We start from the raw sequence: 57,671 nt of genomic DNA, 5'->3' as shown, positions 1-57,671 counted from the left end.
TCCCCGGCGCCGCGCCCATACATCCATCCGTCGTCGATGCGTGGCTCGAAAGGCGGCGTATCCCACATGTCGAGCGGCCCCTCGGGCACCACATCCACATGCCCGTTCAGGATCAGCGAGGCACCGCCCGAACTGGCCCGCCGTGTGCCCACCACGTTCACCGCGTCCTCGTAATTCCCAATCACCGGCGAAAACCCCGGCATGTCGCGGATATCCTCGACCTTCACCTGCCAGCGGTCGACCTCGTAGCCGCGCGTATCCAGCTCTCCCGCGATGAAATCCTGTGCGCTCTGCTCATTGCCCCGCGTCGACGGGTGCGAGGTCAGCTCCGCAAGAAACGCGACCTCCTCATCGAACAGCGCATCCACCGCTTTCATGATCCGGGTCTTGTCCGCCGCTTCCATCTTTGCCTCCCGCGCGTTGCCTTACTTTGCCAAGTGACCGCGTCCCGCGCGCCGGCACAAGCCCCCAAGGCAAGGCTCCGGCTAGCGTGTGACGCGAACACCCCCGGCAAGCCGTCGAAATGCGCAAGATCAGCGATTGCCCCTCGCGCGCCGATACGGGATAACTCGGCCAATGACCGACCAAAGGGGGCCAAAGTGAGCAAGACGCAATTCGGCAAGGGATGCCATCTGCACCTGATTGACGGGTCCGCCTTTATCTTCCGCGCCTATCATGCTCTGCCCCCGCTGACCCGTAAATCAGACGGCTTGCCCATCGGCGCGGTCTCGGGTTTTTGCAACATGTTGCAGCGCTATGTCGAAGACAGCACCGGTCCCGATGCGCCGACCCATGTGGCGGTAATCTTCGACAAGGGCAGCCATACGTTCCGCAATGACATGTACGACCAGTACAAGGCCAACCGCGAAGCCATGCCCGAGGACCTGCGCCCGCAGATTCCGCTGACCCGCGAGGCCACCATCGCCTTCAACATCGCCTGCGAGGAAATGGAAGGTTACGAGGCCGACGACATCATCGCCACCCTCTCCTGCCAGGCCCGCGACCTTGGCGGCCGGGTAACGATCATCAGTTCCGACAAGGACCTGATGCAGCTTGTCGGCGACGGCGTCGAAATGCTCGACGCGATGAAGAACAAGCGCATCGACCGTGACGGTGTCTTCGAGAAATTCGGTGTCTTCCCCGAGCGCGTCGTGGATGTGCAGGCGCTTGCCGGGGATTCGGTTGATAACGTCCCCGGTGCGCCCGGTATCGGCATCAAGACCGCCGCGCTCCTGATCAACGAATTCGGCGATCTCGAATCACTTCTCGACCGTGCCGAGGAAATCAAGCAGCCCAAGCGCCGCCAGACCCTCATCGACATGCGCGATCAGATCGAACTGTCGAAAAAGCTCGTCCAGCTCGACTGCGAGACGCCGCTTACCTTTACCCTCGACGATCTCGAAGTGCGCGATCCGGACGCGGAAAAGTTGATGGACTTCCTGACCCGAATGGAATTCCGCACGCTCACCAAACGCATCGCCGACAAGCTCGACGTCGAGGCCCCCGCCATTCCCGAACCGCCTGTCGAAAAAACGGGTGAGGATGCCCCGGAAATGCCCGCCTTCGACAAGGCGCAGCATGACTGCGTCACCGAAACGGGCGCATTAGAGACTTGGATCGACCGCATCCGAGAACGCGGCTATGTGGCCGTTGATACGGAAACCACCGGTCTCAATGAAATGACCGCCGATCTGGTCGGCATCTCGCTCTGCGTCGACCCCGGCCATGCCTGCTACATCCCGCTGACCCACAAGGATGGGAAGGCCGGTGATCTCTTCGGCTCCGATGGGCTGCTCGACGGCCAGATCCCCCTGCAAGAGGCGCTCGACCTGCTGAAACCGGTGCTCGAGGATCCCGCCATCCTCAAGATCGGCCAGAACATGAAATACGACGCCAAGATCTTTGCCCGCAACGGCATCGACATCGCGCCGATCGACGACACTATGCTGATGTCCTACGCGCTTCATGCGGGCGAACATAACCACGGCATGGATGTGCTCTCCGAACGCTATCTCAACCACACGCCGATCCCGATCAAGCCGCTGCTCGGCACCGGCAAATCGGCGATCACCTTCGACAAGGTCCCGATCGAGGATGCCACCCCCTACGCGGCCGAGGACGCGGATATCACCCTGCGCCTCTGGCAGATCTTCAAACCGCAGCTGCACCGCGCCCGCGTCACCACCGTCTACGAGACCATGGAACGCCCGATGGTGCCGGTTCTCGCGCAGATGGAAATGCATGGCATCAAGGTCGACCGCGACACGCTCTCGCGCATGTCCAACGCCTTTTCGCAGAAAATGGCCGGGCTCGAGGCCGAGCTTTACGAACTCGCCGGTCACGAATTCAATGTGCAGTCCCCGGGGCAGGTCGGCTCGATCCTGTTCGAAGAGATGAGCCTCGAGGGCGGCAAAAAAACCAAGACCGGCCAGTGGTCCACCCCCGCCGATGTGCTCGAAGACCTGGCGACCCTGCATGATTTCCCCGCCCGCGTGCTCGATTACCGACAGCTGCAAAAGCTGAAATCGACCTATACGGACGCGTTGCAGAACCACATCAACGCCGACACCGGTCGCGTCCATACCTCCTATTCCATCACCGGTGCGAACACCGGCCGCCTTTCCTCCAACGAGCCCAACCTGCAGAACATCCCGGTCCGCTCCGAAGAGGGCCGCCGCATCCGCGAAGCCTTCATCGCCGAGCCGGGCAATACCCTGCTCTCGCTCGACTATTCCCAGATCGAACTGCGTATCCTTGCCCATATTGCTGACATCCCGGAACTGAAACAGGCCTTTGCCGACGGCATCGACATCCATGCGCTTACCGCATCGGAAATGTTCGACGTGCCGCTTGATGACATGACGCCCGACATCCGCCGTCAGGCCAAGGCGATCAACTTCGGCGTGATCTACGGCATCTCCGGCTTCGGCCTCGCCCGCAACCTGCGCATCCCAAGGGCCGAGGCGCAGGGCTTTATCGACCGCTATTTCGAACGCTTCCCCGGCATCCGCGCTTACATGGATGACACCATCCAGTTCGCCAAGGACAATGGCTACGTGCAAACCCTGTTCGGTCGCCGAATCCACACGCCCGAGATCAACGCCAAGGGTCCGCATGCCGGTTTCGCCCGCCGCGCCGCGATCAACGCCCCGATCCAAGGCACCGCCGCCGACGTGATCCGCCGCGCCATGACCCGGATGCCCGCCGCGCTGAAAGATCTGCCCGCCCGCATGCTGCTGCAGGTCCATGACGAACTGCTCTTCGAGGTTCCCGACGACCACGTCGACCAGACCATCGAAAAAGCCCGCGAGGTCATGGAATCCGCTGCTCTCCCGGCGGTCGATCTCGCCGTGCCGCTGACCGTCGATGCGGGACGCGGACAGAACTGGGCCGAAGCGCACTGATCCTTCTTTGGGTCTGAAAATATCCCGGGGAGTCCGCGTCAGCGGACGGGGCAGAGCCCCCGCTACCGCATCCAGCCAAGGCTGTCCTTGGTCAGTTTCGTCCTCGGGTGATACTCGGCGCTGACCCAGCCCGCATAGCCGGTCGCGTCCAGCATCTCGAAAAACCCACGGAAATCGAAATGCCCGCCGCCGGGCTCCACCCGGCCCGGAACATCGCCGACCTGCACATGGCGCACCAGCGGCGCGACCCGGTCCCAGACCGCCAGCGCATCGCCATGGATGACCTGCGCGTGATAGGTATCGAACTGCAGCCCGACGTTGTCGCGCCCCACCCGGGCCAGTACCTCCGCCGCAAGGTCGAAATCGCTCAGCACATAGCCCGGCTGGTCGGTGCGGTTCAGCGGTTCGACGGTGAACTGCTGCATCGGCGCCATATCCGACGCCCATTGCAAGTTCTGTACAAGCACATCCACCGCCGCCGGGTCCTCGCTGTATCCCGACATCAGGTGGATCACGCCGGGATGGAATTCCCCGGCAAAACGCATGACCCGGCGCATGTCATACTGGAACCGCGCTTCGCCCCCCGGTACGCCTGCGAACCCCTGATCCCCGCCAGTGTAATTCGGCGGCGGCGCATTGATGAGAACCAGTTCGAGATCGTTTGAGATCAGCGCACGCCGGGTTTCCCCGGCCGGGAATTCATAAGGAAACAGGATCTCCACGGCCCGGAATCCCGCCCGGGCCGCTGCCTCGAATCTTTCCAGATAGGGAAACTCGGTAAACAGCAACGACAGGTTCGCGGCAAATCTCGGCATGAAGGCTCCAACGCTCGTTCACCAAGTCGTAACCTGTGATTGCGGCCAAATCACGCTCAGATTGCGCGACCACGATCAAAGCGCGCTGGCTTCTTTCGCAAGCGTCTCGATCCGCGCCCAGTCTCCGGCCTCGACCGCATCCCCCGGCGCCACCCAGCTGCCCCCGGCACAGACCACGTTCGACAGGCCAAGATAGCTCGGCGCGTTCGACAGGCTGACACCGCCGGTCGGGCAAAAGGAAATCTGCGGCAGCGGCGCGCCGATGGCCTTCAGCGCCGGTGCCCCGCCCGAGGCTTCGGCGGGAAAGAACTTCATCATGTCATAGCCGCGCACCAGCAACCGCATCGCTTCCGTCGCGGTCGCCGCCCCCGGCAAAAGCGGCAGATCCTCGGCCTCGCAGGCTGCGAGCAATTCGTCAGTCGCGCCGGGCGATACGCCGAATGTCGCCCCGGCCTCCTTGGCCGCGCGCACATCCTGTGACGTCACCAGCGTTCCGGCTCCGACGATCCCGCCCGTCACCCCAGACATCTCGCGGATCACATCCAGTGCGGCCGGTGTGCGCAGAGTCACTTCCAGCACCGGCAGCCCCCCGGCCACCAGCGCCTCGGCCAGAGGCCGGGCCTTCGCGGCATCCTTGACCACCAGCACCGGCACAATCGGCGCGGTCTGGCAAATTTCGCGCGTGCGGCGGCTCGCTTCGCTTCCGGTCATCGACATGTTCAAACTCCAAATACGGTTGCGCCGGTATCGGCCGCGCCAACGGTGCGCCGAAAGACCGAGAACAGCTCGCGCCCTGTCCCGAATTCATTGGCCGAAAGATCCGGCACGACCGGATCACGGTCCATCACGCCTTCCGTCAGGAATTCCAGCTCGCCGCTATTCGCGTCGACCCGCAGCACATCCCCGTCACGCAACCGCGCAATCGGCCCGCCGTCCAGCGCCTCGGGGCAGACATGGATCGCCGAGGGCACCTTGCCCGAGGCCCCGGACATCCGGCCATCGGTCACCAGCGCCACTTTCAGCCCACGCCCCTGCAAGACCCCCAGCACAGGCGTCAGCGAATGCAGCTCGGGCATCCCATTCGCCTTGGGCCCTTGAAAGCGCACGACGACAATTGTGTCCTCGGTGAACTCCCCGGCGCGAAATGCCTCCTTAACCGCGTCCTGATCGTGGAAGACGCGCACTTTCGCCTCGACAGCGCGATGCTCCGGCGCCACGGCAGAGATCTTCATAACTGCTGTCCCGAGCGAGCCCGCCAGTCGTTTCAACCCGCCCGTCGGTTGGAACGGATCGCTTGCAGGCCGCAGGATCTTTTCGTTCAGGCTCTCGCCAGAACCGGCTTCCCAGCCCAAAGTGTCACCTTTCAGCTTGGGTTCCGCCGTGTAATGCTCAAGCCCCTGCCCCGCGACGGTCTTGGTATCGGGATGCAGCATCCCCTCTTTCAGCAAATCGCCGATCATATAGCCCAGCCCGCCTGCCGCATGGAAATGGTTCACATCGGCCAGCCCGTTCGGATAAACCCGCGCCATCAGCGGCGTCACGTCGGACAGTTCCGAGAAATCCTCCCAGTCGAGCACGATCCCCCCGGCCCGGGCCATCGCCACCAGATGGATCAACAGGTTAGTCGACCCGCCCGTCGCGTTCAGCCCGACGATCCCGTTCACAAAGGCGCGTTCATCCAGAATATCGCAGGTCGGCGTATAGTCATTGCCCAGAGCGCTCAGCGACAGCGCCCGCCGCGCGCCTTCCTGTGTCAGCGCATCACGCAAACCGGTATTGGGCGTTACAAAGCTCGAACCGGGCAGGTGCAGCCCCATGAACTCCATCAGCATCTGGTTGGTGTTGGCCGTGCCGTAAAAGGTGCAGGTTCCCGGCCCGTGATAGGCTGCCATCTCCGCCGCCATCAATTCTTCGCGCCCGACTTCCCCGGCAGCGAATTGCTGACGCACCTTGGCCTTTTCGTCGTTGCTGATGCCGCTGGTCATCGGACCGGCGGGCAGAAACACGATTGGCAGATGCCCGAATGCCTGCGCCGCGATCACCAACCCCGGCACAATCTTGTCACAGACCCCTAGAAAAACCGCCGCGTCGAAAACGTTATGCGACAGGGCAACGCCCGTCGCCATCGCAATGGCATCGCGGGAAAACAGGCTCAGCTCCATTCCCGCCTCGCCTTGTGTGACCCCGTCGCACATGGCAGGCACCCCGCCCGCCACCTGCGCCGTCCCGCCGACCGAGCGCGCGGCCGTGCGGATTAGATCGGGAAAACGCTCAAACGGCTGATGCGCCGAAAGCATATCGTTATATGCGGTCACGATCCCGAGATTACCGGCAGAACCGGTAGCAAGCTCTGCCTGGTCCTCGCCCGCCGCCGCATAGGCATGCGCCTGTCCGCTACATGAAAGATGCGCCCGCGCCGGGCCTTGCTCTCCGGCTGCCCGCATCCGTTCAAGATAGGGCTGCCGGGTCGGCGCGCTGCGTTCGATGATCCGCTCGGTCACGCGAGCGACGGTAGAATTCAGGGCCATGATAGCTTCCTCACCTTCGGTTCTGGCTGCACGGCGATGATCGTCCTGTTTTCAGGCATCACGATGTTAGCGATAACAAACCTTAATCCGTTGAGAAAATCAACCCGTCCCACCCGAATTTGCCGGATAGATCAGGCAGGCAGGTCCTTGGACGGGATGATCGGAAAGAACTGACCTCCCGACCAGATGCCAAACCAGTCCTCGTGATGTTCGCCCACCTCGACCAGCCGGTAAAAGCTCTTGCGGTCGATCAGCGCCTCGAGATTTGCGCGGATCAGAACGTAAGGCGACGGTTCTCCGGTCTCCGGATCCCGCTCAACACGAATCGGATGGTCCGCTCCGGCCATCGCGGTGTCGCCCACATTGGTGGTAAAGGTCAGAAATTGATCACGCCCTTCACCTTTGGTTTCAAAATCCACAGCCACAAAGGGCGCGTCCTCGACCGTGATGCCGACCTTTTCGACCGGCGTCACAAGGAAATACTTGTCGTCTTCCTTCTTGAGAATCGTCGAAAACAATCGCACCAGTTCGGGCCGCCCAATGGGCGTACCAAGGTAGAACCAGGTGCCATCCCGGGCGATCGTCATGTCCAGATCGCCGCAAAACTCGGGATCCCAAAGATGAACCGGCGGCAATCCGCGCGTCTTTGCGGCTCGGATCGAGGCAGCGATGCCTTCGGCTGACGGGGTAACGGCATTTTGTCCGCTCATAGCTTTTGCCATTTCCTTTCTGCACGATACACTGAGTAACAGTCATACAGGTCATATACGTCGCCCGAAAGGAAAGTCATGTCCGATACCTCAGATCTGGTTGCCGAGATCGAGGCGCTGGAAAGCAAACTGGCCGAAGCCAAGCAATCCATCACGCGCCGTTTCATCGGTCAGGAACGGGTCGTCGACCTGACGCTCGCCGCCCTGCTCTGCGGCGGTCACGCGCTGCTGATCGGCCTTCCCGGGCTTGGGAAAACCCGCTTGGTCGAAACGCTTTCGACGGTGATGGGCCTTGATGGCAACCGTATCCAGTTCACCCCCGACCTGATGCCCGCCGACATTCTCGGCTCCGAAGTTCTGGACACCTCAGCCGATGGCACGCGGAATTTCCGTTTCGTTTCCGGGCCGATCTTCTGTGAATTGCTGATGGCGGATGAAATCAACCGTGCCAGCCCGCGTACCCAGTCGGCGCTGCTGCAGGCCATGCAGGAACGGGTCGTGACCGTCGCCGGCGCCGACCGTGACCTTGGCCGCGCCTTCCACGTCCTGGCCACCCAGAACCCGATCGAACAGGAAGGCACCTATCCTCTGCCCGAAGCGCAGCTCGATCGTTTCCTCGTGCAGATCGACGTGAATTACCCCGACCGCGATACCGAACGCGACATTCTCCTCGCCACCACCGGCGTGAGCGAGGACAAGGCGACCGCGGTTTTCACCCGCGACGAACTGCTAGCCGCACAGACCCTGTTGCGGCGCATGCCGGTGGGCGAATCGGTGGTGGAAATGATCCTCGATCTGGTCCGCGCCTTCCGTCCCGACGAACCGGATGCCTCTGAACGGGTGCGCGATACCGTCGCATGGGGCCCCGGCCCGCGTGCCGCGCAGGCCCTGATGATGACCGTCCGCGCCAGCGCCATGCTGCAGGGACGCCTCGCGCCCAGCGCCGAGGATGTGATCGACATGGCCCGCCCGGTTCTCAGCCATCGCATGGCACTGAACTTTGCCGCCCGCGCCCGTGGCGACAGCCTCGCCGAACTTATTGAAACCACCGCGACAAGCCTGACGCGGACCGAGGCTGCTGCGTGATACAATCAAACGCCCTTCGCCACCGTGCCGAAGCCGAAGCGAGCCGACTACCGCCGCTGCTTGCGCGCGCCGACCATCTGGCCGGCACCGTGTTGCTGGGCGATCACGGCCGGCGGCGCGCGGGCATGGGCGATGATTTCTGGCAATACCGTCCTGCCCAGATCGGCGACAGCCGCCGCATGATCGACCACCGCCGCTCGGCGCGCGGCGATCACCAATTCGTGCGCGAACGGGAATGGCAGATCGCGCAATCGGTGATGCTCTGGGTCGATCAGGGCGCCTCAATGCGCTTTTCCTCGGACACACATCTGGAAACCAAGGCCGACCGCGCCCGTCTTCTGGGCCTTGGCATCGCCATCCTTCTGGTGCGCGGCGGCGAACGCGTCGGCCTGACCGGCACCGCCCTGCCACCCCGGCGCGGCAAGGCGCAGATCATGCGGCTGGCGGAAAGCCTCAGCGTGGATTCCTCCGAGGATTACGCCCCTCCCGAGCACCGGGCCATGATCCCCCATGCCCGCGCGCTGTTTATCTCCGACTTCATGGGCGACATGACCGAAGTCCGGCTGGCGCTCACCAAGGCCGCCGACCGTGGCGTTCGCGGCGTGCTGATGCAGGTGCTCGACCCGTCCGAGGAACAGTTTCCCTTTCGCGGCCGCACCATATTCGAAAGCGTCGGCGGCTCGCTCCGCCACGAAACGCTCAAGGCCAACGACCTGCGCGACCGCTACCTGCAACGCCTGCATGAACGGCGCGAGGAACTCTCGCAGCTCTGCCGCCTGACCGGCTGGCATTACGGCACACATCACACCGGCGACTCGGCGCAATCGGCGCTGCTCTGGCTTTATCGCGCGCTGGACAGGGGCACATCATGACCGTTCTCGCCGGTATCGGCTTCTCCGCGCCCTGGCTCTTGCTGGGGCTTCTGGTGCTGCCGATCCTCTGGCTGATCCTGCGCGCGGTGCCGCCCGCGCCAATACGGCGACGTTTTCCCGGCGTCGCGCTGCTGCTTGGCCTCAAGGATGACGAATCCGTTTCCGACCGCACACCGTGGTGGCTGTTGCTGCTGCGGATGCTGGCGATTGCCGCGATCATCATAGGCCTTGCCGGTCCCGTGCTGAACCCGAACCGCGCCGAAACCGGGTCAGGCCCGCTGCTCATCGCACTCGACGCAAGCTGGGCAGGCGCAACCCAATGGACCGACAAGATCGACCTGATCGACGCGCAACTGACCGAAGCCGCCCGCGCCAACCGGCCGGTAGCGATCCTGCGCCTCAGCAATCCCGAAGGGATTAATTTTCAGTCTGCCGATATCTGGCGCAACCGGCTCGCTGGGCTGACTCCCGCCCCGTGGAGCCCGAGCGAAGCACAGATCGCCGCGATCATAGCCGCACTGCCAGAGTCGCCGCAGGGTTTCGACACCCACTGGCTCAGCGACTCCCTCGACTACCCCGGGCGCGCCCGCCTAACCGAGGCATTTGGCGAACGCGGTGCGCTGCGTGTCTACCAGACCGGCAATTCGGTCACGGGCCTTGCCCCGGTGACGTTCGAGGACAGCGCGATCCAGCTGACCGCCCGCCGCTCGCAGCCCGGACCGGAACGCGAAATCACCATTCTGGCCGAGGGCCGCGACCCCGCTGGCACCGCCCGCACCCTCTCGCAGGCCACCGCCACATTCGCCGATGGCGACACCACGGCCACCGCCGCATTGATCCTGCCGTCAGAACTGCGCGCCCGCATCACCCGGTTTGAAATCCGTGGCCAGCGCGCCGCCGGGGCCGTCACCCTCACCGACGACGGTCTGCGCCGCCGCGAGGTCGCGCTGATCGCGGGTCGTGACGACCGCGAAGGTCTGCAACTGCTCTCGCCACTGCACTATCTCGAACAGGCACTGATCCCCACCGCCGACCTCCTAGACGGGGCGCTGATGGACGTTCTGCCCGCCAACCCGGACGTAATCGTTCTGGCCGATGTGGCCACGCTTGCCCCCGGCGAGCAGACCGCCCTGACCGAATGGGTCGAAGAAGGCGGGCTGCTGCTCCGCTTTGCGGGCACACGCCTCGCAGCAAGCGACATTTCCCGCAATGAGGAAGACACGCTGATGCCGGTCCGCCTGCGTGCCGGTGGCCGCAGCGTCGGTGGCGCGATGAGCTGGGGAGAGCCGAAATCGCTCGACGCCTTCCCTCCGGAGTCGCCATTCTACGGACTGCATGTGCCCGAAGATGTCACCGTCTCCGCGCAGGTCATGGCCCAGCCCGACCCCGCATTGGCCGACCGGGTCATTGCCCGTCTGACCGATGGTACACCGCTGGTCACCCGCAAGATGATCGGTCAGGGACAGGTCGTGCTGTTCCATGTGACGGCCAATGCGGAATGGTCTTCGCTGCCGCTATCCGGCCTCTTCGTCGAGATGCTGGAACGGCTCGCCGTGTCCTCCACCGCCAAGACGCCCGAGGCCGCCGATCTCGAAGGCACGGTCTGGACTCCGCTCCAGATCATGGACGGGTTCGGCGCGCTCTCCGATGCCTCGACACTCCCCGGCGTCGACGGACCGGACCTCGTGGCAAGCCCAACCGGACCCGATCTACGCCCCGGTCTCTACCGCAATGGCGACCGGCGTCTGGCGCGTAACGTGCTGACCGGGGAAAGCGGACTGACCCCGGCCACATGGCCCGCCGACGTGCCCGTCGAAGGCCTTGCCGTGCAAGAGGAACAGCCTCTTGGCGGGGCGCTCCTAAGCCTCGCGATCCTGCTTCTCGCCGCCGATATCGTCGCCTCGCTGGCGCTGTCGGGCCGTCTCGCGCTGTCCCGCGCCGGTGCCGCCGCGCTGGCGGGCCTGCTGCTGTTCCAGCCCGGCGACCTGCACGCCCAAAGCACCGAAGACCCCGACACCTTCGCCATCGAGGCGACCTCGGAACTGGTGCTCGCCCATGTGCTGACCGGCAACGAACAGCTCGATGAGGTCGCACAGGCCGGACTGCGCGGTCTGGCCGATACGCTCTACTTCCGCACCTCGGTCGAACCCTCGGTGCCGATGGGCATCGACCTCGAAACCGATGAGCTGGCGTTTTTCCCGCTGCTCTACTGGCCGATCACCCCCGATCAGCCAATCCCCTCGCAAGAGGCCTATGCCAAGCTGAACACCTACCTGCGCTCCGGCGGCATGATCCTGTTCGACACCCGCGATGCGGACACCGCCCGTTTCGGCACGTCGAGCCCGAACGGACGCAAGCTGCAGGAACTCGCCGCGCCGCTTGATATTCCGCCGCTCGAACCGCTGCCCGCCGATCACGTACTCACGCGCACGTTTTATCTGCTGCAGGATTTCCCCGGTCGCCATACCAGCCGCGATGTCTGGGTCGAAGCCGCGCCGCCAGATGCCGAACAGATCGAAGGCATGCCGTTTCGCAATCTCAACGACGGGGTGACCCCGGTCGTCATCGGCGGCAATGACTGGGCCGCCGCTTGGGCCGTCGACGCACAGGGCCGCGCGCTGTTGCCCGTGGGCCGTGGTTTTTCCGGCGAACGCCAGCGCGAGCTGGCCTATCGCTTTGGCGTGAACCTCGTAATGCATGTGCTGACCGGTAACTATAAATCCGATCAGGTCCATGTTCCCGCCCTCCTCGACAGGCTTGGACAATGACCGGAACCGTTCTCTTTGACCCGCTGATCCCTTGGCCCTTGCTGGCCGGGCTCGCCGTGCTGGCCTTTGCCGGCGTCGTGCTCGCGCTCTGGCGCGGGTTGTCTGGCTGGGCGCTGCGCGGCCTTGCTGCGCTGGTGATCCTCGGCGCACTCGCGGGGCCGGTCTATCAGGAAGAAGATCGCGCGCCGCTTTCCGACATCGTGATCCTGCTCGAAGATGAAAGCGCCAGCCAGCGCCTGTCCGACAGGCCCGAACAACTGGCCAGCGCCGTCGAAGAGCTGACCGGCGAACTTGCCGCCCGCGACAATACCGAAATCCGCCGCGTGCAGATCCCCGATGGCGAAGGCGATACCGGCACCCGCATGATGACCGCCCTGACCGAAGCACTGGCCGAGGAACCTCGCGCCCGCATCGCCGGGATCGTCGCGCTCAGCGACGGGCGGGCCCATGATCTCGACATGACGCCTGACCTCCCGGCACCCATGCACCTGCTGCTTACCGGGCGTGAAACGGACTGGGATCGCCGCCTGATCGTGCGCAACGCCCCGGCGTTTGCCATCATCGGCGAACCCGTCACGCTGACCCTACGGGTGGAAGACAGCGGCACGGCCCCGGCAACAGGTGCCACAGCACCGCTTGAAATCTCGGTCGACGGCGGTGACCCGCAGAGCTTTGACGTGCCCATCGGTCAGGACATCGACCTGCCGCTCACCCTACCCCATGGCGGGCGCAACGTCATCCAGTTCACCGTCCCCGAAGCGGAGGGCGAGTTGACCGACCGCAACAACACGGCCCTGATCCAGATGAACGGAGTCCGTGACCGCCTGCGCGTGCTGCTGGTTTCAGGCGAACCGCACCCCGGTGGCCGCACATGGCGCAACCTGCTGAAATCGGACAGTTCCGTCGATCTCGTCCATTTTACCATCCTGCGCCCACCCGAGAAACAGGATGGTGTGCCGGTGGGCGAGCTTTCCCTCATCGCCTTTCCCACCCGCGAGCTGTTTCTGGAAAAGATCGACGATTTCGACCTGATCATCTTTGACCGCTACAAGCGGCGGGGCATCCTGCCTGCGCTCTACCTCGACAACGTGGCGGAATATGTGAACAAGGGCGGTGCCGTCCTTGTCGCGGCCGGTCCTGATTTCGCCAGCGCCGACAGTATCTTCCGCTCCCCCCTTGAACGGGTGCTGCCCGCCGAACCGACCGCCCGGGTGATCGAACAGCGCTACCGCCCCGAGATCACGGATCTCGGCCAGCGCCACCCGGTCACCAGCGATTTCCAGGGCGCCGATACCTGGGGACCCTGGCTGCGCCAGATCGAACTCGAACCGCGTTCAGGCAATATCGTCATGTCCGGCATCGACAACCGGCCGCTGCTGATCCTCGACCGCGTTGGCGAAGGTCGTGTCGCCCTGCTTGCATCCGACCACGCGTGGCTCTGGAATCGCGGCTACGAGGGCGGCGGCCCGCAGCTTGAACTGCTGCGCCGCCTCGCCCACTGGATGATGAAGGAACCCGAGCTCGAGGAAGAGGCGCTCTGGGCCGAGGTCACATCGGGTCAGACCATGAAGATCATCCGACGCACGCTCGAAGAGGAAATCGGCGAGGTCACCATCACCAGACCCGATGGCACGACCAAAACCATCACGCTGGAAGAGGTCAGCCCGGGCCGCTTCGAGAGCACCTACGAGGGCGCGGATATCGGTCTCTACCGGCTGGCCGAGGGCGAACGTGAGGCGGTGATTGGCCTTGGCCCCGCAGCTCCGCGCGAATTCGAGCAGACCATCGCCACCGATACAGTGCTTGCGCCCGTGATCGAACCGATGCGCGGCGGTGTCTTCCGCATCGAAGACCAGATTCCCTCACTGCGCGACATCCGGCCCGGCCGTCCCGCCTCGGGCCGGGGCTGGATCGGGCTTACGCCGCGCGACGCCTATGAAACCCGCGATGTCACCCAGATGGCCCTGCTGCCACCCTGGCTGGTGCTGCTGATCGCCTCTGTCCTGATCGTCGGCGGCTGGCTGCGCGAGGGCCGGCGCTGAACCGCACTCGGTCCTGCACTGCCCGGCCAACCCGTTGCCGTATCGGTAGATTTCCGGGCCAAGACGCATTCTCCGGGTTGTCCGACCCCACATTTGTGCAATGATGCGGGCAGGATCGGAACGAAATCTGGAAGGAGACCGGCGCATGAAATGGATGCTGCCTCTCGTGTTGCTCTTGGCTGCCTGCGGGCCCAACAACGCGACCACGACCGCCACCTCGCCCACCACACCAGAGCAGTCGGCGGTGGCCTCCGCCTGCCTCAGCGAAGAGCAGAAGGCGGTTGTCGGTCAGCCCTTTGCCCAATCCCGTCCGGTCCTACCTGCCGATGTCCGGATCATCCCGCCCAACTCCCTTTACACGCAGGAATACAAGCCCCAGCGCGTGAACGTGAATGTCACCGAGGATTACACGATCACCCGCGTCTGGTGCGGCTGATCTTTCCTGTCCCCGCCAGTCACGGCGGCGCGCGGAACTGCTTGTGACAGTCGAGACAGGCCTGCAACATGTCGGGCAGTGTCGCGCGCAGCGTTTCCGCAGAGCGCGGATTGATCCCGCGCGCCGCGGCAAGGGCGATGCGCGCCCGCACCCGGAACATCGCCCGGTTTTCCCAGACCCCTGGCTTTGCCCGGCTGTGCAGGTCCATCCGCTCTTTGCGAAACAGGCGCGGCAGGGATTTCGAGAACTTTATCAACGCTTTGCGATCCAGCCGCGCACGATCCCGGTGGAATATCGCATTCGCCCCCGCCATGTCATGCAACCGCCCCATCACAACGCGGGCATCATTCATAGCTGCCACGCGACGTAGCACGTGTCCATCCCATGCCGTATCCTGCGACACCGCCATCGTCGCCAGCCCCAGCGCCGCTAGAACGGTCAGAACAACTCCACGCTGTGAAAGCCGAGCACTCCGGGCATCTCGACTCCGAAAAGGATTCGAGTCATATAGAACAAAACATGAACAAATGAGTCGCCAGAATCGCCTGATCATGCCCAACCGTCGTATCCTTTCCCTTTGGTTTCCGCGCCTTGGCGCCGAACGCGTCCTCCGGTTCGAGCATCATATGCAAGATGCACCGCTTGCCATCGTGGCTGAACAATCCAACATGCAGGTTATCACCTCGTTAAACGGCCCCGCCCTGAGGCTTGGCCTGCACGTGGGCCAGTCGCTGCGCGATGCACAGGCAAGCTGCGCGGGCCTGCATACCCGTATGCGCAACCCCGCCGCCGAGACCAGTTTTCTCAATGCCCTGCGCCGGTGGTCCGGCAAATACAGCCCCTGGGTGGCAGAGGCCCCGCCCGATGCGCTGGTGATCGATCTGACCGGCTGCGCGCATCTCTTCGGTGGCGAAACAGGCGTGATCGCCCGGATCGAAGAGGAAGGCCGTGACATGGGGCTGACCGTGCAATGCGGCATCGCCGATACGCTGGGTGCCGCCTGGGCGCTGGCCCGGTTTTCCGGCGAATCCGGGGGAAGCCTGCGCAATGGCGATGCGATTGATCAGGAAGCCCGGGCAACCCGGTCCCGCGCGGGCAAGCGCAAACACTGGAGCAAGGGGGGCAGCGCGCCGCAGGCCCCCCGCAGCACGACGCCCCTCACGGGCCGCATCGCCGCTCCCGGACAAAACCACTCCGCGCTCGCCCCGCTCCCCGTTACCGCCCTCCGACTGGAACCCGGAACCACGGAACAGCTCAACCGGCTCGGTCTGCGGCATGTCCGCGACATCATCGGTCAGCCCCGCGCCGCCCTCGCCCGCCGCTTTGGGAAATCTCTCCTGCTGCGCCTTGACCAGGCCCTGGGCAGCGTGCCCGAACCGGTCTCGCCCGCCGAGGCCGAAGAACATTTTGCCGTGAGAATGACGATGCCCGACCCGATCGGGCTGAAAGAGGATGTGATGGCCGCGCTCGACCGGATGCTGCCCTCCCTCTGCAAAAAGATCCAGGACAAGGGACGCGGGTTGCGCAGCCTGCGCCTCGAAGCCCACCGTCCCGACGGGCAGGCTGATATCCGCCTCATCCAGCTTGCCCGAGCGACCTGTTCTCCTGACCGGATCCGCCCGCTGCTCGAAATGAAGATCGAAGATCTCGACGCGGAATTCGGCATCGACATGCTGCGGCTCGTGGGCATTTCGACCGAAGACCTCACCCGCAAAAAACCTGTCGGTCACCTTCAGGCCAACAGGATCGCCGGCGAGAAACGCACCGATCCCGCCCTGCTGCACGATCTGGTCAGCAAGATCGGCGCCCGAATCGGGCTGGAAACCGTCACCCGCCGCCATCCCGGCACCAGCCACCTTCCCGATAAATCCGCGCTGACCCTGGCCGCAGCCTGGTCCGATCCCGCCAGCGACTGGCCGCCGCCCGCCGCGCCCCGGCCGCTGCTGATCTGGCCGCCCGAACCTGTCCACCATCCCGCCTCGGAAGCACCAAAAGCGTCTTTCCGCTGGCGCGGTCGCCAATGGTCGCTTGTCGCCCTGCAAGGACCCGAACGAATACTACCCGAGTGGTGGTTCGATCTGGCCGACTGGCGTACTGGCATCCGCGATTACTGGAAAGCTTTCCACGAGTTTGGAAAACCTCTCTGGATTTACTTTGGTCGAGGCGCGATCCTGCTTCCAAACTGGTTCTGCCACGGAAGCTTTCCCTAGCGGCAACGGCAGAAAGGGGCCAGCCCCCTCTTGCCCTTCGGGCAAATCACCCCCGGGATTATTAAGACCCAAAGAAGCACAAACCCCTTCTTTGGGTCTAAAAATATCCCCGCCGGAGGCACATCCGAGGAAGCAGCCGAAGGCGGATGACGAGTAGAAGGAAACGGCACCGAAGGTGCCTCAATCAGAGAGGCCGGACAGGCCCGCGTCGACGAACTTGGCTATCAATTCGGCATAATCTTCCCTGGTCAGGCCCCTGTCAGGTCTGTGCCACATGTAGAACCAGTTCAGGATACCGAAAACCGACATGGTGAGCGCGCGGAGCCTGTCCGCCTGCAGGTCGGGGCGCTCTGCGCGAATCGCGTCGGAAAAGATTACCACGAGACGGCGCTGCAGCGCGATTAGGGGGGACTGCATTTCGGGTGGCAGGGTTTCCAGCGCGCCGATCTGCAATTTGTGCTCCGCGTCCGCATCGGCATAGGCCATCAGGATCGCACGGATCAGTCCCGGCAAGGCATCGTCTTTCGCCTCTTCCACCATCTCGACAAGTTCGGTCAGGTGCGCCTCGAGAATGTCGAAGAGCAGCGCCTCCTTGCGGTCGTAATAGTGATAGATCAGGGCCTTGGAGACCCCGCATTCACGGGCGGCGCCGGTCATCGAGGCGCGGTCATAGCCCTGTCGCGCGAAATAGCGTGCCGCCCCCTTGCGCAGGGCCGCACGTTTTTCATCGTGGTCGCGTGCAACGCCCCGGGGCATCAGCTCTTGGGGCGGTTATCGATGATCCGCACGGCCTTGCCCTGGCTGCGCTCGACCCCGCCGGGATCGGCGATCAGCACTTTCACGCTGATCCCGACCGTTGCCTTGATCTTGTGCGCGAGATCCCCGGCCGCCGCCTTGCGCGCGTCCTCCCCGGCGCAGTCCTGCGCGGCTTCGCAAAGCACGGTCAGCTGGTCCATCCGGTCAGGCTTGCTCAGCTCGATCTGGAAATGCGGCGCCAGACCTTTCACGGTCATCAGCTGTTCCTCGATCTGGGTCGGGAACACGTTCACGCCACGGAGGATGATCATGTCATCGCTGCGACCGGTGATCTTTTCCATCCGCCGCATCGACCGCGCGGTGCCCGGCAGCAGGCGAGTCAGATCGCGGGTGCGGTAGCGGATGATCGGAAAAGCTTCCTTCGTCAGCGAGGTGAAGACCAGTTCGCCCTGCTCGTCGTCCGCCACCACTTCGCCGGTCGTCGGGTTGATGATCTCGGGATAGAAATGATCCTCCCAGATATGCAGCCCGTCCTTTGTTTCCACGCATTCATTGGCCACGCCCGGCCCCATCACCTCAGAAAGTCCGTAGATATCGACGGCGTGCATGTCGAAGGCGGCTTCGATTTCCAGCCGCATCGCGTTGGTCCAGGGTTCGGCACCGAAGATACCGACCTCGAGCGAACTGTCGCGCGGGTCGAGCCCCTGCGCCGCGTATTCGTCAAGGATCGACAGCGCGTAGGACGGCGTCACGGTGATCCCCTTGGGTTTGAAATCCTCGATCAGCCGCACCTGTCGCTGGGTCATCCCGCCCGAGACCGGCACTGTGGTCAGCCCCAGCGAATCCGCGCCGAGGTGAATGCCGAGGCCGCCTGTGAAAAGCCCATAGCCATAGGCGTTATGCAGGATGTCACCGGGGCAGAGACCGGAGGCGCGCAAAGACCGGCCCACGACCTCGCCCCAGTTCTTCAGATCGTTTTCAGAGTAGCCCACAACCGTGGGCTGCCCTGTTGTTCCCGACGAGGCGTGGATACGTTTGACCTGTTCGCGCGGGATGGCGAACATGCCAAACGGGTAATTGTCGCGCAGATCCTGTTTGACCGTGAAAGGGAACTTCGCCAGATCGGCGAGGCTCTGAAGGTCATCGGGATGTACGCCCGCCTTGTCGAATGACGCCTTGTAAAAGGGCACATTTTCATAGGCATGTGCCAGCGACCATTTCATCCGTTCAAGCTGCAGCGCGGCGATTTGGTCGCGGCTGGCAATCTCGATGGGGTTCAGGTCTTCTTTACGAGGCGTCAGGTCTTTCATCACACTTTCTCCAGCATCACCGCGATACCCTGCCCCACGCCGATACACATGGCGCAGATCGCGCGGTCGAGCCCTTCATTAATCATCTGCTGCGAGGCCGTCAGCGCCAGACGGGTGCCAGACATGCCAAGCGGGTGGCCCAGCGCGATGGCTCCGCCATTGGGGTTCACATGTTCGGCATCATCGGCCAGACCAAGCTGGCGCATCACCGCAAGCCCCTGTGCCGCAAAGGCTTCGTTCAGTTCGATCAGGTCGATATCGCCGATCGACAACCCGTGCATCGCCATCAACTTTTCCGTCGCCGGGGCCGGGCCCATGCCCATGATCCGGGGCGGCACGCCTGCCGTCGCCATGCCTGCAACCCTGGCGCGTGGGGTCAGGCCGTATTTTTCGACAGCCGCTTCCGAGGCGATGATCACCGCCGCCGCGCCGTCATTCACGCCCGAGGCATTGCCCGCCGTCACGGTGCCGTTCTCGCGGAACGGGGTCGGCAGTTTGCCCAGCTTTTCCAACGTCGTGGCGCGGGGGTGTTCATCGGTATCGACGATGATCGGATCGCCCTTGCGCTGGCGGATCGACACCGGGGTGATCTCCTGCGCCATGCGGCCCGAGGCAATCGCCTTGGCGGCATTTTCCTGCGATCTCAGGGCGAACTTGTCCTGATCCTCGCGGCTGATCTGGAAGTCGGCCGCGACGTTTTCACCGGTTTCCGGCATGGAATCGGTGCCGAAATGCTTGTGCATTTCCTTGTTCACGAAACGCCAGCCGATGGTGGTATCATAGATCTCCGCCTTGCGCGAAAAGGCGCTGTCGGCCTTGGGCATGACCAGCGGCGCACGGCTCATGCTTTCGACGCCACAGGCGATGACCACCTCGGCCTCACCGGTGCGCACGGCACGGGCGGCGGAACCGACAGCATCAAGGCCCGAACCGCAGAGACGGTTGATCGTCGCACCCGGCACGGTGTCGGGCAGGCCCGCCAGCAGCACCGCCATACGCGCGACGTTACGGTTGTCTTCACCCGCCTGGTTGGCGCAGCCGGCGAGAACCTCATCGACTTCCAGTCCCGGGTTGCGCGCCATGACCTCCTTGATCACATGGGCCAGCATGTCATCGGGGCGAACCGACGAAAGCGCGCCGCCGTAACGCCCGATAGGGGTACGCAACCCGTCGCAAATATAAGCTACAGTCATGATGTCTCCTCGAAATTCTGACCTTTGATGGTACGTGAGAGGCCCCGGAACAGAGCCACCTTGCGCCCATCTTCGCCTGTCACGGTGATATCGTAAACGCCCGATCTGCCGGATTTCGCCGACTCGACAGCCGTGGCCGTCAATCGCTCTCCCGGCTGGCCGGGCGAGATGAAGGTGATCGAGTTTTCCTGCGCCACCGTCACCTGATTGTAACTGTTGCAGGCAAAGGCGAATGTGCTGTCGGCAAGGGTAAAGATATAGCCGCCGTGGCAGATACGATGGCCGTTCAGGTGATGCTCCTGCACGGTAAGCGACATGGTCGCGGTGCCCGGCCCGATGGCATCCAGCGACAGGCCCAGCCATTTCGAGGCCGAATCCGTGGCCCACATCGCCTCGGCGCTGCGTTCTGCCCTCTCCTGCGGCGTCATCGCTGTCTCCCCCCTTGCTCCTCGGGCTGCACCCTGCACAAAACCGACCATGCGGTCAATAGTGTTGATTTCGCCCCGCGCCTCGGTCATGGTGCCCCCAACCACAAGGGGAGAGAGACCATGCTGAAACCCGAAAGTTTTGCGGCGGGCAAATGGATCGCGCCGGATGAAAAGGCGCGCGCCGTCCATGGCCCCGTCAATGGAAAGCTGATCGCGCAGGCAGGCGGCGCTGGCCTTGATGTGCAGGCCATGCTCGACTGGGCACGACTGACCGGCGGCCCTGCCCTGCGCGCGCTGACGTTCCATGAACGCGCCAAGTTGATCAAGGCGGTCGGCCATTATATCGCCGAGCGCAAGGAAGAGCTCTACGCCCTGAACCCGCTGACCGGCGCGACCCGCCGCGACGGCGGTGTCGATATCGAAGGCGGCATCGGCACGATGATGGTGATCGCGGGCAAAGGCCGCCGCGAAATGCCCGACGGCCACGTCTATGTCGATGGCGCACCCGAAGGTCTGTCGCGCGACGGCTCCTTCCTTGGGCAGCATATCTGCGTGCCGATGCAAGGGGTTGCAGTCCATATCAACGCCTTCAACTTCCCGGTCTGGGGGATGCTGGAAAAGCTCACGCCGACTCTGCTGGCCGGGATGCCCGCCATCGTCAAACCCGCCACCCAGACCTGCTACCTGACCGAGGCCTGCTTTCGCATGATCATCGAGTCGGGCTTGCTCCCCGAAGGCGCGGTCCAGCTCGTGATCGGCGGCACCGGCAATATGCTCGACCGGCTGACACCGCAGGATGTGGTCAGCTTTACCGGCTCAGCGGATACTGCCCTGCACCTGCGCGCCAACCCCGCGCTGATGCGCAATTCGGTGCGGTTCCATTCCGAACAGGACAGCCTGAACGCGACGATCCTTGGCCCCGACGCAACTGCCGGCACCCCGGAATTCGACGCCTTCATCAAGGAGGCCGCGAACGAGATCACCACCAAGGCGGGTCAGAAATGCACCGCCATCCGCCGCATCATCGTGCCTGAGTCCGCGATGAAGGACGCCAGCGAGGCGCTGATGGAACGGCTGTCGAAGACCACGATCGGTGACCCGGCAGACGACTCCGTCCGCATGGGCGCGCTCGCCTCTGCCGCTCAGAAAGAGGATGTCCTCGGCAAGCTCCACGCCCTTTCAGGCGAAACCATCCGTTTGACCGGCAACCCGGAAACGCTCGATCTGATCGGCGCCGGCCCCGATGGCGCTTTTCTCGCGCCGACCCTGCTGCAATGCAATGACCCGGACGCGGCCCAAGCAGTTCACGAACTCGAAGCCTTTGGCCCGGTTTCGACGCTGATGCCCTATCGAGATCTGGCCCACGCGGCGCAGCTTGCCAACCGGGGCGGCGGCTCGCTCGTGGCCTCGCTGGTGACCGGCGATCCAGAGGTCGCGCGGCAGGTCGTGCTCGACAGCGCCGCTTGGCACGGGCGTCTCTACATCACGGGTCGCAACAGCACAAAGGCCGCGACCGGCCATGGCTCTCCCATGCCGCACATGGTCCATGGTGGCCCAGGCCGCGCGGGCGGCGGCGAGGAACTGGGCGGCATTCGTGGCGTCATGCATTACATGCAGCGCACCGCGATTCAGGGTGGCCCCGATGTTATCTCGGCCATCACCGGCCAGTGGATTCCCGGCGCGCCCGAAATCGAAGGGCCCGACCACCCCTTCCAGCGCACCTTCCGCGAAATCCGGATCGGCGAGACGCTGCACACCAAATCGCGCACCGTCACGCTCGACGATATTGAGCACTTTGCGCATTTCACCGGCGATACCTTCTACGCGCATATGGACGAGGAAGCCGCCAAGGCGAACCCCTTCTTCCCGGGCCGCGTCGCCCATGGCTACCTGCTCTTGTCCTTTGCCGCCGGGCTTTTCGTACAACCTGATCCCGGTCCGGTTCTGGCCAACACCGGCCTCAACAGCCTGTCCTTCCAGAAACCGGTCAGCCCCGGCGACAGCATCAAGGTGCGCCTCACCTGCAAGCGCAAAACGCAGCGCACCGACAGCTATGGCGAAGTCGCGTGGAATGCGACGCTGACCAATCAGGACGACGAACAGGTCGCGGAATACGAATTGCTGACGATGGTCAGCTATGAACGTCCCGGATAGGCAATGTTCGGCGGGCAACGCTACACCCTTTGCCCGCCGCCTCACCCTTGTGCGAAACTTGGGCTGACCCTATGACAGTCGCCTATGAGCGACCCTATTTCCCCTTTGATCAATGCCTTGCACAATCAGGGCCGCCTGCGGGTCTGGTCGCTCGTGATCACCGCTTTTGGGGATCTTGTGCAGGACCGGGGCGGCGAGATATCGACCGCACGGCTTGGCGCATTGCTCAATCGGGTCGGGATTGAACAGGGCACCCTGCGCACCGCCCTGTCACGTCTGAACCGCGACGGTTGGGTGACCAGCACCCGCTCCGGCCGGCTCAGCCTCTATCGGCTCAGCGAGCAGGGGCTTGATCGCTTCGCCCCCGCGACAACGCAGATCTATGCCGCGCCGCAGACCGTGCCCGTATCCCGATGGGCAATGACGCTGAACATCGCTGCGGATGGCATCCAACAGATCGAACTTAGCCCGGCGGACGCGGACATCCCTCCCGCCGACTTGCGCCTGACCGGGTCGATCGAAACGATCAGTGAAAGCTACCGCGCCACGCTCCTCGGTGAAGGGCATCGCCATGCGCTGGAGGGATTGCGCGATGACCTCGAAGCGCTGGAATCCGCACGGCTGGAAAGCGATCTCGACGCCGCCGCTTCACGTCTTTTGCTGATCCACCGCTGGCGACGGATCACCCTTCGCTATGGTGACATCGCCCCGGAACTGATGCCTGCAGACGCGCCGCTGAAGAACCCGCGCCTCGCCGTTGCGCAAGCCTATCGCAGGCTTGCCCCCGCCGCCGAAACCTGGCTCGACAGCGCCGATGGCGATCTCGCGCCGATGCCGCCCGCCGATGCAAGGCTGGCGCGACGATTTGGCGGGCTGCAAGAGGCTTGATTTGTCAGCCATTTGGGGCAAATCTCGATACATGAAAATTCATCCTCCCAGCTCGTTCACCGGTATCCCTGGACAGGTGTCCTTTGACCGGCGCGAGTTGCAGACCATTCTTTCAGTTTACGGACGTATGGTGGCCGCGGGCGAATGGCGGGATTATGGTATTTCCTCGCTGCGCGACTCGGCAATTTTCTCGGTCTTCCGGCGAACGGCGGAAAATCCGCTCTACCGGATCGAAAAGCATCCCAAGCTGCGCAACCGACAGGGCATGTACGCGGTCGTGGGGATGGACGGCCAGATCCTCAAACGCGGGGCCGATCTGAAATCCGTGCTGCGCGTGCTGGAAAAGAAACTGATCCGCGCCGTCAAATAGTGCCGATCCGCTGTACGGGGGGTGTACAGGGGGTGCACGGCTTGTGCACCGCGATTTTTGCCCTATTCCAAAGGCCGGATATGCCCGATCACGGACCCGTCGCCCTGATCGATGATCCGGGTGATTGCCTCTTTCAGCGGTTCGTACGCCACCGCCATGTGATAGGCATTCGCATGCAACAACATGTCTGGCCCCGCAACCCAGGCCACATGCCCTTTCCAGAACATGAGATCACCTCGGCAAGCCTCCGTCCCTTCTGGCAATAATGGCCCAAGCTGCGCCAGCTGCTGGTCGCTGTCGCCAGGACAGGCATGGTCGCAAGCCTGCATCCCAACCTGCACGAGACCCGAGCAATCGAGCCCCAGATGGCTGTTTCCGCCCCACAGGTAGGGCGTCCCCACCAACCTTTCTGCCACGGCAACCGGATCACTTTCGGGCGTGTCCAGCGGTGCGAGATGCGCCTTTGGGATGAACATCCCGTCTGTGGTTTCCAGAAACCGGCCCGTCTCGCCGGTCACGCGCAAACGACTTGCGATGCTAAGGCCGACCGGCTGCGGGTCCTTGAAGTCGGGACGGGAAAAGCCCAGCGTTTGCCGTACCTTGACGCGGTGAGTGGGTGTGTCCGCTTCGCCAAGCGCCTGCTCGGAGAGATAGCCCGCATGTCCGTTCAAACCGCAGCGCCCAAAGGCCAGACCCTCGTGGATTTCCAGCACATGGAATGGCTCCCCCCAGATTACCTGCCGGTCTGGCCCAGCGCTGCCCGGCGCGGCGAGCAGATCGGCAACCGGTTTGGTCACCCGCATCCAAGTGCCATCGGTAAATCGCTCGGCCTCGACATGCCCGCGCAGGCTGCTATGGGCGACGCGCGCGTTGGCAAAGTGACTGCGCCGGTCGCTCACAGCTTCAGCAGCTCTGGCATGGCTTCGAGAAGCGCGCGGATGCCCTGACCGGTGCCACCTTTGGAGCGACCGGGCCTATCCGTCGGCGACCAACCGTAGATGTCGAAATGCATGTAACGGGGCTCTCCCGCAAAGCGCCGCAGAAAGAGCGCGGCGGTCGTAGCTCCGGCAAACCCGCCCGACGGCGCGTTGTCGAGATCGGCATAGGCAGGTTCGATCAGCTCCTCATAGGGTTCATGGAAGGGCAATTGCCAGACCGGGTCATCCACGCGGCTGGCAGCCCGCGACAGCGCCGTCGCTGCATCGCTGTCATCGGTGAAAAACGGTGCAATATCAGGACCTACCGCCACCCGCGCGGCCCCTGTCAGCGTCGCCATCGAGATCACCAGATCCGGCCTGCCTTCTTCCGCGAGCGCCAGCGCATCGGCCAGAACAAGCCGGCCTTCGGCATCGGTATTGTTCACCTCCACCGTCAGCCCCTTGCGCGACATCAGGATATCGCCAGGCCGGAAGGCATTGCCCGCAATCGAATTTTCCACGGCCGGGATCAACACCCGAAGCTGCACCGGCAGGTTCAGCGCCATGATCATATGTGCAAGGCCCAGCACATTGGCCGCGCCGCCCATGTCCTTTTTCATCAACAGCATGTTCGACGGCGGCTTGATGTCCAGCCCGCCTGTGTCGAAACAGACGCCTTTGCCGACCAGCGTCAGCTTAGGCCCCGTGCTGCCCCACTTGAATTCGACCAGCCGCGGCGGCGTTTCGGATGCGCGACCAACGGCGTGAATCATCGGGAAATTCTGATCGATCAAGTCTTCACCGACAATCGAGGAAAACTGTGCGCCGTGCATCGAAGCGAGCGCAGATGCCGCCTCTTCAAGCTTGTCGGGACCCATGTCAGACGTTGGCGTATTGATCAGATCACGCAGCAGAACTTCGCCTGCCGCGATAATTTCAACCCGCTTGGCGTCGATACCATCCGGCGCGATCAGTCGGGCCGGTTTCGACGATTTTTTGCGATAACGATCAAAACGATAGGCGCTGAGCAGCCAACCAAGGCATTCGGTCTCAAGACCGGTTTCCGGGGCGCCCGATGCGATGCGATACACGCCCTCGGGCAATTTCGCGGCAGCGGAAGCAAGCGCGTACCTGCCTCTTTTTCGTTTGGCGGCAGTCCCATAGCCGACGAGCGCGGAAATAGGACGGTCGGGCCCCGATGGCACGACCAGCACCTGCCCGATGCCACCTTCGAACCCGTTGAGACGCACCCACTCCGCAACATCGGCCGGTTTGTCGGATAGCCATGCGTCAATGGTATTTCCTTCGACGATATGAAGGGGGATAGCGGATTCTACCGGCTCGGCAAAACTCAGGGGCATTCTAAACATTTTCCTTAAACATTTCTTGAGCGCAGCCTAATCGCCCCAGCTCGCGCTGCAAGTCCTGTTCAGAGGGAAAGATCCTGAAGATCCCAGACTGCGACAAGCGACCGTTCGCCAATCCGTAGAAGCCGATAGAGCGTCGCGCCGATTGCCGCGAGATCGTATTGATCGATGGACTTGGTGACGTCGCCCGCCACACGAGCCAGCATGGTCATGCCGATCTGCTCTGAAATAGCGACAAGCGAACGGGCACTCTTACGTAAACCCTCGATATCGCGCTTGTGCCATAACCTTTCGCAGTGGCTCAGCCGGACGGCCAGTTCCTCGATCGCGCGGCACACGACCTCTTCCGCGCCGGATTCACCCATCTGATGATAGAGCGTCTTTAATCGATCCGGATCCAGCCGCACGTTTTCGAATTGAATTAACTCACAAACATCACTCACCAATATCACCCCAGATATCTGTTTCTTCCCAACCGTCGGGCAGTCTTGGACCATCGGAGTTTGCATAAGGTTGAATATTCGCCACTTAGTCTCTTAAATTTTATGCCAATGCCCTGTATCTGGAGGGCAAACCTGTAGGAAAGTGGGATTCTTCCGTGAAACATGCCAAGCCCCTGCCCGCCTATCTTGTCCAGCGCTACCATGGCTGGAAAGCGACCACTTATGCCGAGAACAAGGGCTGGTATCGTCGTCTCGCAACCGAAGGCCAGCGGCCGCGCGCGATGGTCATTTCATGCTGCGACAGCCGGGTGCATGTGACCTCGATCTTTGGCGCCGATCAGGGTGAGTTCTTTATCCACCGCAATATCGCGAACCTTGTGCCCCCCTATGAACCCGACGGGTTCCAGCACGGTACCTCGGCGACGATCGAGTACGCGGTGACCGTGCTCAAGGTTTCTCACCTGGTCGTGCTGGGCCATTCGCAATGCGGTGGCGTGCAGGGCTGCATCGACATGTGCAACGGTCAGGCCCCTGAGCTTGAAAGCAAAGAGAGCTTTGTCGGGCGCTGGATGGATCTGCTGCGTCCGAAGTACAATCTTGTCGAAAAGGTCGAAGACCCCAAGGAACAGGCGCGGCAACTGGAACAGCATGCCGTCGTCACCTCACTGGAAAACCTGATGACCTTTCCCTTTATCCAGTCGGCGGTGGAAGAAGGTAGTCTGAGCCTTCATGGCCTCTGGACAGAAATCGGCGAAGGCGGGTTGTCGAATTACGAACCTGCGACCGGGAATTTCGTACCAGTCTGATAAGGAAAGCCTGCCCGGCGAGGGTTATTTCTTGCCGGGAGTTAAGCCCTGTCTGACCGCCCATTCGTCCATGCCGGTCACTTCCTTCAGATCATAGATGAAACTTGCGTCGGACCTTGCGATCTCTTCATACATGAAGGAGCGAAGGACAGAGCCCGGCGTCTCTTTGCGTTCGGAGCATAAAAGCCAGAAGCGTTGAGACAGGTAAGCAGGACAGTTGAAATGCAATTCTTCCATGAATGCTCCCATGCGCGACGTTAAATGTCGCGCATGGTATGCGTATCGACCGTTAAGAACAGGCTAACGGTTTAGCCCTTTTTTAGCACACGCGTACCGAGGGTCTCGGCGATCTGGACCGCGTTGAGCGCTGCACCCTTGCGGAGGTTGTCGGACACGCACCAGAGGTTCAGGCCGTTATCGATTGTCGAATCCTGACGGATACGGCTGATGAAGGTGGCGAAATCGCCGACGCATTCGACCGGGGTGACATAGCCACCGTCTTCGCGCTTGTCGATCACCATGATGCCGGGCGCTTCGCGCAGGATGTCGCGGGCCTCGTCCTCGTCCAGATGGTCCTCGAACTCGATGTTGATCGCTTCCGCATGGCCGACAAAGACCGGCACCCGCACACAGGTTGCGGTGACCTTGATCGACGGATCGACAATCTTTTTGGTCTCGGCGACCATTTTCCATTCTTCCTTGGTCGAGCCGTCTTCCATGAAGACATCGATATGCGGAATCACGTTGAAAGCGATCTGCTTGGTGAACTTGGTAGCCGGCTTGTCATCGACCGGATTGTAGATCGATTTGGTCTGGTCCCATAGCTCATCGATGCCCGCCTTGCCCGCGCCGGAAACCGACTGGTAGGTGGACACGACAACACGCTTAATCCGCGCGCGGTCATGGAGCGGCTTAAGCGCGACAACCATCTGCGCGGTAGAGCAGTTCGGGTTGGCGATGATGTTCTTCTTGGAATAGCCCATGATCGCGTCCGGGTTCACCTCGGGGACGATCAACGGCACTTCCGAATCGTAGCGGTAGAGCGACGAGTTGTCGATCACGATACAACCGGCCTTGGCCGCCTTGGGCGCATAGGTCTTGGTCGCATCGGAGCCGATGGCAAACAACGCCATGTCCCAGCCTGTGAAATCGAAAGTATCCAGATCCTGGGTTTTCAGTGTCTTGTCGCCAAAGCTCACCTCTGTTCCCAAGGACTTACGGCTCGCCAGTACGGCGATTTCATCCACTGGAAACTGGCGCTCGGCCAGGATGTTAAGCATTTCGCGGCCCACATTGCCCGTGGCGCCCGCAACAACGACGCGATAACCCATATTGTTCTCCAATCTCTGCCGGGGTTTTACCGGCAGCGGTCTCATATAGGGTCTGTCGCACCGCGTAAAGCTTAGTCCACGTTGTCCTTCGCAAAGAGGAAAATCAGCGACCCGGCCAGCAGGGCGAAGCCAAAGAACCCAAAGATCGTCGCATAAGGCGCGGTGACTGTTGCCGTTCCCTGCATCGATTCATGAATTCGGCCCGAAACGAACTGCATCAATCCCACACCGCCGATTCCGGCCAGATTGACGAGGGTCACACCCCGGCCCACCAGATGCGGCGGGCAAAAGGCGCGGCCATGGGCGATCATCACCGCATAGGTGCCGCCAAGGAAACCCGCCGTCGCCATGATGGCGATGCTGAGCGTTGCACTGGTGCCAATGAAAAAGGCCAGCGCGAGCATGGTCAGTGCGCTACCGAAATTGCCTGCGAAGATGACCCATTTGCGGGTGCCGAAGATCCGGTCGAGCGGCCCGAAAGTCAGCGTGCCGATAATCATCGATATCCCCATGATGAGCGAGGCCGTTCCGATCTGCGACGGCGCAAGCCCGAAGACATCGCTGAGATAGGGGCCGATCCAAAGACCGCGCACCGCACCGGTCGGGGCATACATCACGAACATCAGCGCAAGGATGGCCCACATAACTGGCATCTTGAGCAGATCGAGCACCGTGCCTTTCTCTTCGCTGTCGCTTGGGGCAGGGTCGCGGACCTTGAGGAAAATGCCCAGCGCCACAAGCACGGAGAGCGCCGAAACGCTCCAGAGACTAGCGCGCCATCCGATGGTTTCCGCCGCAAGCGCCACGGGATAGGAGGCAATGAGATTGCCAAGCGAGCCCACGCCCAGCATCAGCGAACCGAGCGTCGCGAATTTCGCGGGCGGGTATTCGCGGGCGAAAATGTAATATGAGGCCATCAGGCATGGGGCACAGCCGATGCCGATCAGGAACATGGCCGCGCTGACATGCGCAGGCGTGGTAGCCAGAGCGAACAAGGCCGCCCCGCCACCACCGCCCAAAAGCAGCAGTGCCGAGGCCGTTCGACGGGGCCCGCTGCGGTCCAGCAGCCAGCCCAGCGGCAATTGCATCAATGCGAACGACAGGAACCAAAGCCCTGATGCAAAAGCCAAATCATCTGCTCCCGCCCCGAGGTCGCGCTCCAGAAAGGTCGCGAGAACCGCAAGAAACGCCCGAAAGAACTGGCTGAGCAGGTAGGCAAGGCACAGCATGATCAGGCCGGTCTGCATTCGTATTACTCTCCTTTGACCGGGCGACGTTACACGGGGCAAAATCGGGTGCAAGAACACATTCGCTTCATTTGACTGGCAAGTGTTTCCCCATTGCAGATACTCGGTGTTACAAGGCGGCATGAAAGATACGAGCGCCTTTTACGACACCCTGCCCCGGCTCGCCTCGTTCGAGGCGTTGACGGACCCCGCCAGCTATGTCCGCCTGCCAGACGACTGGCTTCTGGGTACGGCGGATATCGTCGGGTCGACCAAGGCTATCGCCGAGGGCAAGTACAAGTCCGTGAACATGGTTGGCGCGGCAGTCATCTCGGCGCAGCTTAACACCAGCAACGGGCAGGCTTTTCCCTATATCTTCGGCGGCGATGGCGCGGCCTTTGCCGTTCCGCCTGAACGCGCGGAAACCGCCGCCGAGGCGCTTGCTTCCGTCCAGCTTTGGGCACGTGACGCATTTGGCTTTGATCTGAGGGCAGCGATGGTCCCGGTTTCAACCATACGTGCCGCAGGTTTTGATGTATCGGTTGCTCGGCATCAGGTCTCGGAAGAAGTGGACTATGCCATGTTCTCGGGTGGCGGGGTGTCATGGGCGGAAGCGAAAATGAAAGCGGGCGAGTTTGCCGTTACCCCTGCTGCGCCGGGCAACGAGCCCGATCTGACCGGGCTCAGTTGTCGATGGGCGCCGATGCGAGCGCGTAACGGCAGGATTGTCTCGGTCGTTGTCCAGCCGGTCGAGGGTGCGGGTTCTTCCGAATTCGCCCGGGTTGCGGATGCGATCATCGCCATTGCGCATACGCTGGAGCGCGACGGTCACCCCGTACCGATCGCCGGAGCTGGCGTAAGCTGGCCCCCCGCCGGGCTGGAGACCGAGGTGCAGGCGTTTCGCGGCAAGGCATCCTATGTGGGGCACAAGGCCAAACTGCTGGTGGAAACTTTTGTCGCATGGGCCGTGCTGAAATCAGGCATCAAACTCGGAGATTTCAAGCCAGCGGAATACCGGCAAAGCGTCGGACGAAACGCGGATTTCCGCAAGTTCGACGACGGGCTAAAGATGACGCTGGATTGTGACAGCGCAACGCTTGCCCGGCTTAAGGAAGTGTTGGTGGACGCCCAAAACCGCAATGTCATCGACTTTGGGCTGTTTGAGCAGGACGAGGCGATGATGACGTGTATCGTACCCTCTGCGATGAAGGGTGACCATGTTCATTTCGTTGATGGCGCCGCGGGCGGATACACCCAGGCTGCGGCGCGCATGAAATCACGGGTTTAGGATTTCCATTTCGCCGAAAGACCCCGCGCCGCCGCGGCCAGCAGCATGATATCGGCCCCCACCGCAAGGAAACGCGCGCCTTCGTCGAGATATCTGCGCGCGATCTCATCCTTCATGGCGAGGATGCCGGGCGCTTTGCCAGCGGCGGCGATCTTTGCCAGACCGTCGCGAATGACCTCGCGCACTTCGGGCGCGTCGGCATTGCCTGTGAACCCCATATCGGTAGCGAGGTCTGCAGGGCCGATGAACACCCCATCGACACCATCGATGCTGGCGATCTCTTCGATATTCTGCATCCCCGAGACGCTTTCGACCTGCACCAGAAGGCATATCTGGTCATTCGCCGTCCCGACGTAATCGGATATCGCATTAAATCCGCTGGCCCGGGCAAGGGCCGCTCCCACACCGCGCCTTCCGCCGGGGGCATAGCGGCAATCGCGCACCAGTTCCGCCGCCTGTTCAGCGGTTTCGACCATCGGCACCAGAACCGTTTGCGCCCCTATATCAAGCACCTGTTTGATGATGCGCGTATCGCCAACCGGCACCCGAACGACGGGATGCGAGTCGCTCGCGGCAAGCGCCGTCAGTTGCGCACGCAGTGACCGGATATCATTGGGCGCGTGCTCGCCATCGACCACGAGCCAGTCAAACCCAGCCGTAGCCATGACCTCGGCCACGTAGTCGTCACCTGTGGCCAGCCAGCAACCGATCTGGAGCTCACCGGCAAGCAGGCGTTTCTTGAATGTATTCTCGGGCGCGGGCATCTGTTTTCCTCTGTCAGTCGAATGAAACCGAAACAGACCCGAAGGGTCCGAAATCGGCCGTGATATGTGAACCGGGCGTTGCCTCTATCGGCCGGATAAAAGACCCGGACAAGACGATATCCCCCGCTTCAATCTGCTGGCCATAGCCGGCCATCCGCCGGGCGAGCCACAGAACCGAAGTGATTGGATCGTTCAGCACACCGGCCCCCAGACCGGTTTCCTCGACGACCCCGTCGCGGCTGACGATGGCGCCGACCCAGCCCAGATCATGGTCATTTACGCCATGCCGCTCAGACCCAAGAACAAGGCCTGCATTGGCGGCATTGTCCGAAATCGTATCCGTCACGACCCGTGCCTTGCCGGTTTCCGGATCCGCACGCAAGATCCGCGTATCGAGGATTTCCAGCGAGGGCGCGACATAGTCGGTCGCCGCGATCACCTCTTCTCGCGTGGCGCTTTCCCCGGCCAGCGGCGCCTTCATCACAAAGGCGATCTCGGCCTCGATCCTCGGCTGGATGAACCGCCCGCCCGGCACCGTGGCACCATCCTCGAACAGCATATCGTCCAGCAAAACGCCGCTGTCCGGCGTATCAATGCCCAGCGCGTCCTGCATGGCGCGGCTGGTCAGACCGATCTTCCACCCGATCCTCTTGCGCCCGGTTTCGATTTTCTTCGCCACGAACCTCGCCTGCACCGCATAGGCGTCATCCATCGTCATGCCCGGAAACCGCCGCGAAAGCAGCCCGGTCTGGCTGTTCAGATGCTCGGCGGCAAAAAGCGTATCGGCGGCGTCTTCGATTTCATCCGGTGTCATTCAAGCGCCTCCGCCAGTTCCACGATCGCATCATAGGCCATCTTCACATCCTCCTCGGTGGTCTCGAACTGCCCGGCCTGAAATCGGATGACAAGGTCACCGTCGACCCGCGTCTGGGTCAAATAGATCCGGCCATCGTCATTGATCGCGTTGATCAGCCGCTGGTTCAGGACCTCAGGGTCCACCCCGTCGCGCAAGTACCGGAAGGTAAACAGCGACCACATCGGCGGCGTCACGATCTCGAACCCCTCCGTGGAGGCAATCCGATCATGAAGCGCTGCGCTCCAGTTGATGTGGTTTCGTAGCCGATCACGCAGCCCTTCAAGGCCATAAGCCCGCAGCACGAACCAGATCTTCAGGGCCCGGAACCGGCGGCCCAGAGGCACTGACCACTCGGAATAATTTATAATGCCATCTGCTCCGTGGGTTTTGAGATATTCCGGCTGAATCGCAAGCGTTCGCACAAGATCATCCGGGGATTTCAGGAAATGCGCCGAACAGTCGAACTGCACGCCAAGCCACTTGTGCGGGTTGAAAACGATACTGTCGGCCCGTTCCACACCCTCCCAGTAATGGCGATACTCGGGGCAGATCATCGCAGACCCCGACCACGCGGCATCCACGTGAACGAACAGCCCGTATTTTTCGGCCACCGCGATACAGGCGTCGATCGGGTCGGTCGCCCCGGTCCCGGTGCCGCCCACGCAAAGTATGACGCCTGCCGGGACATGACCGGCCGCCAGATCCGCTTCGATCAGCGCCTCCAGCTTGTCAGGATCCATGCCCCGCCATGCCCCCGAAATCGGCACCCGGACAAGGTTATCCGACCCGATGCCCGACACCCAGATCGCCCGATCAACGGATGTATGCACCTCGGAAGAGCAATAGACCCTCAGCTGCGGGTTACGCGCCAGCCCGGCCGTATTGCCTGTCCACTCCAGCGCCCTCTCGCGCATGGTCAGCACCGCTGCCAGCGTCGCCGACGACGCGCTGTCCTGTATCACCCCTGAAAGCCCGTCCGGTAACCCCAGAGACTGGCGCAGCCAGCCCATCATGCAGGTCTCCATCTCCGTCGCCGCTGGAGAGGTCTGCCAGAGCATACATTGGGGGGAGAGGGCTGCCGTCAGGAATTCTGCCAGAACTGATGCCGGCGCGGCATTGGAATTGAAATAGGCAAAAAACCTCGGATGTTGCCAATGGGTGATGCCGGGCATCACGATGGTTTCAAAATCCTCGAAGATCTTCTCCATATCTTCGGACTGCTCAGGCGGCACCGCGGGCAATGACGCAAGAACTTCCCCCGGTTTGACACGAGACCGGACCGGGCGGTCCCCGACGCTAAGGTGATAATCCTCTGCCCACTCGGATATCCGCCCGCCCCAATCGCCAAAATCTTTCCATTCCACCAGAAATGCACTCCTTTTTCACGCCGCACCATTTCAGATTAAAAACAATCCGTCACAACTTCTTTGGGTCCAAAATATCCTGGGGTGAATTGGCCGCGAGGCCAAGAGGGGCAAAGCCCCTGAGGGCACGACCGATACGTGCAGCTCCGACCTCAGGTGGTGCAACGGTTTCAAAATTGTGGCCGCCAATTGCCTAGGCCAGAATTCTTTTTATCAATCATTTTGAAAGATTGCGAAAATCCGGCCAATCGGCGACAGTAACATATGTCGCAACGTAGCCTTTCCACTTCACGCTCTTTACCTATCGCGCTCTTGCGGGCGCGGGAAAAGGTGATGGCGCCGATCCGTACGATGCTCGCGGATGTCGGGCTGACCGAACAGCAATGGCGGGTCCTGCGCGTTCTCGACGAAAAAGGCGCGCTCGAACCGACACATATAGCGGAACAGGCCTGTCTATTGTTGCCGAGCCTGACGCGCATCCTTCAGAAGCTTGAAGAAAAGCACCTTATCCTGCGCAAGCCCGACGAAAACGATCGGCGTCGTCAAATCGTCAAGATATCGGTCAAGGGCACCCGGCTTATCGAAGCGCATCTCGAGACCAGCCAGAAGCTGATGGAAGAAATACGTCAGGACATGGGACCGGACCGCTATGACGCGCTGCTCGACCTGCTGAACGAACTCAGTCAAGGCAATGAACCCGAATAGCTGACTTCGGCTCAGCGGTTTTGCCTCTCCTTGCCCCGGCGCCCCAATCCACTAGAGTTGAGCTGCAAGAGCGGAAAATACCGCCGAGAAGCAGAGGTAGCATGGTTATTACACGCAGGTTCATGATCGCCGGGCTGGCCGGCGCGGCCCTCGCAGGGTGCAGCACTGGACGCACCGGCAGCAGCAGTGCCCCGACCGGAGGGCGAACTTATCAGACCGTAAACAATGCGGGTTACGACACGTGGGTGGCTTCATTCCGGCAACGCGCGGCGGCGCAGGGCATTTCCGGCACCACGCTCGACGCGGCTTTCCGCTCGGCCGGGTACATGCCGATGGTCATCGAGCGGGACCGCAACCAGACCGAATTCACCCGCACGCTGGAGGATTACCTTGCCATCGCCGCGTCGGACGAAAGGGTCTCCAAAGGCCGGGCCGCGTTGTCACGGCATCGCAGCACGCTGAATGCCATCGAGGCGCGCTATGGCGTGCCCGCGAACATTGTTACGGCGGTCTGGGGGCTTGAGAGCTTTTATGGTGAAAGACGTGGTGACGTGCCGGTGATCTCGGCTATTTCGACACTCGCCTATGACGGGCGGCGCGGCGCATTTTTCGAAAGCCAGCTGATCGCCGCGCTGAAGATTTTGCAGAATGGCGACATCCCGGCTTCTCGCATGACGGGCAGCTGGGCCGGGGCGATGGGACATACGCAATTCATTCCTACGTCTTACCTTGCCTACGCTGTCGATTTCACCGGCGATGGCCGCCGTGACATCTGGTCGGACGACCCGGCGGATGCGCTGGCCTCCACCGCGGCCTATCTCAGCCGGTCCGGCTGGGTCCGGTCTCAGCCCTGGGGTGGTGAGGTCGGTTCCGCCGCAGCAAGCAGCGGTACACCGCTGCGGGTGTTGCAGCCGCAGCCCGGCGGACCGCGCTTTGCCGTGTTCCGCAATTTCGATGTCATCAAGCGCTATAACAACTCGGACAGCTACGCGATCGGGGTTGGCCATCTGGCGGATCGAATTGCGGGCGGCGGGCCGCTACAGGGTTCGTTCGGACCGGATGCGCGCGGCATGACAATCGACGATCGCAAGGCGCTGCAACAACGGTTGACCGCTCGTGGTTTCGATACCGGCGGTGCCGATGGTGTCATCGGCCCCAACACCGAGTCCGCCATTCGCGACTACCAGCGCAGCCGGGGTCTGCCCGAAACCGGAGAGCCTTCGCTGGAGTTGCTGCGACAGCTTGGCTGAAATTGACACAGGGCGCGCAATCAAAACGATTGCGCGCTCTTGTCACTCCTGTTCGATGTGAAGGTGGTTGAAGGCAAACACCTGATAAATAAAGATACTGCCAGCCATCCGCAGGAGACCACATGAGATACATGATATTCATCGGCTCGGCCGTGATTGCCATTCTGTGCATCGCTGCCATCGGGAGCAGCGCGTGGTTCTGGCTGCCGGCCGTTGTATTTGGTCTGACGGCTCTGCTGGGGGTTTACGATTATTTCCAGAAGCGTCACGCGGTTCTCGCAAACTACCCGGTGATCGGGCATTTGCGTTATCTATTCGAAGAAATCCGGCCCGAAATCCGTCAGTACCTTATCGAAAGCGATCAGGACGAAGAACCGTTTTCGCGTGATCAGCGCTCGCTGGTTTATCAGCGCGCGAAAGGCGTCGAGGACAAACGACCGTTTGGCACGCGACAGCGGGTATATGACTCCGGCTACGAGTGGATCACCCATTCCGTCGTCCCCAAGCATCTCGAGGGTCATGACTTTCGCGTCAAGATCGGCGGAGAACAGTGCAAGAAGCCATATGAGGCATCGATCTACAACATCTCAGCGATGAGCTTTGGCGCGCTATCGGCCAACGCGATCCAGGCGCTGAACACCGGTGCGGCGAAAGGTGGGTTCGCTCATGACACCGGGGAAGGCGGAATCAGCAAGTATCACAGGGCAGGCGGTGGCGACCTGATCTACGAGATCGGATCCGGCTATTTCGGTTGTCGTACGCCCGAAGGCCGGTTCGACGTTGAGAAGTACGCCGAGCAGGCGCGCAACCCGCAGGTCAAGATGATTGAGCTGAAGCTGAGCCAGGGTGCGAAACCCGGGCATGGCGGCGTCCTACCCGCGTCGAAGATATCTCCGGAAATCGCAGAAGCCCGGGATATCCCGATGGACCAGGACTGCGTTTCGCCTTCGGCGCATCCCGAGTTCTCGACCCCCATCGAACTGATGCAGTTCATCGGCACACTGCGGGAGCATGGCGACGGAAAGCCGGTGGGTTTTAAGCTGTGCATCGGACACAGGCGGGAATTCATGTGCATCGTCAAGGCCATGCTGGAAACCGACATCGTACCGGATTTCATCGTCATTGATGGCAAGGAAGGCGGCACGGGGGCTGCACCCGTCGAATTCGCGAACCACATGGGTATGCCATTGATCGAAGGCCTTACGTTCGCCCACAACACTTTGCGAGGCGCGGGGCTGCGTCATCGGCTCAAGATCGGGGCCTCTGGCAAGCTGATCAGCGCATTCGAAATCGCCAAAGCGCTGGCGCTTGGTGCAGACTGGGCCAATTCCGCACGTGGTTTCATGTTCTCTGTCGGGTGCATTCAGGCGCAGTCCTGCCATACCAATCGTTGTCCGGTGGGCGTGGCAACACAGGATGAGCGGCGTCAGCGGGCGCTACACGTGCCCACCAAGGCCGAGCGGGTTTACCGTTTTCACAAGAATACCCTGCGCGCGCTGGGCGAGCTGACGGGAGCTGCCGGACTAGACCACCCGGGGGGCTTTCAGCCCTATCACCTGATGATGCGGGAAAAGGACCGGGACATGGTGACGGGTCACCAGATCTATCCCTATTTGCCCGAAGGATTCCTGCTACGAGGCGAAAGTCTTGGCAACGGGTACTTGACCCGCTGGCAGCGGGCCGATGCGTCAAGCTTTGCCCCCTTGGATACCGAACAGGTCGGCAGCGACGGGAAACCGTTGATCCCCATCGCCTGACCGGTTGGTTACTTGAGACCCAGCAGACGCGCTGCGTTGTCTTTGAGGATACCGGGGCGCACCTCGTCCCGGAAATCGGCCTTGTCGAAGGCATCGAGCCATTTCTCTGGCGCGATCATCGGCCAGTCGGAACCGAAAAGCATCTTTTTCTTCAGAAGCGTATTGGCATAGCGGATCAGGATCGGCGGGAAGTACTTTGGCGACCACCCAGAGAGATCGATGTAGACGTTCGGTTTGTGCTGGGCGACGGCCAGCGCCTCTTCCTGCCACGGGAAGGACGGGTGTGCGAGAATGATCGGCATGTCCGGGAAATCCACGGCCACATCGTCGATATACATCGGGTTGGAGTACTTGAGCCGCATGCCGTTGCCGCCCTTCATGCCCGAACCGACGCCGGTCTGCCCAGTGTGGAAAAGCGCGGGTTTGCCGGTTTCAGCAATCGCCTCGTACAGCGTATAGGCCATGCGGTCGTTCGGATAGAAACCCTGCATGGTCGGATGCAGCTTGAATCCCTGCACGCCGTAATTGTCGACAAGATTACGCGCCTCCCGAGCGCCGAGCTTGCCCTTGTGCGGGTCAATTGAGGCGAATGGAATAAGGATGTCCGAATGCTGGTCCGCCAATTCAGCTACTTCTTCGTTCTTGTAACGTCGGTAGCCAGTTTCGCGTTCGGCATCGACCGGGAAGATCACAGCGGCGATATTCTTTTCGCGGTAATGAGCGGCGGTTTCCTCGATGGTGGGCGGATGATCCCACGGGGCGCCGAAGTACTTGGCCATCGCACTTTGCAGGTCATCGTACCCATCATCCGCATGGCAACCGCATGGCTCCTCGGCATGGGTGTGGATATCGATGGCGCGAACCTTGTCCAGATCAATCACGAGGTACTTCCTTTACAATTTCGCAGCGATTTCGACCCAATCGTGGTGAAATGTCAAACAGGCTTTTCGCACCCGCCATGCGCGAAACTTTGCGGATTCGTCGGATTGGTCGCTTTGCGAAAAAGCGATTTGAGGCTAGACTCGAAGATGAGCAGAAAGCAGGACAAAGAAAATGCGCATTTTATCAAGTGCAGTATGCCTTGCGACTTTTTGGGGAACGACAGCCATAAGCGGGGCGCCCGACGCCTCGATCAGGCCGAACATCCGCCCCTTTACGCAGGATAATCTGATTCATCTCGCAGCGGCGGCGATAGACGAATCTCCGCGACCGGAGGATCGCCCCAAGACGGCAGCGGCAAAGGGCGAGACGCAGGTGGTGCAAAAGGACGGAAACGACTTCGGTACATGGCTTGGTGAGTTCCGACAGCGCGCCGAAGCGCGGGGAATTGGCCGCGACACGCTCAACCGAGCTTTTGCCGGTGTAACCTTTGATCCCGACGCCATCCGTCGTGACCGCAACCAGGCCGAGTTTACGAAACCGATCTGGGAATATCTTGATACCGCCGTGTCCAGCGCGCGCGTTTCCAACGGGCAGGCGGCGCTGAACAAGCACCGCGCCGTTCTCGACCGGATCGAGGCGCAATATGGCGTCGACAAGCAGGTCGTCGTCGCGATCTGGGGGCTTGAGAGTGCCTATGGCAGTTATCGGGGTACCGACAGCACGATCCGCAGCCTTGCGACACTTGCCTATGATGCGCGACGGAAGGAGTTCTTTGAGGAACAGCTGATGCAGGCCCTGCGCATCCTTCAGGATGGCCACGTGACGCCGGACCGGATGAAGGGAAGCTGGGCGGGCGCGATGGGACATACGCAGTTCATGCCCACGTCTTTTCAGGAACACGCGGTGGATTTCACCGGCGATGGTAAACGGGATATCTGGTCAGACGATCCGAGCGACGCGCTGGCATCGACCGCCAATTACTTGAAACATTTCGGTTGGACCAAGGACCAGCCGTGGGGCGTCGAAGTGCGGCTGCCATCGAGCTTTGATTTTATGCTCGCGAACCGCAATGTCATGAAATCGCCGGCGGAATGGTCCGCGCTGGGGATCACGGATATGGACGGGCGTGCAGTGCCCAATCACGGTGAAGCGTCTATCCTTCTTCCAGCAGGCGGCAAGGGAACGGCGTTCATGATCTTCAGCAACTTCGACGTCATCGAGCGCTACAATACGGCAGACGCCTATGTGATCGGTGTCGGGCACCTGAGCGACCGGATCGTCGGCAAGCCCGCGATCAAGGGAGACTGGCCGCGCGGAGATCGTGCGCTGACCTTCACCGAACGCAAGGAATTGCAACAGCGTCTGACCTCCAAGGGGTATGACACCCAGAAGATCGACGGGCGTATCGGACCGCTGACCATCAACGCGGTACGGGCCTATCAGGTGGCGGAAGGCATGCAGCCGGATGGTTATGCTTCGCTGAGGCTTCTTGAACGGTTGCGGTAATTTCGCAGCAGAATCTAAAAAGGCGCGTCTCGGTCTGAGGCGCGCCTTTTTTGTTTCTGTCGGAACGGGTTTCTTAGCCCGGTGACATGCCGCGAAGCCGCTCGGACCGGCGGCGCAGCAATTCCACGACCGTCAGCAGGGCAATGGAGATCGCCACCAGAACTGTCGCAGCGGCAAGGATCGTGGGAGAGATCTGCTCCCGCAGACCGGTGAACATCTGCCAAGGCAGGGTCTGCAATTCGGCAGAGCCCACAAAGAGGACAACAACAACCTCGTCGAAGGACGTGATGAAAGCAAACAGGCCGCCCGAGATCACGCCTGGCAGGATCAGCGGCATCTGCACCCGGAAGAAAGTCGTCACCGGATCGGCGCCCATGTTGGCCGCCGCACGGGTGAGGGACTTGTCAAAGCCAACAAGTGTAGCCGTGACCGTGATGATCACGAAGGGAATACCGAGAACGGCATGCGCAAGCACAATACCCCAGTAGGTGCCGACAAGCCCGATCTTCGAGTAGAAGAAATACATGCCGGTCGCCGAGATGATCAGCGGAACGATCATCGGGGAAATCATGATCGCCATGATGGCGCGCTTTGCCGGCACATGGGACTGGCTGAGGCCGATGGCCGCCAGCGTACCGAGGCTTACCGAAATCAGCGTCGCAACCGGCGCGATCATCAGCGAGTTCTTCACCGCGTTGGTCCATTCCGTGTTCGTCAGGAAGTCGCGGTAATGGCGCAGCGAATATCCTTCGGGATCGAACCGCAGCATTTCCGGCGTGAAGGTAAAGAAGTTCTCGGCGTTGAAGGAAAGCGGCATAACGACGAGGATCGGTGTAATCAGGAAGACGAAAATCGCTCCACAGATCACCCGGAAGGCGTAGTGCCACAGTACCTGCCCCGGTGTGAGGTAGGGCACGAGATGTGCCCGGTAACGGTTGAAGCCAAGCCAGTAGACAAACCAGCCAAAAAACCAGCCAAACAGCGCTCCGATCACGCCACCCGGCGTGCCGCCGAACAGAAAGCCGACGATGGCAAAGAGGATCACAAGTCCCCAGCGCAGCGGTTTTTCCTGTCTGCGCCCCAGAATTTCGACCGCTACATACGCGACGATAGCCATTAGGATCGCGCCGCAGATCAACCCCAGCAGAGTCGACCCTTGTGCCGCTCCGACGAAGATACCTGCGAATGCCCCGGCTGCCGCCGCGACAGACGCATAGAATGACACCGGCTTTTTCTCTGTCGCGGTGATGACGATATCGCTCGCAGTCATTGGCTTATCCCAGCTTCACGTTGTCGATGCCTACGATCTTGTCATAGGCCCAGTAGAGGATGAGCACGACGGCGAGCAGGATCGTGCCTAGCGCCGCAGCCAGTCCCCAGTTGAGAGACGAAGAAATGTGGTAGGCAATCCGGTTGGAAATGAAGGTACCTGTCGTACCGCCGACGATTTCCGGCGTGATGTAGTAACCGATGGACAGGATGAACACGAGGATCGACCCTGCGCCAATTCCGGGAACTGATTGCGGGAAATACACGCGCCAGAAGGCCGTCCAGTTGGTTGCGCCCAGGCTTTTCGCGGCGCGCAGGTAGGAGGGCGGGATGGTCTGCATCACCGAATACATCGGCAGGATCATGAACGGCAGCAGGATATGCGTCATCGCGACGATGGTACCGAACTGGTTGTTGATCATCACCAATCGGGCATCGTCGGCGACGAGCCCTAACCAGACCAGCGTATCGTTAATGACCCCCTGCTGTTGCAGCATCACTTTCCACGCCGAGGTGCGCACCAGAAGCGACGTCCAGAATGGTAGAAGGACGAGGATCATCAGCAGGTTTGCAGAACGGGTCGGCAGGTTGGCCAGAATCCAGGCGACCGGATAGCCGAGAATGATGCAGCTCAACGTGATGGTCAGCGACATGAAAATCGTGCGCTTGAACAGGATTCCATAGATCTGCTGGTTCTCGGGGCGCATGCTGACGCCATCTGCTGTCAGTTGCGCGTCCACCGCGTTCAGGAAATATCCCGAGGTATAGCGCGGCGAATAGGTCTGGATCGTGCGCATGATTTCCGGATCTAGCCAGTCGTCATCCGCGTCCTCGAACTGTTCTCGCAGATCGACGGTTTCAAAACCCGAAACTGCGGCGGCCGCTTGCTCCAGCCGAGGAGACAGGCCCGATACGTCGGCGCCCTCCCGGGTCAGGTCCGCGTAAAGCGCAGTAAAGAGAAAATCCTCGACGTCTTCCTCGGCGGGAATGTCGTCTTCGGATTCCAGATAATCAACCCAGCGCTCCCAAGTCCGCGCGGTCAGGGGCAATGCCTCCGCAATGTCGGAGTCATCAAACATATTCACCCAGGTGGCGGCGTTCTCCCAGCTATCATCCAGCGCGACGAACTGATCGGTATAAACGTCGGTATCGAACCTACCCACCGCGCGCCCGGTCTTGCGGAATAGCGAGGATGCGCCGGTGAGTTCATAATTCAGACGGCTGCCCAGACGGGTATGCAACTTTTGCTCTTCGGCGAGCACCAGATCGATGTAAAGCGCCGTCCATGTGGCATCGTCCGGAAGCTCTTGTTGCGCTGAATCCCACATGCCGAGCTGCTCGACCGTTTCCGGGAGCGTGTCGGCCACGATGTCGTTGCGCACGGAGCGCAGCAGCATATCGCCAATCGGCGCGATAAATGTAATCAGCACAAACAGCAACAGCGGGGCGATCAGCATCAAAGCCCGCAGTTTTTCGCGACGCAGCGCCCTTGCCAGACTGCGTTTCAGCGGCGTCCCGTCCGCTGCGAGCATCGGACCGGACTGTTCAGCAGCGCGCAATCCGTCATCCGGCGTCGGACCTTCAAGTGGCACATTGGTCTCTGTCGTGCTGGTCATTTCATGTCCCCTCGACGATGACGATATCGCTGTCTGAATGCGCCATCCTGATCTTTGCGGCCTTTTGGTAGCCGTCTGAATGATAACACTTCTGAGCGGCAGCGAGATCAGGGAACTCTACCACCACATGGCGGTCTTTCTGGGGCGTTTCGGGCGTTTCGCTTTGCCCGCCCCGCACAAGAAAATTGCCGCCGTATTCTTCGACGATCGGCGTATCGAGCCGGACGTATTCCGCATACTCCTCGGGGTTGGTGACGGTAACGTGGACGATCCAGTAACCCTTGGGCATGCTTTGAAATTCCTTTGTTTGGTGACGGGGCCCAACTAGGCCCCGTCGTGTCTTGTCAGTAACTTACTTGGTCAGCCAAGCCTGGAACTTCGCGTCGATGTCGTCGCGGTAGTCAGCCCAGAAGCCATAGTTATAGACAAAGGTGTTGGCCGCGTTCTCCGGATCGGTCGGCATATGCGGACCCATGTCGATACCGAGATCGGCGTGCTTGCCAACCAGCGGTGCCGAGGACTTACGTGCCGGACCGTAGGAAATATAAGCTGCCTGATCGGCAAGACGCTGGGTGTCGGTGGCGAACTTAACAAAGTCCTTCACGCGTGCCAGACGGTCTTCGGGCAGGCCGGCGGGGATGATCCAGCCGTCAAGGTCGAACACCTGCGCGTCCCACATCATTGCAACCGGCTGGTCCTGCTCTTCGATGACCGAGAACAGACGACCGTTATAGGTGGAGCCCATGAAAACTTCGCCATCGGCAAGAAGCTGCGGCGTGTCTGCACCCGCGGACCACCAGATCACGCTGTCCTTGATGGTGTCGAGCTTGGCCAATGCCTGCTCTTGACCTTCTTCGGTTTCCAGAACGTCGTAGACGTCTTCTTTGGCAACGCCATCACAGAGCAGCGCCCATTCCATGTTGTTGATCGGACGCTTTTCGAGGCTGCGCTTGCCCGGATATGTTTCCAGATCGAACACGTCGCAGATTTCGCTCGGTGCATCGACGCCTTCCGGAACCATGTCCGTGCGATAGCCAAAGGTGGTCGAGTAAACGATCTGCGGGATGAAGCAGTCGCTGACGATCAGGTCGCCAAAGTCATCCTCGGCGGATGAGCCGTCTTCGCCCTCGGCGAGCAGTTCTTCCGGATCGTATTCCATCGCCAGACCTTCGTCGCAGAGACGGATGGCGTCGGCTGCAACAACGTCAACCAGATCCCAGGTGATGTTGCCCGCTTCGTTCATGGCGCGTAGCTTTGCAACTGCTTCGGCAGAGCTTTCGTCCCATGTCGCGCTGACTTCCGGGTGAGCTTCGAGGTAGGGCTCGACGTAGGCCTTCTGTTGGCTGTTCTGATAGGCGCCGCCCCAGGAAACGAGGGTCATGTCATTGGCCATTTCAGCGACAGCCGCACCGGCGATCACGGAAAGTGCCGACGTTGCGAGAATGGTTTTGCGTAGTGTCATAGAATAATTACTCCCAGACTTTTTAGCCCGATTGGTTTGCTGCGGAACGGTGGAACGGGCGTTATCCTCGCTCCGCATCGAATATCGCGTGGGCCGGGGCCCATCGCGATACATTTCAGCCACTACGCATCAAGCGCGCGGCAATCCTCTGGCAACCAGCCTATTTCGATCTGGCTGCCCGGTTTAAGACGTTCCACATCCGGCGCGTTCCGCGTCTTGATGACAAAGTCATCGTTTCCAGCCACACGAAGCCGCGTCCGGAAGATGTCCCCCATGTAAACAAACTCAAGCACTTCGGCCTTGAGCGTGTGCGCGCCTTCCTGAAGCCGGTCTTTATTATATTCGACACGTTCCGGTCGGATCGAAACGCGGGTGCGATCGCCCGGTTTGTTCACGTTAATCGGCTTGCAGGCGATGACCTCGCCCCCGTCGAGTTCGACAAGGCAGGAATCGCCGTTGATCTCTTTGACGACGCCTTCAAGCGTGTTGTTTTCGCCAATGAACTGCGCGACAAAGCTGTTCTCGGGCGCCTCATAAAGCTGGTCCGGCGGCGCGAGCTGCTGGATACGCCCATCATCGAAAACAGCCACGCGGTCTGACATGGTCAGAGCCTCGGTCTGATCGTGTGTCACGTAGACAACCGTAATGCCTAGATCATGGGCGAGCCGCGTGATTTCGAACTGCAGTGTTTCGCGAAGCTGCTTGTCGAGGGCGCCGAGCGGTTCATCCATCAGAACCAGTTCGGGCTCGAAAACCAGCGCGCGGGCCAATGCGATCCGCTGCTGCTGACCGCCCGAAAGCTGCGCTGGCCGCCGACTGCCAAAATCGCCCATCTGAACCATGTCCAGCGCGCGCTTGACCTTGGCTTCTCGGTCGGACTTACCGATCTTGCGAACCTCAAGCGGGAAGGCGAGGTTTTCGGCAACTGTCATGTGCGGGAACAGGGCATAATTCTGAAAGACCATGCCGATGCCGCGTTTGTGCGGCGGAATATTATTGATGCTTGTGCCGTCGAGTCGGATATCGCCGTGCGTCGCGGTTTCGAAACCGGCAAGCATCATGAGACATGTCGTCTTACCGGAACCTGACGGCCCCAGCATGGTGAGAAATTCACCCTTGGGCATGAAAAGGTTCAAATCTTTGACGACCAAGTTCTCGCCGTCATAGCTTTTTTGTACGCGTTCGAACTCGACGAACGCGTCTGTGTTTTGCGTATCAGCCAAAAGCGGCTCCCCTTGGACTTCGCAGTTTTTCCTGCGTTTTCATGAACAGATGTAATCACAGAGAACCGCCAGAGTGCAACCAACTTGACGAGAATGATTATTTGAAGGCAGCAACATGGGGTAAAAGAGCGAAAAACAAACAGTTTTACCGAATTTCGGGGCAGCTTGACGTTCACGCCCGAGAATTTCAGATATGGCTGGCGCCAGAACACACGTAACAGAAGGATCAAAAGTATATGACAGCGTCGGCCCTGCCCTTTTCGATCGAAGAATACGCGACGCGCCTGAAAAAGACCCGACAAGCCCTGTCGAAACACGGTCTGGACGCGCTTTTCGTGACCGATCCTTCCAATCAGGCGTGGCTGACCGGGTATGACGGCTGGTCGTTTTACGTGCATCAAGGTGTTGTAGTTCTTCCCGATTCCGACCCCATATGGTGGGGGAGATTGATGGATACGCAGGGCGCCTTGCGGACCGTCTGGATGGGGTTTGATCGTGTAATCGGGTATGAAGACAGTTTCGTTCAATCAACCGAATTGCACCCTATGCAGGACCTTTCGGTTCTGCTCGACAGCCTAGGCCTTTCGGCGGGCCGGATCGGTGTTGAGAAGGAAAATTATTACTTCTCCGCCAAGGCGATGCATATACTTGAAGCGTCGCTGCCCAATGCCACTTTCGAGGACGCGACAGGCGTCGTTAATCACCTGAGAGCGGTTAAATCGCAGGCAGAAATCGCCTTCATGCGCAAGGCAGCCGCCATCTCCGAAAAAATGATCGACGGGTTGCTGGAAAGAGTCGAACCTGGTGTCGCGAAGAACGAAGTTGTCGCGGAACTCTACCGGGATGCGATTCGCGGCGTGGGGGACGCTTGGGGTGACTATCCTGCCATCGTGCCCATGTTACCGTCGGGCGATGACGCCGCAGCGCCTCACCTGACGTGGGACGGCAGGCCGTTCAAGTCCGGCGAAGCGACATTTTTTGAAATCGCCGGATGCTACCGCCGGTATCATACGCCCTTCTGCCGAACCCTGTTCCTTGGCAAACCGACCGAGGATATCCTTGCCGCCGAGGCCGCGATTGTCGAAGGGCTCGAAGCCGGACTGGAGGCAGGCCGTGCAGGCAACCGCGCCTGCGATATTGCAAATGCCTTGTCAGATGCTTTGAACCGGCACGGGATCGACCGTGTTGGGCGTTGTGGATATTCCATCGGTCTCAGCTATCCCCCGGACTGGGGCGAGCGTACGATCTCTTTGCGTTCGACCGACGAAACCGTACTTGAGCCGGGAATGACGTTCCACTTCATGCCGGGCTTGTGGCGCGATACATGGGGGCTGGAAATCACCGAGAGCATTCTCATCCGAGAAACCGGGGCGGCGGAAACCTTCTGCAACCGCCCCCGTCAGCTTTTCGTGAAGCCGTGACGGATCGGCTGGAGGATACCCTGGACCTGCTGCAGTCGCTGGTCGGTTACCCGACCGTTTCGGCGGACAGCAATCTCGAAATGGTCGCGGACCTTGCCTCCCGGCTTGGAGATTGTGGGGCCCGTGTCGATCTGTTCTCGGACGAGAGCGGCACAAAGGCGAACCTGTTCGCGACGCTTGGTCCCGAAGGCGATGGGGGGCTTGTCTTGTCTGGCCACACGGATGTGGTGCCGGTCGAAGATCAGGACTGGTCCAGCGATCCTTTTGTTCTGCTTGAGCACGAGGAACGGCTATACGGACGTGGCACATGCGACATGAAGGGTTTTATCGCGGCGGCAACGGTGATGGCGCGTGAATACAGCCAATTGGAGCTGAAACGGCCGCTGCATTTCGCTTTCACCTATGATGAAGAGGTCGGTTGCCTTGGCGCACGGTCTCTCGTCCCAGAGCTGCGCAAACGCGGCATCAAACCTGCAATGGCCATCATCGGCGAACCGACATCAATGCGGGTGATCGAAGGCCACAAAGGATGCTGCGAATACACCGTCCGGTTCAACGGTCTTGAGGGGCACGGGTCTTCTCCGGATCTGGGCGTGAATGCAGCCGAGTACGCCGCGCGATACGTTATGCACCTTTTAAGCCTGCGCAACGATCTTGTTCAGCGCGCGCCGATCCAGAGCCCATTCACCCCGCCCTGGACGACAATCAACGTTGGCTCCATCCACGGTGGTGTCGCGCACAACGTGATCGCCGGCAAAGCAGAGGTCGAATGGGAAATGCGACCGGTTCAGAACAGCGACGGCGAGTTTGTAAAAAGATCAATTCACCATTTTGTCGAACGCGAGTTGCTGCCCGCTATGCAGAACGTTCACCCCGACGCCGATATCGTGACGGAGGTCATTGGGGAAGTCGCCGGGCTTGAAGTCATGGATGACAATGCTGCACGGGATCTCGTCTCGCGGCTTGTCGGCGCGAATGGCGCCCATGTCGTGCCTTTTGGCACTGAAGCCGGGCTTTTCCAGGAACTTGGCATGTCGGTGGTGGTCTGCGGGCCTGGTTCTATCGAGCAGGCGCACAAACCCGATGAGTTCGTCAGCGTCGAACAGATGAGAAGCTGCCTGACCATGCTGGAACGTCTGGGCGATCAGCTGACAGCTTGATCGCCGGGTGCACCCTCCCTTGCGGGAGAGCGCAGAACGCTTTTAGCTGGCGGAGACGAGCAGACCGTCTTCTTTGAGCTTATCACAGCATTCATCGAGCGAGATGCGGGCGCGCTCGATCAGTATGTCGATCTCTTCTGGCTTCATGACCAGCGGCGGCGAGATGATCATACGATCACCCACATGACGCATGACCAGTGCATTCGCAAAGCACCGCTCGCGGCAGATGTAGCCGACAGTTCCCGGATCAGATGCGAATTTCGCGCGGGTTGCCTTGTTAGGGGTCAGCGCGATCGAGCCCATCATGCCTTCGATCTTGGCTTCGCCGACCAGCGGGTGATCCGCGAGGCTTTCCCACTTTTCCTTGAGATAGGGTCCAGCCACGTTGCGAACGTGACCGACGACGTTTTCTTCCTCGAGGATACGCAAGTTTTCAAGAGCGACGGCGGCTGCAACCGGGTGTCCGGAGTAGGTGTAGCCGTGATTGAATTCGCCGCTGTCGATTACGCTGGCGATTTCATCGCTGACGATCGACCCGCCGATCGGCACGTATCCCGAGGAAAGACCTTTGGCGACAGTCATGATATCTGGACGGATGCCGACGGTTTCGCTGCCGAACCAGTTGCCGGTACGCCCGAAACCGCAGATCACCTCATCAGCAATCAATAGGATGTCGTACTTGTCGCAAATGCGCTGAATCTCAGGCCAATAGGTCGATGGCGGAATGATCACCCCGCCCGCACCCTGAATTGGCTCGGCAATGAATGCTGCCACACGTTCTTCACCAAATTCGAGAATGGCCGTTTCAAGTTCTTGCGCCCGCGCGAGACCGAACTCTTCGGGCGTGGATTGACCGCCTTCGTTGTACCAGTCGGGCTGATTGATGTGATGGATGTCCGGGATCGGTAGACCGCCCTGAGCGTGAATACCGCTCATCCCGCCGAGAGAACCGCTGCCCATCGAAGAGCCGTGATAGGCATTCTTGCGCGAGATCAGGATATTCTTTTCCGGCTTGCCTTTCATCTGCCAGTAGGTTCGCACCATGCGGATGTTGGTGTCGTTCGCCTCGGAGCCGGAACCTGCAAAGAAAACATGGTTCAGATCGCCCGGTGCCAGTTCGGCCAGCTTTTGCGCTAGTGCGATCACAGGCACATGCGTCGTCTGGAAGAAGGTATTGTAGTAGGGCAGTTCGCGCATCTGGCGCGCGGCGACCTCGGCCAGTTCGTCACGACCGTAGCCGATGTTCACGCACCAAAGGCCTGCCATCGCATCGAGGATTTCGACACCGTCGCTATCGGTCAGATAAACGCCCTTGGCGCGCGTGATGACCCGGGGCCCTTTTGCGGCAAGTTCGCTTCCCGTGGTAAAAGGATGCATGTGATGCGCCGAATCCAGCTTTTGTAACTCGGCTGTCGGCATGTGGTTTGTTATCGCGGACACGGGCTGAATCCTCTCAATGTCAAAGTTGCGAGCAGAATATGATCAAATTTTTGACTGTCAATCGAATCACTCTCGGATTTCGAGGACAGCGGCAATCTGCTCCATGCCCTGGATCACATCCTGGGTCACGGCAACGGCTGCGCCTTCTTCGTCACCTGCTGCGAGAGCACTAAGCAGATCCTTATGCCGGTCTGGCAGATTCTGCGTGCCGAAGCGACCGCAAACGACCCTTAGCGAGGGGCCGAACCGGAGCCACAGACGGTCGGCCTGCTCGGCCATGATTGGGGCCTTGGCCTGCGCATAGAGCGCCATGTGAAACTGGTAATTCAAGCGCAAGTAACCCGGAACGTCACCTTGTGAAATGGCTGCATCCAGCGCCGCATCGATCTCACTCAGCCGGTCCACGAATTCTGGACCGACATGTCTGGCCGCTCTGCGAGCAAGCTCGGATTCTATTGATTTCCTTATGAATACAAGCTGTTCCAAGGCTGCGATGTCCAAGGTCGGAACGATGACGCGACGGTTGCCCTGAAATAGTAGGGCGCCGTCAGAGATCAGTCGGCGGATTGCTTCGCGCACGGGTGTCATGCCAGCGCCCAGCGCATCGGCGAGCCCCTGAATGGTGACCGCCTGCCCCGGCGCGGTTTCTCCGAAAAGGATCCGTGACCGAAGATCCTGATAAACCTGCTCATGCACGGGCAGTGATCGGATTGGTACACCTGCCTGATCTGCCGTATTTTTCACCAACTTCATTCCCGCCCTGCTCCGATCAAACATCGATCAAACAACGTCCCTTGCGCTGTCTCTGCCCCCGTGGAAACATATCGGACATTGCCAGGAAGGGCAAAACTTGATCAAATCCAAGCCACCGGGAACAACCCGGGGCGCCTAGGGAGATACTCATGAGACTGCACACTTTGACAATGGCTTCGCTGCTTGCTTTGACCAGCGCGATGGCGTCGGCCGATGAGGTTCGCGTTTATAACTGGTCTGACTATATCGACGAGTCCCTCCTTGAGAAATTCGAGCAGGAAACAGGCATTGATCTGATTTATGACGTTTTCGACAGCAACGAGGTTCTCGAGACCAAGATGCTGGCAGGCGGATCGGGTTATGATGTCGTCGTTCCGTCCGGTACATTCCTGCAGCGCCAAATCAGCGCCGGAGCATTTCAGAAGCTGGACATGTCCAAGCTGCCCAACATCGAAAACATGTGGGACGTGGTGGCCAAGCGTACCGAGCAATATGACCCGGGCAACGAATATTCCATCAACTACATGTGGGGCACCACGGGAATTGGCGTCAATGTAGGCAAAGTGGCCGAGATTCTCGGCGAGGACGCCCCGATGGGCTCGCTTGAATTGATCTTCGATCCGGCCAACATGGAAAAACTGGCCGAATGTGGTGTCCATTTCCTTGACGCGCCAACCGAAATGATCCCGGCTGCGCTGAAGTACATCGGCGAAGACCCCGACAGCCAAGACCCGGACACCATCGCGAAAACCGAAGAGGTCTTTGCCGCTGTTCGCCCCTATGTTCAGAAATTCCACAACTCTGAATACATTAACGCGCTTGCCAATGGTGATATCTGTGTCGCCTTCGGATGGTCCGGTGACATCCTTCAGGCGCGCGACCGTGCAGCGGAAGCCGATAACGGTGTCGAAATTGCCTATAATGCGCCAAGTGAAGGCGCCCTGATGTGGTTCGACCAGATGGCGATTCCGGTGGATGCGCCCAATCCGGAAGCCGCGCATACCTTTTTGAACTTTATCATGGACGCGCAGAACATGGCCGCAGCGTCGAACTACGTATACTATGCGAACGGCAACAAAGCATCGCAGGAATTTCTCGAAGGGGATGTGATCGGCGATCCGGCGATCTACCCGGATGAGGCGACGCTGGAAAACCTGTACACCACGACACCTTACGGTGCCAAAGTGCAGCGTGTCGTGACGCGCCTGTGGACCAAGGTAAAATCCGGCACCTGATACCGGGCTTCGGGGCAGGTTTACAGTGGTCTGCCCCGACAATCAAAAACGAGGGACGGCTTTTGAATTCGACCGTATTCGCCCCATGGGAAGACCCGGAACAGAAACCACTAATCCGGTTTCAAAACGTCACAAAGAAATTCGGTAGCTTTACCGCCATCGACAACTTGTCGCTCGATATCTACGAGCGGGAATTCTTTGCTTTGCTCGGCCCTTCGGGCTGCGGCAAGACGACGATGATGCGCATGCTTGCCGGGTTCGAGAATCCATCATCCGGCCAGATTGAGCTTTCTGGAAGAAATATCGTACCCGTGCCCCCGAACAAGCGCGCCGTGAACATGATGTTCCAGTCCTATGCGCTTTTTCCGCATCTGACCATCTGGGAAAACATCGCATTTGGTCTGAAGCGCGAAGGCAAGGACAAGGAAACCATCGCGACACGCGTACATGAAATGTTGCGCCTTACGCGACTTGAGCGGTTTGCCAAACGGAAACCGCACCAGATTTCCGGCGGTCAGCGGCAACGCGTTGCGCTTGCCCGATCACTGGCTAAAGCGCCAACACTTCTGTTGCTTGACGAACCGCTCGGCGCTTTGGACGCAAAACTGCGTCAGGATACCCAGTTCGAACTGATGGACATTCAGGAGAAGACCGGGACCACGTTTGTCATCGTGACGCACGACCAGGAAGAGGCGATGACCGTCGCCAGCCGGGTCGCCGTCATGGACGAAGGCAAGCTGATGCAGGTCGCAACCCCCGATCGCATTTATGAGACACCCAATTCCGTCTATGTCGCGGACTTCATCGGTGACGTGAACATCATCGAAGGCCGTTCCCGGTTCCTTGAAGAAGGACAGTACGAAATCGACTGGGCAGAGGGTCAGCAAGCGCTCCATGCTGCGACCTCGGCAAAGTTCGACAACGGACAAACCTGCTATATGGCGATCCGCCCCGAAAAGATCACGATCACGGCGGACAGGCCCGAGGCTGCGGATAATTGCGTTCAAGGAAAGATCCACGACATCGCCTATCTTGGCAACCTCTCGACCTATCATGTCGAATTGCCGAACGGCACGATTATCAAGGCTCAGACAGCCAACACTCGCCGCATCGCACGCCGTTCTTTCACCTGGGAAGATCAGGTCTGGCTGTCATGGACTGCGACTGCTGGCGTGATGCTGGCACGATGAAACGAGGAGCATCCTGATGCGTCGGTTTGCCCTGATCGCCCTGCCCTATGCCTGGCTGCTTGCACTGTTCCTGGTGCCGTTCCTCATCGTCGTTAAGATCTCGCTGTCGGACGTTGCCCTTTCCATCCCGCCGTATTCTCCCCAGTTCAGCTGGGATGAAGGCATCGGCGCGTTTCTGGCCGAACTGGATTTCGAAAACTTCGTCTTTCTGACGCAGGACAGCCTGTACTGGAAAGCGTATCTCTCGAGCCTTTTCATCGCTTTGGTCTCGACCGTCCTGACACTGATGATCGGATATCCAGTCGCCTACGGAATGGCCCGCGCATCAGAAGAATGGCGCCCGACGCTCATGATGCTGATCATCCTGCCGTTCTGGACTTCTTTCCTTATCCGCGTTTACGCGTGGATGGGCATCCTCAGCCAGGAAGGTTTCCTGAACCAGTTCCTGCTATGGACCGGCATCATTTCGACGCCACTGACGATCCTGAACACCACCACGGCGGTGTATATCGGGATCGTCTATACCTATCTGCCGTTCATGGTTCTGCCAATATATGCAGCCCTCGACCGGCTTGATGGGTCATTGATCGAGGCTGCCGAAGATCTTGGTTGTTCCCGGCTGAGCGCCTTCTGGCTTGTGACGATACCGATGTCGCGCAACGGTATCATAGCTGGATGCTTCCTTGTGTTCATCCCGGCTTTGGGCGAATTCGTTATCCCCTCGCTGCTCGGCGGCTCAGGGACATTGATGATCGGCAAAGTTCTGTGGGAAGAGTTCTTCTCGAACCGCGACTGGCCCGTGGCCTCTGCCGTTGCAGTGGTATTGCTGCTGATCCTGATCATCCCAATCGTGCTTTTCCAGCGTAACCAGCAACGTGCATCGGAGGCCGATTAATGAGCAGGTTCAGCTGGTTTAACGCGGTATCACTCACCATCGGGTTCGCGTTTCTTTATATCCCGATGATCATTCTGATCATCTTCAGTTTCAACGAATCCAAGCTTGTCACCGTTTGGGCCGGTTTCTCGACAAAATGGTACGGCGAGTTGCTTGCCAACGAAGCCTTTCTCGATGCCGCATGGGTGACACTGCGCGTGGCCGTCTTTTCATCCACCCTTGCCACGATCCTTGGTACAGCGGCAGCTTACGTACTGATCCGTTCCGGGCGTTTTTTCGGACGTACGCTGTTCTCGGGAATGATCTACGCGCCACTGGTCATGCCCGAGGTCATTACCGGTTTGTCACTACTGCTGCTCTTCATCGGGATCGGACTGGAGCGGGGCGTGCTGACCATCGTTCTTGCTCATACGACATTCTCGATGTGCTACGTCTCGGTTGTCGTGTCGTCGCGGCTTGCAACATTCGACAAGTCGCTCGAGGAAGCAGCGCTTGACCTTGGATGTTCGTCTGCACAGGCGTTTCGGCTTGTCACTCTGCCGATCATCGCCCCGGCAGTCATTTCGGGATGGTTGCTGGCTTTTACCCTGTCGCTTGACGATCTGGTTATTGCTTCGTTCGCAACCGGTCCTTCGGCAACGACGCTTCCGATCAAGATTTTCTCTGCCGTGCGGCTTGGGGTCAGTCCCGAAATTAACGCTCTGTCGACCATTATGATAGCAATCGTAACCGTTGGAGTGATCACGGCCTCTCTATTATCCAAGCGCAAATTGGTGCGGGAGCGCGAGGAAGAATTTATGGCTGCGCGAAGCTGATGAAACGCATCTATTCAGACTATGCCTATGGAAGCGGCCCGCGGTCGGGATGCTGGTGGGACGAGACCATCGAAGCGCCTGAATGGCCGCAGCTTGAGGGCGACCTAAATACCGATGTTGCCATCATTGGCGGTGGATTCACCGGTGTCTCCGCAGCGCTGCACCTTGCCGAGGCGGGGATTTCAGTTGCTCTTCTGGAAGCCCATTATCCGGGATGGGGGGCATCAGGTCGCAATGGCGGTTTCTGTTGTCTGGGCGGGTCGATGATTACCGAAAAGGCCCTTAGCAGACGGATTGGATCCAATGCTGCGAGCGAATACTGGCAGGCCGAGCAAGATGCAGTCAGTTTTGCCGAGGACCTGATCGACCGCTTCGATATGGACGTTGACCGGCATTCCAACGGTGAAACTAAACTTGCTCACCGCCCAAAGGACATGGAGGATTTGCGGAAATCGGCCGAGGCGATTTCCGCATCCGGCGTTGAGCCGATCCTGATCGAAAAAAAGGATCTGGCCGCGCATGGGCTTGGCGGGCCTTTCCACGGAGCCCTGACATTGCCGATCGGCTTTGGGCTGAATCCAAGGAAGTACCTTTTCGGTATCGCCGAAGCTGCCGGGAATAAAGGCGCGAGACTGTTTCGCAATGCACCTATCTCCGATATCAAGCGATTGTCGGAGACCTTTCAGCTTACCATTCCTTCCGGCACGGTGAATGCACGAAGGGTGATTATCGCCACGAACGGATACTCGAGCGAAGATATCCCTGACTGGCTGCGCGGGCGCTACATGCCTGCGCAATCAAACGTGCTGGTGACGCGAGCGCTCACGCAAGAAGAACTGGACGCGCAAGGATGGACCAGTGAGCAGGCGAGCTACGATACGCGGAACCTTCTGCACTATTTCCGGCTGATGCCAGACAGGCGCTTTCTCTTCGGCATGAGAGGAGGTTTGCAATCGTCGCCCCAGGCAGAGCAGCGGGCCCGGGCCAATAATCGCCGCGATTTCGAACAGATGTTCCCGGCTTGGCGTAATGTGGAATCGCCACACAGCTGGTCCGGCATGGTTTGCATCGCCAGAAACAGGCTTCCCTTTGTCGGTCAGGTTCCCGGGCATCCTGGTCTATACGCGGGTATGGCCTATCATGGCAACGGCGTCGCCATGGGCAGTTATTCCGGTATGCTTCTTTCTGAACTGATCCAAGGAAGAGATCGTTATCCGGACGCGATGAAGCAACCTCTCGCAACCTTCCCGCTCGCATCGATCCGCCGAATCTTCATGCCGCCGCTATATCTTGCCCGCGCACTTGCTGATCGATAGGCAAAAGCCGCTTCAGTTTCCAAAGTCTGCAAACGGTCCTTTTTGAGAAACCAGATCAGAGTTACCTGCGTCCTGGTCAGCCGCTAAATTTATCGCTGGAACAGGCGTTCAAACGTCCCACGCAACCATCTCTCCCTCGTCGACGCGGCGTGGCACTCTACCTACGGATTCTGCAGCAATTGCCCTTGTCCGAGCTAAGAACCCCTGCTAAACGGCCTGCACCTGAACCTTTGCTGCACAGGCGGGAAAAGGAAAAAGCGTGTTACGCTTTGTCGAGACAATTCGTGTCACGGCAGCCCCTATAGCTCAGCTGGTAGAGCAACTGATTTGTAATCAGTAGGTCCGCGGTTCGAGTCCGTGTGGGGGCACCAAATTTATGAGACAAATCAGATACCTACGACCGATATGCTGACTAATTTCTTTGGGATTTAGCAATTGAACGCCGAGGGTGTGCGGCGGCGTTTCGTGGCCTCAAAACACGAACCTCTCTAGATCAACATAAGATGTTGATATAGCTACAATTAATCTAAGAAACAAATTCCGCACACTTTTTCCGGTGCGCGAACTTAGAATTCCTTTAAACACTTGCTCGTCGCACATTGGCTTAAGATCTACGGATGAATCCCCTTTTTTTTAATACTTTAGCCCGAAATCTTTGTATCTAAACCGGCACGTTCGACTTATGGATAAACAATTGGAAGATGGTAGATACCAAGAAATATCCCTTACTTTCGATACCTTAAGAACCTGTGAGCGAAGTTTGCTTCTCCGTATGGGCGAGAATTGCAGCCAGCGCACCGTTCTGAAATCCAGACTACATCCACAGATCAAAAAATAGTTAACCTACGAACAATTAGTGGCTCCATGGTTTCTCGTTTCATGACTGTTGAGAACTATTCGACCTTCAGGGCCAAGCTAGTCGCCTCCAACCTTCGATTGCTCTCAAATTCACACCTTGGTGCAATTTGCACACGGAATTGCAGTGGCAACACAGATGTTTGGTTCAGAAGGATTTTATTGCCTTGACCAAGTTGGCGCCTGAAGCAGCCAGAAGCCAATGTAAATAGACGCACCAAAACTAGACCACGCTAAGGTCAATGAAGAGGGTGGGCGGCGAACTTTAGTAAATGCGAGTGCAGCGAAACTATTGAATGAAGTCGCCGAAGCACGATCCGGTGTACCTAGTGCAATTGGAATAGATCATGTTTTTGGACTACTTCAACCTAACTACCCTGTTGAAGCCATCAAAGCGGCGGTAGCTAAATCTCTTAGTTTTAGGCCTCATTGGATTGGTTGGGCGTGCATGGTTCACCGTTCGAAAACGAGTGGTGACCATGTGATCTTTTCTGTTTGAGCGCTGCACAGAAGGGAGGTCTAGACCCTTACTTTCTGAAGTCTCATGGCAAGCCCCGAGTTGATGATCGCCGTCTTCTAAGTGGCATTA

General features: G+C 60.3%; 50 protein-coding genes, 1 tRNA gene and 1 pseudogene (1 of these 52 running past the window's edge). 25 read left to right on the top strand and 27 right to left on the bottom strand.

The window, feature by feature from the left end; translation table 11 throughout:
- Positions 1-404, bottom strand: partial view of an ArgE/DapE family deacylase gene (locus MF268_RS21505; protein ID WP_238372913.1) — the 5' portion only. 886 nt of this gene lie to the left of the window's left edge; 404 of the gene's 1,290 nt are visible here — the first part of the coding sequence; the start codon lies at positions 402-404; its stop codon lies off the left edge, out of view.
- Positions 405-599: 195 nt separating this feature from the next.
- On the opposite strand from MF268_RS21505, the gene polA reads away from it, so the two are divergent.
- On the top strand, positions 600-3,404 hold the full coding sequence (gene polA / locus MF268_RS21500; protein WP_238372912.1) for a DNA polymerase I: 2,805 nt from the start codon (positions 600-602) through the stop codon (positions 3,402-3,404).
- Positions 3,405-3,466: 62 nt separating this feature from the next.
- Here the strand turns inward: polA and MF268_RS21495 are convergent, their stop codons facing one another.
- The 4 genes from MF268_RS21495 to MF268_RS21480 all read right to left on the bottom strand — a co-directional run bounded on the left by MF268_RS21495 (position 3,467) and on the right by MF268_RS21480 (position 7,457).
- Positions 3,467-4,219, bottom strand: a complete 753-nt coding sequence (locus MF268_RS21495; protein ID WP_238372911.1) for a hydroxypyruvate isomerase family protein — start codon at positions 4,217-4,219, stop codon at positions 3,467-3,469.
- Positions 4,220-4,294: 75 nt separating this feature from the next.
- On the bottom strand, positions 4,295-4,930 hold the full coding sequence (gene eda, locus MF268_RS21490) for a bifunctional 4-hydroxy-2-oxoglutarate aldolase/2-dehydro-3-deoxy-phosphogluconate aldolase (RefSeq protein WP_420485456.1): 636 nt from the start codon (positions 4,928-4,930) through the stop codon (positions 4,295-4,297).
- A gap of 8 nt (positions 4,931-4,938) precedes the next feature.
- Positions 4,939-6,747, bottom strand: a complete 1,809-nt coding sequence (gene edd, locus MF268_RS21485) for a phosphogluconate dehydratase (protein WP_238372909.1) — start codon at positions 6,745-6,747, stop codon at positions 4,939-4,941.
- A gap of 131 nt (positions 6,748-6,878) precedes the next feature.
- Positions 6,879-7,457, bottom strand: coding sequence for a DUF1285 domain-containing protein (locus tag MF268_RS21480; protein ID WP_238372908.1), 579 nt, complete (start codon positions 7,455-7,457; stop codon positions 6,879-6,881).
- 78 nt (positions 7,458-7,535) lie between these two features.
- Between MF268_RS21480 and MF268_RS21475 the strand changes: the two genes are divergently transcribed.
- The 5 genes from MF268_RS21475 (at position 7,536) to MF268_RS21455 (ending at position 14,661) form a co-directional block, all read left to right on the top strand.
- Positions 7,536-8,543 (top strand): AAA family ATPase, encoded by a 1,008-nt coding sequence (locus MF268_RS21475; RefSeq protein ID WP_238372907.1) that lies wholly within the window; start codon positions 7,536-7,538, stop codon positions 8,541-8,543.
- Positions 8,540-9,415, top strand: coding sequence for a DUF58 domain-containing protein (locus MF268_RS21470; protein ID WP_238372906.1), 876 nt, complete (start codon positions 8,540-8,542; stop codon positions 9,413-9,415). The genes MF268_RS21475 and MF268_RS21470 overlap by 4 nt, the downstream gene beginning before the upstream one ends.
- The gene (locus MF268_RS21465; RefSeq protein WP_238372905.1) at positions 9,412-12,183 is read left to right on the top strand and encodes a DUF4159 domain-containing protein; all 2,772 of its coding nucleotides are present in this window, start codon (positions 9,412-9,414) and stop codon (positions 12,181-12,183) included. Before MF268_RS21470 ends, MF268_RS21465 begins: the two co-directional genes overlap by 4 nt.
- On the top strand, positions 12,180-14,225 hold the full coding sequence (locus MF268_RS21460; RefSeq protein ID WP_238372904.1) for a hypothetical protein: 2,046 nt from the start codon (positions 12,180-12,182) through the stop codon (positions 14,223-14,225). The genes MF268_RS21465 and MF268_RS21460 overlap by 4 nt, the downstream gene beginning before the upstream one ends.
- Positions 14,226-14,370: 145 nt before the next feature.
- The gene (locus MF268_RS21455) at positions 14,371-14,661 is read left to right on the top strand and encodes an I78 family peptidase inhibitor (protein ID WP_238372903.1); all 291 of its coding nucleotides are present in this window, start codon (positions 14,371-14,373) and stop codon (positions 14,659-14,661) included.
- Positions 14,662-14,680: 19 nt separating this feature from the next.
- Here the strand turns inward: MF268_RS21455 and MF268_RS21450 are convergent, their stop codons facing one another.
- The gene (locus tag MF268_RS21450) at positions 14,681-15,070 is read right to left on the bottom strand and encodes a cytochrome c (RefSeq protein WP_238372902.1); all 390 of its coding nucleotides are present in this window, start codon (positions 15,068-15,070) and stop codon (positions 14,681-14,683) included.
- 118 nt (positions 15,071-15,188) lie between these two features.
- Between MF268_RS21450 and MF268_RS21445 the strand changes: the two genes are divergently transcribed.
- The gene (locus tag MF268_RS21445) at positions 15,189-16,871 is read left to right on the top strand and encodes a Y-family DNA polymerase (protein WP_238372901.1); all 1,683 of its coding nucleotides are present in this window, start codon (positions 15,189-15,191) and stop codon (positions 16,869-16,871) included.
- A gap of 180 nt (positions 16,872-17,051) precedes the next feature.
- On the opposite strand, the gene MF268_RS21440 is transcribed toward MF268_RS21445, so the two are convergent.
- The 4 genes from MF268_RS21440 to paaI are packed head-to-tail and all read right to left on the bottom strand — an operon-like array spanning position 17,052 to position 20,558.
- Positions 17,052-17,627: a TetR/AcrR family transcriptional regulator gene (locus tag MF268_RS21440; protein ID WP_238372900.1), complete on the bottom strand. Its 576-nt coding sequence runs from the start codon at positions 17,625-17,627 to the stop codon at positions 17,052-17,054.
- Positions 17,627-18,937 carry a phenylacetate--CoA ligase PaaK gene (paaK, locus tag MF268_RS21435; RefSeq protein WP_238372899.1) on the bottom strand — a complete coding sequence of 437 codons (1,311 nt, stop codon included), beginning with the start codon at positions 18,935-18,937 and terminating at the stop codon, positions 17,627-17,629. The genes MF268_RS21440 and paaK overlap by 1 nt, the downstream gene beginning before the upstream one ends.
- Positions 18,937-20,130 carry a 3-oxoadipyl-CoA thiolase gene (gene pcaF, locus MF268_RS21430; RefSeq protein ID WP_238372898.1) on the bottom strand — a complete coding sequence of 398 codons (1,194 nt, stop codon included), beginning with the start codon at positions 20,128-20,130 and terminating at the stop codon, positions 18,937-18,939. The genes paaK and pcaF overlap by 1 nt, the downstream gene beginning before the upstream one ends.
- Positions 20,127-20,558 (bottom strand): hydroxyphenylacetyl-CoA thioesterase PaaI, encoded by a 432-nt coding sequence (gene paaI, locus MF268_RS21425; protein WP_238372955.1) that lies wholly within the window; start codon positions 20,556-20,558, stop codon positions 20,127-20,129. The genes pcaF and paaI overlap by 4 nt, the downstream gene beginning before the upstream one ends.
- Before the next feature lie 120 nt (positions 20,559-20,678).
- Here paaI and paaZ point away from each other — a divergent pair, with 120 nt between their 5' ends.
- The 3 genes from paaZ (at position 20,679) to MF268_RS21410 (ending at position 23,970) form a co-directional block, all read left to right on the top strand.
- Entirely contained in the window at positions 20,679-22,712 is a 2,034-nt protein-coding gene (gene paaZ / locus MF268_RS21420; protein ID WP_238372897.1) for a phenylacetic acid degradation bifunctional protein PaaZ, read from the top strand.
- A gap of 84 nt (positions 22,713-22,796) precedes the next feature.
- Positions 22,797-23,600 carry a PaaX family transcriptional regulator C-terminal domain-containing protein gene (locus MF268_RS21415; protein WP_238372896.1) on the top strand — a complete coding sequence of 268 codons (804 nt, stop codon included), beginning with the start codon at positions 22,797-22,799 and terminating at the stop codon, positions 23,598-23,600.
- A gap of 31 nt (positions 23,601-23,631) precedes the next feature.
- Complete coding sequence (locus MF268_RS21410; protein ID WP_238372895.1) at positions 23,632-23,970, top strand: DUF2794 domain-containing protein; 339 nt, start codon at positions 23,632-23,634, stop codon at positions 23,968-23,970.
- A 62-nt stretch (positions 23,971-24,032) separates the two neighbouring features.
- Here the strand turns inward: MF268_RS21410 and MF268_RS21405 are convergent, their stop codons facing one another.
- From MF268_RS21405 to MF268_RS21395, 3 genes are all read right to left on the bottom strand, one after another.
- Positions 24,033-24,869 (bottom strand): C40 family peptidase, encoded by an 837-nt coding sequence (locus MF268_RS21405; RefSeq protein ID WP_238372894.1) that lies wholly within the window; start codon positions 24,867-24,869, stop codon positions 24,033-24,035.
- Positions 24,866-26,248 carry a leucyl aminopeptidase family protein gene (locus MF268_RS21400; protein ID WP_238372893.1) on the bottom strand — a complete coding sequence of 461 codons (1,383 nt, stop codon included), beginning with the start codon at positions 26,246-26,248 and terminating at the stop codon, positions 24,866-24,868. Before MF268_RS21400 ends, MF268_RS21405 begins: the two co-directional genes overlap by 4 nt.
- A 68-nt stretch (positions 26,249-26,316) precedes the next feature.
- Positions 26,317-26,706: a hypothetical protein gene (locus tag MF268_RS21395; protein WP_420485454.1), complete on the bottom strand. Its 390-nt coding sequence runs from the start codon at positions 26,704-26,706 to the stop codon at positions 26,317-26,319.
- 146 nt (positions 26,707-26,852) lie between these two features.
- On the opposite strand from MF268_RS21395, the gene MF268_RS21390 reads away from it, so the two are divergent.
- Entirely contained in the window at positions 26,853-27,503 is a 651-nt protein-coding gene (locus tag MF268_RS21390; RefSeq protein WP_238372892.1) for a carbonic anhydrase, read from the top strand.
- Between the two features lie 24 nt (positions 27,504-27,527).
- On the opposite strand, the gene MF268_RS21385 is transcribed toward MF268_RS21390, so the two are convergent.
- The 3 genes from MF268_RS21385 to MF268_RS21375 all read right to left on the bottom strand — a co-directional run bounded on the left by MF268_RS21385 (position 27,528) and on the right by MF268_RS21375 (position 30,081).
- A complete protein-coding gene (locus MF268_RS21385; protein WP_238372891.1) occupies positions 27,528-27,740 on the bottom strand; it encodes a hypothetical protein in 213 nt (70 codons plus the stop codon).
- A gap of 71 nt (positions 27,741-27,811) precedes the next feature.
- Complete coding sequence (locus MF268_RS21380) at positions 27,812-28,834, bottom strand: aspartate-semialdehyde dehydrogenase (RefSeq protein ID WP_238372890.1); 1,023 nt, start codon at positions 28,832-28,834, stop codon at positions 27,812-27,814.
- Between the two features lie 71 nt (positions 28,835-28,905).
- Positions 28,906-30,081 carry an MFS transporter gene (locus MF268_RS21375; RefSeq protein ID WP_238372889.1) on the bottom strand — a complete coding sequence of 392 codons (1,176 nt, stop codon included), beginning with the start codon at positions 30,079-30,081 and terminating at the stop codon, positions 28,906-28,908.
- Positions 30,082-30,202: 121 nt separating this feature from the next.
- On the opposite strand from MF268_RS21375, the gene MF268_RS21370 reads away from it, so the two are divergent.
- Positions 30,203-31,348: a DUF3095 domain-containing protein gene (locus tag MF268_RS21370; protein ID WP_238372888.1), complete on the top strand. Its 1,146-nt coding sequence runs from the start codon at positions 30,203-30,205 to the stop codon at positions 31,346-31,348.
- On the opposite strand, the gene MF268_RS21365 is transcribed toward MF268_RS21370, so the two are convergent.
- From MF268_RS21365 to MF268_RS21355, 3 genes are read right to left on the bottom strand one after another with little or no spacing between them, the layout of a single operon-like run.
- Positions 31,345-32,112 carry an aldolase/citrate lyase family protein gene (locus tag MF268_RS21365; RefSeq protein WP_238372887.1) on the bottom strand — a complete coding sequence of 256 codons (768 nt, stop codon included), beginning with the start codon at positions 32,110-32,112 and terminating at the stop codon, positions 31,345-31,347. The genes MF268_RS21370 and MF268_RS21365 overlap by 4 nt on opposite strands.
- 13 nt (positions 32,113-32,125) lie before the next feature.
- A complete protein-coding gene (gene hpaH, locus MF268_RS21360; protein ID WP_238372886.1) occupies positions 32,126-32,926 on the bottom strand; it encodes a 2-oxo-hept-4-ene-1,7-dioate hydratase in 801 nt (266 codons plus the stop codon).
- Positions 32,923-34,332, bottom strand: coding sequence for a pyridoxal phosphate-dependent decarboxylase family protein (locus MF268_RS21355; protein WP_238372885.1), 1,410 nt, complete (start codon positions 34,330-34,332; stop codon positions 32,923-32,925). The genes hpaH and MF268_RS21355 overlap by 4 nt, the downstream gene beginning before the upstream one ends.
- Positions 34,333-34,596: 264 nt before the next feature.
- On the opposite strand from MF268_RS21355, the gene hpaR reads away from it, so the two are divergent.
- The 3 genes from hpaR (at position 34,597) to MF268_RS21340 (ending at position 38,044) form a co-directional block, all read left to right on the top strand.
- The gene (gene hpaR / locus MF268_RS21350) at positions 34,597-35,037 is read left to right on the top strand and encodes a homoprotocatechuate degradation operon regulator HpaR (RefSeq protein ID WP_238372884.1); all 441 of its coding nucleotides are present in this window, start codon (positions 34,597-34,599) and stop codon (positions 35,035-35,037) included.
- 101 nt (positions 35,038-35,138) lie between these two features.
- A complete protein-coding gene (locus tag MF268_RS21345; protein WP_238372883.1) occupies positions 35,139-36,287 on the top strand; it encodes a lytic murein transglycosylase in 1,149 nt (382 codons plus the stop codon).
- 122 nt (positions 36,288-36,409) lie between these two features.
- Positions 36,410-38,044, top strand: coding sequence for an FMN-binding glutamate synthase family protein (locus MF268_RS21340; RefSeq protein WP_238372882.1), 1,635 nt, complete (start codon positions 36,410-36,412; stop codon positions 38,042-38,044).
- An 8-nt stretch (positions 38,045-38,052) separates the two neighbouring features.
- Here MF268_RS21340 and MF268_RS21335 read toward each other — a convergent pair whose 3' ends face one another.
- Positions 38,053-38,925, bottom strand: coding sequence for an amidohydrolase family protein (locus tag MF268_RS21335; protein ID WP_337926828.1), 873 nt, complete (start codon positions 38,923-38,925; stop codon positions 38,053-38,055).
- Between the two features lie 172 nt (positions 38,926-39,097).
- Here MF268_RS21335 and MF268_RS21330 point away from each other — a divergent pair, with 172 nt between their 5' ends.
- On the top strand, positions 39,098-40,432 hold the full coding sequence (locus tag MF268_RS21330) for a lytic murein transglycosylase (protein WP_238372881.1): 1,335 nt from the start codon (positions 39,098-39,100) through the stop codon (positions 40,430-40,432).
- A 73-nt stretch (positions 40,433-40,505) separates the two neighbouring features.
- Here MF268_RS21330 and MF268_RS21325 read toward each other — a convergent pair whose 3' ends face one another.
- From MF268_RS21325 to MF268_RS21305, 5 genes are all read right to left on the bottom strand, one after another.
- Complete coding sequence (locus tag MF268_RS21325) at positions 40,506-41,702, bottom strand: ABC transporter permease (protein WP_238372880.1); 1,197 nt, start codon at positions 41,700-41,702, stop codon at positions 40,506-40,508.
- Positions 41,703-41,706: 4 nt separating this feature from the next.
- Entirely contained in the window at positions 41,707-43,317 is a 1,611-nt protein-coding gene (locus tag MF268_RS21320) for an ABC transporter permease (RefSeq protein ID WP_420485453.1), read from the bottom strand.
- Position 43,318: 1 nt separating this feature from the next.
- The gene (locus MF268_RS21315; RefSeq protein ID WP_238372879.1) at positions 43,319-43,606 is read right to left on the bottom strand and encodes a DUF1330 domain-containing protein; all 288 of its coding nucleotides are present in this window, start codon (positions 43,604-43,606) and stop codon (positions 43,319-43,321) included.
- A gap of 63 nt (positions 43,607-43,669) precedes the next feature.
- Positions 43,670-44,779 carry an extracellular solute-binding protein gene (locus MF268_RS21310; RefSeq protein ID WP_238372878.1) on the bottom strand — a complete coding sequence of 370 codons (1,110 nt, stop codon included), beginning with the start codon at positions 44,777-44,779 and terminating at the stop codon, positions 43,670-43,672.
- A 122-nt stretch (positions 44,780-44,901) separates the two neighbouring features.
- Positions 44,902-46,002 carry an ABC transporter ATP-binding protein gene (locus tag MF268_RS21305; protein WP_238372877.1) on the bottom strand — a complete coding sequence of 367 codons (1,101 nt, stop codon included), beginning with the start codon at positions 46,000-46,002 and terminating at the stop codon, positions 44,902-44,904.
- 236 nt (positions 46,003-46,238) lie between these two features.
- On the opposite strand from MF268_RS21305, the gene MF268_RS21300 reads away from it, so the two are divergent.
- Together MF268_RS21300 and argE are read left to right on the top strand one after the other, a co-directional pair.
- On the top strand, positions 46,239-47,423 hold the full coding sequence (locus MF268_RS21300) for a M24 family metallopeptidase (RefSeq protein WP_238372876.1): 1,185 nt from the start codon (positions 46,239-46,241) through the stop codon (positions 47,421-47,423).
- A complete protein-coding gene (gene argE / locus MF268_RS21295) occupies positions 47,420-48,583 on the top strand; it encodes an acetylornithine deacetylase (protein ID WP_238372875.1) in 1,164 nt (387 codons plus the stop codon). Before MF268_RS21300 ends, argE begins: the two co-directional genes overlap by 4 nt.
- A 42-nt stretch (positions 48,584-48,625) precedes the next feature.
- Here argE and MF268_RS21290 read toward each other — a convergent pair whose 3' ends face one another.
- Both MF268_RS21290 and MF268_RS21285 read right to left on the bottom strand, forming a co-directional pair.
- Positions 48,626-50,023 carry an aspartate aminotransferase family protein gene (locus MF268_RS21290; protein ID WP_337926827.1) on the bottom strand — a complete coding sequence of 466 codons (1,398 nt, stop codon included), beginning with the start codon at positions 50,021-50,023 and terminating at the stop codon, positions 48,626-48,628.
- 66 nt (positions 50,024-50,089) lie between these two features.
- Positions 50,090-50,776 (bottom strand): GntR family transcriptional regulator, encoded by a 687-nt coding sequence (locus MF268_RS21285; RefSeq protein ID WP_238372874.1) that lies wholly within the window; start codon positions 50,774-50,776, stop codon positions 50,090-50,092.
- Positions 50,777-50,925: 149 nt separating this feature from the next.
- On the opposite strand from MF268_RS21285, the gene MF268_RS21280 reads away from it, so the two are divergent.
- The 7 genes and pseudogenes from MF268_RS21280 to MF268_RS21250 form a co-directional block, all read left to right on the top strand.
- Positions 50,926-52,011 carry a polyamine ABC transporter substrate-binding protein gene (locus MF268_RS21280; protein WP_238372873.1) on the top strand — a complete coding sequence of 362 codons (1,086 nt, stop codon included), beginning with the start codon at positions 50,926-50,928 and terminating at the stop codon, positions 52,009-52,011.
- A gap of 62 nt (positions 52,012-52,073) precedes the next feature.
- Entirely contained in the window at positions 52,074-53,201 is a 1,128-nt protein-coding gene (locus tag MF268_RS21275) for an ABC transporter ATP-binding protein (protein ID WP_238372872.1), read from the top strand.
- Positions 53,202-53,217: 16 nt separating this feature from the next.
- On the top strand, positions 53,218-54,096 hold the full coding sequence (locus MF268_RS21270; RefSeq protein WP_238372871.1) for an ABC transporter permease subunit: 879 nt from the start codon (positions 53,218-53,220) through the stop codon (positions 54,094-54,096).
- Positions 54,096-54,911: an ABC transporter permease gene (locus MF268_RS21265; protein WP_238372870.1), complete on the top strand. Its 816-nt coding sequence runs from the start codon at positions 54,096-54,098 to the stop codon at positions 54,909-54,911. Before MF268_RS21270 ends, MF268_RS21265 begins: the two co-directional genes overlap by 1 nt.
- Complete coding sequence (locus tag MF268_RS21260; RefSeq protein ID WP_238372869.1) at positions 54,911-56,227, top strand: NAD(P)/FAD-dependent oxidoreductase; 1,317 nt, start codon at positions 54,911-54,913, stop codon at positions 56,225-56,227. Before MF268_RS21265 ends, MF268_RS21260 begins: the two co-directional genes overlap by 1 nt.
- A gap of 295 nt (positions 56,228-56,522) precedes the next feature.
- Positions 56,523-56,598 (top strand) — tRNA-Thr (locus MF268_RS21255).
- 979 nt (positions 56,599-57,577) lie between these two features.
- Positions 57,578-57,671 (top strand): annotated as a pseudogene (locus MF268_RS21250) (IS5/IS1182 family transposase); the annotation flags it as partial.

The organism is Heliomarina baculiformis, from assembly GCF_019966545.1.
GTDB classification, from domain to species: domain Bacteria; phylum Pseudomonadota; class Alphaproteobacteria; order Rhodobacterales; family Rhodobacteraceae; genus Heliomarina; species Heliomarina baculiformis.
This window is presented reverse-complemented; position numbering and strand designations above follow the sequence as displayed.

Excerpts from the sequence above, each read along its gene's own strand:
- MF268_RS21325 (WP_238372880.1), bottom strand. The coding sequence starts at position 41,702 with ATGACTGCGAGCGATATCGTCATCACCGCGACAGAGAAAAAGCCGGTG.
- paaI (WP_238372955.1), bottom strand. The coding sequence starts at position 20,558 with ATGACGCCGCAGGAGAGGGCAGAACGCAGCGCCGAGGCGATGTGGGCC.
- MF268_RS21445 (WP_238372901.1), top strand. The coding sequence starts at position 15,189 with ATGAGTCGCCAGAATCGCCTGATCATGCCCAACCGTCGTATCCTTTCC.
- MF268_RS21365 (WP_238372887.1), bottom strand. The coding sequence starts at position 32,112 with ATGCCCGCGCCCGAGAATACATTCAAGAAACGCCTGCTTGCCGGTGAG.
- MF268_RS21385 (WP_238372891.1), bottom strand. The coding sequence starts at position 27,740 with ATGGAAGAATTGCATTTCAACTGTCCTGCTTACCTGTCTCAACGCTTC.
- MF268_RS21310 (WP_238372878.1), bottom strand. The coding sequence starts at position 44,779 with ATGACACTACGCAAAACCATTCTCGCAACGTCGGCACTTTCCGTGATC.
- hpaH (WP_238372886.1), bottom strand. The coding sequence starts at position 32,926 with ATGACACCGGATGAAATCGAAGACGCCGCCGATACGCTTTTTGCCGCC.
- MF268_RS21285 (WP_238372874.1), bottom strand. The coding sequence starts at position 50,776 with ATGAAGTTGGTGAAAAATACGGCAGATCAGGCAGGTGTACCAATCCGA.
- MF268_RS21440 (WP_238372900.1), bottom strand. The coding sequence starts at position 17,627 with ATGCCCCGGGGCGTTGCACGCGACCACGATGAAAAACGTGCGGCCCTG.
- MF268_RS21300 (WP_238372876.1), top strand. The coding sequence starts at position 46,239 with ATGACAGCGTCGGCCCTGCCCTTTTCGATCGAAGAATACGCGACGCGC.
- MF268_RS21460 (WP_238372904.1), top strand. The coding sequence starts at position 12,180 with ATGACCGGAACCGTTCTCTTTGACCCGCTGATCCCTTGGCCCTTGCTG.
- MF268_RS21345 (WP_238372883.1), top strand. The coding sequence starts at position 35,139 with ATGGTTATTACACGCAGGTTCATGATCGCCGGGCTGGCCGGCGCGGCC.
- MF268_RS21480 (WP_238372908.1), bottom strand. The coding sequence starts at position 7,457 with ATGAGCGGACAAAATGCCGTTACCCCGTCAGCCGAAGGCATCGCTGCC.
- paaK (WP_238372899.1), bottom strand. The coding sequence starts at position 18,937 with ATGAAAGACCTGACGCCTCGTAAAGAAGACCTGAACCCCATCGAGATT.
- hpaR (WP_238372884.1), top strand. The coding sequence starts at position 34,597 with ATGTCGCAACGTAGCCTTTCCACTTCACGCTCTTTACCTATCGCGCTC.
- MF268_RS21380 (WP_238372890.1), bottom strand. The coding sequence starts at position 28,834 with ATGGGTTATCGCGTCGTTGTTGCGGGCGCCACGGGCAATGTGGGCCGC.
- MF268_RS21400 (WP_238372893.1), bottom strand. The coding sequence starts at position 26,248 with ATGCCCCTGAGTTTTGCCGAGCCGGTAGAATCCGCTATCCCCCTTCAT.
- MF268_RS21415 (WP_238372896.1), top strand. The coding sequence starts at position 22,797 with ATGAGCGACCCTATTTCCCCTTTGATCAATGCCTTGCACAATCAGGGC.
- pcaF (WP_238372898.1), bottom strand. The coding sequence starts at position 20,130 with ATGACTGTAGCTTATATTTGCGACGGGTTGCGTACCCCTATCGGGCGT.
- MF268_RS21320 (WP_420485453.1), bottom strand. The coding sequence starts at position 43,317 with ATGACCAGCACGACAGAGACCAATGTGCCACTTGAAGGTCCGACGCCG.
- MF268_RS21280 (WP_238372873.1), top strand. The coding sequence starts at position 50,926 with ATGAGACTGCACACTTTGACAATGGCTTCGCTGCTTGCTTTGACCAGC.
- MF268_RS21495 (WP_238372911.1), bottom strand. The coding sequence starts at position 4,219 with ATGCCGAGATTTGCCGCGAACCTGTCGTTGCTGTTTACCGAGTTTCCC.
- MF268_RS21265 (WP_238372870.1), top strand. The coding sequence starts at position 54,096 with ATGAGCAGGTTCAGCTGGTTTAACGCGGTATCACTCACCATCGGGTTC.
- MF268_RS21340 (WP_238372882.1), top strand. The coding sequence starts at position 36,410 with ATGAGATACATGATATTCATCGGCTCGGCCGTGATTGCCATTCTGTGC.
- edd (WP_238372909.1), bottom strand. The coding sequence starts at position 6,747 with ATGGCCCTGAATTCTACCGTCGCTCGCGTGACCGAGCGGATCATCGAA.
- MF268_RS21465 (WP_238372905.1), top strand. The coding sequence starts at position 9,412 with ATGACCGTTCTCGCCGGTATCGGCTTCTCCGCGCCCTGGCTCTTGCTG.
- MF268_RS21260 (WP_238372869.1), top strand. The coding sequence starts at position 54,911 with ATGAAACGCATCTATTCAGACTATGCCTATGGAAGCGGCCCGCGGTCG.
- MF268_RS21455 (WP_238372903.1), top strand. The coding sequence starts at position 14,371 with ATGAAATGGATGCTGCCTCTCGTGTTGCTCTTGGCTGCCTGCGGGCCC.
- paaZ (WP_238372897.1), top strand. The coding sequence starts at position 20,679 with ATGCTGAAACCCGAAAGTTTTGCGGCGGGCAAATGGATCGCGCCGGAT.
- MF268_RS21475 (WP_238372907.1), top strand. The coding sequence starts at position 7,536 with ATGTCCGATACCTCAGATCTGGTTGCCGAGATCGAGGCGCTGGAAAGC.
- MF268_RS21450 (WP_238372902.1), bottom strand. The coding sequence starts at position 15,070 with ATGGCGGTGTCGCAGGATACGGCATGGGATGGACACGTGCTACGTCGC.
- MF268_RS21410 (WP_238372895.1), top strand. The coding sequence starts at position 23,632 with ATGAAAATTCATCCTCCCAGCTCGTTCACCGGTATCCCTGGACAGGTG.
- eda (WP_420485456.1), bottom strand. The coding sequence starts at position 4,930 with ATGACCGGAAGCGAAGCGAGCCGCCGCACGCGCGAAATTTGCCAGACC.
- MF268_RS21315 (WP_238372879.1), bottom strand. The coding sequence starts at position 43,606 with ATGCCCAAGGGTTACTGGATCGTCCACGTTACCGTCACCAACCCCGAG.
- MF268_RS21375 (WP_238372889.1), bottom strand. The coding sequence starts at position 30,081 with ATGCAGACCGGCCTGATCATGCTGTGCCTTGCCTACCTGCTCAGCCAG.
- MF268_RS21370 (WP_238372888.1), top strand. The coding sequence starts at position 30,203 with ATGAAAGATACGAGCGCCTTTTACGACACCCTGCCCCGGCTCGCCTCG.
- MF268_RS21270 (WP_238372871.1), top strand. The coding sequence starts at position 53,218 with ATGCGTCGGTTTGCCCTGATCGCCCTGCCCTATGCCTGGCTGCTTGCA.
- MF268_RS21330 (WP_238372881.1), top strand. The coding sequence starts at position 39,098 with ATGCGCATTTTATCAAGTGCAGTATGCCTTGCGACTTTTTGGGGAACG.